Here is a 57,671-nt window from a genome sequence, read left to right on the forward strand (position 1 = left end):
TTTTCCTGGGTGCGGGTGCGGATCATCGGCGCGTATTCGAACACGCCACCGGCCTCGGGCTTCTGGGTCATCATGCTGACGATGAATTCGTTGGTGTCGAAGTGCCAGGGCTGCTCGGTGCCGTGGGGCATGACATTGATCACCAGCCCGGCGAACGGGTCGGCGTATTCGAAAATCTCCGGCTCGTTGAGGCAGGCGCCGATAAAGCGCTTCATCATCGGCGAGACGTACAGCCGATGAATGATCGCGTCCGGAGCGATCATGTCCCGGGTCACGAAACCGCTGGTGCGCTCCATGAACGTGCGGCGCGGGTCATCCTGGGGCAGGGCGGGGTCGTCTTCGGTGAAGTAGGCGTTGACCTTGCGCACCGAGTAGAACGTCTTGCCCGACAGCGCCTGGCCTTCGGCGCGGGCCTGTTCCAGCGCCTCGGGCCTCAGGAAATTCTTTAGCAGGCAGCAGCCGTCCTTGGCCAGTTCGGCGCGGGCGTGTTCGATCAGTGCCTGTAATTGGACATGGCCCGAATCATGTATGGGGTACAACTCGGTATTAATGATGTCGCTGATATCGCCCACTTCGGCGTCGGCAAGTTGAAGGCTCATGCAAGTCTCCTGAAACTATCAATTAACAGTGTTTGGCGTTGAATCGATAGTTGCTTAAAGAGGTGCGAAGTGGAAATTACAAGTTGTGATCGAATCCATCGGCAGGGGCGATAGTTATGTCGGGCGAACTGGATGGGACCTTACTTAAAGTGTTTGTCGCGATTATCGAGTGTCACGGTTTTTCCGCGGCAGCCGAGCGCCTGCATAAAACCCAATCGACCATCAGTCAGAGTTTGCAGCGCCTGGAAGAGATCGTCGGTACGCCGCTGGTGCAGCGCTCCAGTCGTTCGGTAAGCCTGACCCCCGGCGGCGAAACCTTTCTGATCTACGCCCGGCAGATCCTCAAGCTGCACGCCGATGCGATCAACGCTGTGCAGCTGCCCGACGAACAGGTGTGCATTCACGTCGGCATGCCCGAGGACTACGCCCAGTTCTGCCTGAGTGGGGTGTTGCGCGACTTTCAGGCGCAGTTTCCCCAGGTGCGGCCGGACATTTGCTGTGAAATGTCCACCGCGCTGGTCAGCCGTTTGCAGCGTGGCGAATTGGACCTGGTGCTGGGTGTGCAGCACGCCAATCTGCAGCCGGGTGAATTTCTGTGCGACGAGCCGCTGGTGTGGGTGGCGGCTGAAGGTTGGCGCGCCGGCAAGGACCCATCGGTGCCGTTGGCGGTGTATGCCGAGGGCTGCGCCTTCCGGGCCAACGCGGTGCGGGCGCTGGCCGAGGCCGGGCGGCCGTGGCATGTGGTTTACACCAGTCAGAGCCCGCGGGGCATCGGGATTGCCATTGAACAGGGGCAGTCGGTGGGCGTCACGGCGCGGCGGCTGGTGCCGCCGGGCTGGCAGGTGCTCGATGAGGCTCAGGGCTTTCCGCCGATCGACCCGGCGCGGTTGATGGTCTGGCGTTCGACTCAGTCTCAGGCGCTGGCGGTCGAGGCACTGGTGGAGATTCTGTGCCGCGCGTTGGGCCGTTCAGAGTTGCTGACCCAGCGCGGGCTCGCGGGACTGACGGCGGGCCATCAACCCCAGCAATAACAGGCTGGCCGCCACCCAGCAGGCGATCCAGCCGTGCACCAGGGCAAACTGCCCGGTGGCTTGCAGCAGCCAGCCACAGATCCCGTTGGCGGTGGCGCTGCCCAGGCCGTAACCGACCATGCTCAGACTCACCACTTGCAGGCTTTGCACCGGGCTCAATCGTGCGCTGAGGTAGGCCGCCATCAAGCCCCAGACCGGGAAATAGAACAGCGCAAACAACCCGGCCGCCAGCCAGGTCAGGGTCAGGCTCGGTTGCCAGAGCAGGGCCAGCATCGCCAGGCCGAAAGCGCCGATGCTCAGCGCGATCACCCGCAAAGCGCCCCAGCGATCCGCCAATGAACCCAGGAGCAAACCACCGACCACGCCGCCGATGCCGATCAGCGTCCACAGTGAACCGGTGATTTGCGCGTTGGCGCCCAGGCGTTCGCTGGCAAACGCCGAAAGGAAGTTCAAGAACGGTCCGCTGATTGCGCCAATAAAGGCGCTGAGCAGCAGAATATGCAGCGCCACCGGGTGCTCCAGGCACAGGTGCAGCCATTGCCGGAGGACCCGGCGTAGCGACGGCGCGCTGCTGGGCTTGTGGCGTTGCTGCGCTGCGAGCGGGGCCAGGGCCCAAAAGGTCAGCAGGGTGACGACCAGTGTCAAACCGGCGCAGATCAACCAGAAGTGCTTCAGGGAAATACCCTGCAACAACGCGATCAGCACACCATTGAGGCAAATCGCAAACGCCGCCCCTGACGACGCCAGCCCCAGCACGCGGCTGCGGTGGGAAGCCGGGATCACCTCGCTGGCCAATGCCGCAATAGCGTTCCAGTTCGACACCGCACAGGCCGAGACCAGCGCCAGGCACAGCGCAAACGGCAGCACCCACGGTGTGGCAACCGCCAGTGCCAACAGCACCGGGCTCAAGGCCATCGTCAGGCGCACCATGTTGCGCGGGCTGATCCATGCCGCTGCAATACCGCTGACAATCGATGCGCCCATATAGAACAGCTGCAACAGCGCCGCAATGAACGCGGCCTGGCTGTAGCTCAGTTCGAATACCTGACGGATGTCGGGCAATAACGCCGAATACAGAAAAATGCTGAAACCGTGGGTGGTGGCGTTACACGCCGTGAAGATGAGCGCCAATATGCCAATACTTCTGGCGGGTGAATGAACAGGGGGTGGCATATATTCGGCTCGGGTTAATTGCAGCAGGATGGGGCGAATTTATGTTGTTCGCCCTATGTAAGTGCGCTGACGTATTGAAGTGTTTAGTTGAGGTCAGACTAGCGTTTATATAAATAAAACAGCCAGTGCTTAATAGTCATGAGTGTGCTGCAAAATACTCATGCTATTTATGCGTGAACGACAGTGACTGAGCTGAAACCGACCCCGGCCCTGTAGGAGCGAGGCTTGCCCGCGAAGGCGGTGTGTCAGACAACATCATCGGTGACAGGCAGATTGCCTTCGCGGGCAAGCCTCGCTCCTACAGGGACGGGGTGATGGCATCGAAATCACCCCGCACAACACAAAAATGCATGTTACTCAGGAAATTTCCTACAAGCCGTGGGATGCTTGGCGCTCGTCAGCCCCAGCGCGAGTCCCTTTCATGAAACGCAAAATGCCCGCGCTCAATGCGCTCAAAGCCTTCGAAGTGGCCGGCAGCACCGGCAGCTTTACCCGGGCGGCGGAGTTGCTGAATGTCACTCAAAGTGCGGTCAGCCGCCAGGTGCGTCAGTTGGAGGAACAGCTCGGCGAGAACCTGCTGGAGCGCCGGCATCATCACCTGGAACTGACCAGCGCCGGCCGGGTGTTGCTGCGGGCGTTGCACCAGTCGTTCGACAAAATCGAACTCACGGTGCGCAGCATCCAGCAGAAATCCCACGCCAATCGCCTGCACATCAACGCGCCGCCGACCTTCACCAACCGCTGGCTGATGCCGCGTCTGGGACGCCTGCGCGAGAGGCACCCGGAATTGGAATTGAGCATCACCACGCGCCTGCAGGACAGCCTCGCGGAAACCAGCACCCTGGACTGCGCGATTCGTTTTGGCGATGGCGAATGGGATGGTCTGGACGCCTCGCTGCTGATCCAGGAACGGCATATCGCGGTGTGCGCGCCGTCCTTGTATGCGCGGGAGTGGAGCGAGGGCGGCATCGACCTCAATCGCCTGACGTTGCTGCATGTGCTGGCCAAGGAAGACCAACGCTACCTGACCTGGAAACACTGGCTGGACGCGGCAAAAATCAGCGGCGTCGATACCCAGGGCGGTTATGAATTCGACCTGCTGGACCTGGCGATTCGCGCGGCGACTGACGGACTGGGCATCACCATTGCCGATTGGCACATGGTCGCCCCGGAACTGGCCAGCGGGCAGTTGACCCAAGTGCTGAACGTGCACGTGGAAGGGCATCAATCCTACTGGCTGGTGACCCGGCCGGAGCAGACCTTGATGCCGCAATTGCAGGTGTTCAGCCAGTGGTTGCAGGAGGAAATCTGGTTGGCGCAGCGCCAGCTCGAACCCTCTACGGCGGCGTCTTCTGGGAGTTGAGTTTGCCTTTAGAGCCACCCCTCACCCCAACCCTCTCCCCAAAGGGGAGAGGGGGGAAGGGAGCCGATCTTCATGCTGTTCAAACCCGAGTTCGGCGCGATATTTCAGGTCGATGTCACTTATCCAAACAACTCGGTCGGCTCCCTCTCCCCTCTGGGGAGAGGGTTGGGGTGAGGGGTCGATCTCACTAACGTGCAATTTTCGAATGTTCCCCCGCTCAATAAATCGTTTGTTCAACCCGTCCAGCACGCCAAGACTGGAGCAACTGGATAAAAACAACGATGGGCGATGCACATGCGACTCGAGCGAAACTTTGTAAACGGTCACTTCATTGAGCCTGCCAGCGACGCGCTGATTGCAGTCTACAACCCGGCGACTGAAGCCCTGGTGGGCCACGTTTCGGCGGCCAACACCGCTGAAGCCACCGCCGCCGTCGACGCTGCCGCCGCGGCGCAGAAGGTCTGGGGCAAGCTGACCAGCATCGAGCGCGCCGAACACTTGCGTTCATTCGCCGATGCCCTGGAAGCCTGCGCCGACAACATCGGTGCAGCCCTGGCCGCCGAATCCGGCAAGAGTGTCTCTGATGCCAGCAACGAAGCCCGTTACGCCGCGCAGATCACCCGTTACCACGCCGAGTGGGCGCGGCGGATCGAAGGCGAGATCATTCCCAGCGACACCCCCAACGAAAACCTGTTTCTGCACCGCGAGCCGATTGGCGTGGTCGCGTGCCTGATTCCGTTCAACTACCCGGTCTATACCCTGCTGCGCAAAATCGCCCCGGCGCTGATTGCCGGCAACACTGTGGTGGTGCGCCCAAGCAACAACACCCCGACCTCGGCGTTTGAAATCGCCAAGGCTGTGCAGCAATCCGGTTTGCCGGCCGGCGTGGTGAACATCCTGACCATGGATCACGCCACCGCCGCCGCCGTTTGCACCCACAAAGCGGTCGGTCTGATTACCCTGACCGGCAGCGTCAACGCCGGACGCATCGTGCTGGATTACTGCAAGGCCAACATCGCCAAGCCATCGCTGGAACTGGGCGGCAAAACCCCGGCGATCATCGAAGCCGACGCCGATCTTGAAGCCGCCGCCAGCGCGATCGTGGCCTCCAAGACCACCCACTGCGGCCAGTTGTGCACGGCGGTGGAGCGGGTCTACGTGCAGGAAAGCGTCTATGACCAATTCCTTGCGCTGTTGAAAGTGAAAATCAGCGCTGTGAAGTTCGGCGACCGCGCCACCGACGCCGACCTGATGGGGCCACTGGTCAATGCCAGTTCCCGGAAGAACATCCACGCCATGGTCGAGCGTGCCATCGCCGACGGTGCTGTACTGGAAACAGGCGGTTTTATCCCCGAAGGCAATGGTCATTTCTACCCGCCGACCCTGCTCAGCGGCTGCCGTCAGGACATGGAAATCATCCAGGAAGAAATCTTCGGCCCGGTGCTGCCGGTGCTCAAGTACCGCGACATCGACGAAGCCCTGGCCATGGCCAACGATCACCAGTTCGGCCTGTCCTCGGTGCTGTACACCGAGAACTACCGCACCACGATGAAAGTCGCCAACGCCATCGAGGCCGGCGAGTTGTACGTCAACCGCACCCCGGCCGACCCGTACCAGGGCTTCCACGCCGGATGGAAACGCTCGGGCCTGGGCGGCGATGACGGCAAGCACGGCATGCTCGAATTCACCCAGACGAGGCTTGTAGTACTGAAGTACTAGTCAAAAGCTGCAAGTTTTGAGCTTCAAGCTGCAAGTAAAAGCGAATGCCAGCCAGCTTTGGCTTGCCGTTTAAAGCTTGCCGCTTGCAGCCGCACCTCCCCAATAAAAACAATTATTCAGGGGGACCCGTACGTCGGGCCACCCGAGGTTTTTCAGATGTCCAAGCCTGCAACCACTGTTGCCGCTGTTCAGGGTTCGAACGCGGGTTCAAAAAGCCACAGTGACAAGGGAAGTCGCTACATCCAGTTGATGCTGCTGGTGCTCGCCGCCGGGGCGATTTACCCGATCCTGTACCTGCGCCAGGTCTACCAGACCACCATGCTCGAAGTGTTTCAGATCAACCACAGCGAGCTCGGTTATCTGTACTCGATGCTGGGCACGATTTTCCTCCTCAGCTACTTGCCCAGCGGTTGGCTGGCTGACCGCATCGCCCCGCGTTTCCTGATTTTCTTTTCGCTGGTGGCCACCGGCGCCCTGGGTCTGTGGTACTCCACGGCGCCGTCGATGACCGGTCTGATGATCATCTTCGGTTGCTGGGGCCTGACCACCGGCCTGACGTTCTGGGCCTCGGTGCTCAAGCGGGTGAAGATGATTGCCCATCACACCGAGCAGGGCCGGTTCTTCGGCATCCTCGATGGCGGTCGCGGGTTGGTTGAAGCGTTGCTGGCAACGGTCGCTTTGGGGCTGTTTGCCTTCGCCACCGAAACCCGTGGCGAGTCGGCGGCGGAAGGTTTCAAGCACGTGGTCTACCTGTACGCCTTCACCTGTATCGCCATCGGCTGCGTGCTGGTGCTGATCAAGGACCCGAAGTCGATGGCAGACACGGCGGCAGTGGAGAAGGGCAAGTACAACCTGCTCAGCGATCTGACGACGTTGGTGAAAATCCCTGAACTGTGGCTGGTCACTGCCATCGTGTTCTGCGGTTATCACATCTTCTGGGCCACCTACAGTTTCTCCGATTACTTGCAGGGCGGCGGCATGACCGCGGTCATGGCCGGCACCATCACCACCATCAAATTGTGGATGCGCCCGATTGGCGGCATAGGTGGCGGTTGGCTGGGAGACAAGTTCTCGAATATTTCGGTGCTGATCGTGGCGCTGTTCTGCGCATCGTTGGCGATGGTCGGCCTGATCGTGTTCCCGGCGCTCAACAGCATGGGCTTGCTGATCGGCACGGTGATCTTCATCGGCCTGATGACCTACGCCATTCGTGGCTTGTACTGGGCGATCCTCGACACCTGCAACATTCCGCTGCGCATCACCGGCCTGGCCATCGGCATTGTCTCGGTGGTCGGTTACCTGCCGGACGCTTTTATTCCCTTGATCAACGGCTACCTCACCGAACATTTCCCCGGTGCCCCTGGTTACAAGCTGTATTTCGGCTACATCGCTTTCGTCGGCCTGCTCGGGACCCTGGCGGCCCTGACCTTGCGCGCGCGTATCAATCGTCAATCTTTGAATAAAACAGGTGCCTGAGATGAAAATCGTCGCCCTTGAAACCCATATTGTCGCCGTACCGCCACCGCACATCGGTGGCATGTACTGGCTGTTCGTCAAGCTCAAGACCGATTGCGGCATCGAAGGCGTGGGCGAGATCTACGCCGCAACCTTCGGCCCCAAAGCCATGCTGCCGATCATCGAAGACGTGTTCGAACGCTACCTGCTCAACCACGACCCGCACCACATCGAGCGCTTTTTCCGCCAGGCCTATTCCAGCGGTTTCACCCAGCGCCCGGACCTGACCATGATGGGCGTAGTCAGCGGTTTGGAAATGGCCTGCTGGGACATCATCGGCAAAGCGGCGAACAAACCGGTCTACGAATTGCTCGGCGGCAAGGTCAACGAGCGCCTGCGCTCCTACACCTATTTGTACCCGGTCAACAGCAAGGGCGAGTACGACTACGACGACCCGGACCTGGCCGCCGAGTGCGCCGTCGAGAACATGAACAAAGGTTTCACCGCCGTGAAGTTCGACCCGGCGGGGCCGTACACCGCGTACTCCGGGCACCAGATCTCGCTGGAAGTGCTGGAACGCTGCGAAACCTTCTGCCGCAAGATCCGCGAAGCGGTGGGCGACAAGTGCGACTTGCTGTTCGGCACTCACGGGCAAATGGTCCCGTCCTCAGCGATTCGCCTGGCCAAGCGCCTGGAGAAATACGATCCGTTGTGGTTCGAAGAGCCGGTGCCGCCGGGTCAGGAAGAGGCCATGGCGCAAGTCGCGGCCAAGACCACGATCCCGATCGCCACTGGCGAACGGCTGACCACCAAGTACGAATTCTTCAAGCTGTTGCAGGCCGGTGGGGCGTCGATTCTGCAAATGAACGTCGCCCGCTGTGGCGGTCTGCTGGAAGCCAAGAAAATCGCGAGCATGGCCGAGGCTTACTACGCGCAAATCGCCCCGCATCTCTACAACGGGCCGATTGGCGCAGCGGCGAGTTTCCAGTTGGCCACGTGCACGCCGAACTTCCTGATCCAGGAAAGCATCATGACCTGGGGCGGTTTCCACGCCGAAGTCCTGACCAAGCCGCTGCAATGGGAGGACGGCTACATCATCCCGTCCACCGAACCGGGCCTTGGAGTGGAGCTGAACATGGACGTGGTGCGTCGGCATTCGCCGTACACCGGCGAGCGTTTGCACCTGCAAATGGCGCCGACCCCGGCAGACGTCAAAGACACATCGCCGGCCAGGGGCTGACACGCAATTCCCCTGTAGGAGCAAAGCTTGCTCGCGATGGCTGCGTGTCATTCAACGCAGGTGTTGGCTGGTCCGACGCTATCGCGAGCAAGCTTTGCTCCTACAGGGGGAGGCGCACATTTTTTGGACAATGACTTACGCGGTAACCGTGCATGACATACGACTACATCATCGCTGGCGCAGGCGCCGCCGGCTGCATCCTCGCCAACCGGCTCACGGCCTCGGGCAAACACACGGTGCTGCTGCTGGAAGCGGGCGGCAAGGACAGTTCCCTGTGGTTCAAGATCCCGGTCGGCTTCGCCAAAATGTATTACAACCCGACCTTCAACTGGATGTACTACAGCCAGCCGCAAAAGCAGCTCAACAACCGCGAAATCTACGCCCCGCGCGGCAAAGTGCAGGGCGGTTCGGGCTCGATCAACGCGATGGTCTACGTCCGTGGCCAGGCCCATGACTTCGACGACTGGGCGGCCAACGGCAACGATGGCTGGGGTTTCAAGGACGTGTTGCCGTACTTCCGCAAACTGGAAAACCATCCGCTGGGCGACAGCGAATACCACGGCGGCAGCGGCCCGATCAGCATCACCCCGATGAAGGGCCAGACCCACCCGATCTGCGACGTGTTCCTCAAGGGTTGCGACGAACTCGGCTATCCCCACAGCGACGACTTCAACGGCCCGAAATTCGAAGGGTCGGGCATCTACGACGTCAACACCAAGGACGGCCAGCGCAGCTCCAGCAGCTTCGCGCATCTGCACCCGGCCCTGAGCCGGCCGAACCTGACGGTGGAGCATTACGCCCTGGTGGACCGCGTATTGTTCGATGGCGAGCGGGCCACCGGTATTTCCGTGACTCAGCACGGCGTGGTCCGCACCTTCACGGCGCGCAAGGAAGTGATCCTCTGTGCCGGTGCCGTCGATACGCCGAAGATTCTGCAATTGTCCGGCGTCGCCGATCAGGCTCTGTTGGCCAAACACCAGATCCCTTTGGTCAAACACCTGCCGGCGGTGGGGCAGAACCTGCAGGATCACCTGTGCGCCAGCTATTACTACAAGGCCAACATCCCGACCCTTAATGATCAGCTCGGTTCGCTGTTCGGCCAGTTCAAGCTCGGCCTCAAATACCTGCTGACCCGCAAGGGCGCGCTGGCGATGAGCGTCAACCAGGCCGGCGGCTTCTTCCGTGGCGATGAGACCCAGGCCAACCCGAACCTGCAGTTGTATTTCAACCCGTTGTCGTACCAGATCCCGAAAAACAACAAGGCCAGCCTCAAGCCCGAGCCGTATTCAGGTTTCCTGCTGTGCTTCAACCCGTGCCGGCCCACCAGTCGCGGGCATATCGAAATTGCCTCGAAAAACCCACGAGATGCGGCGTTGATCGACCCCAACTACCTGAGCACGCAAAAAGACATCGACGAGGTCATCCAGGGCAGTCGACTGATGCGCAAAATCATGCAGGCCCCGGCGCTCAAGGGCATCACCGTCGCCGAGGTGTTGCCGGGGCCGGTGGTCGAGAGCGACGAGCAGATGTTGCAGTACTTTCGCGAGAACAGCGGCTCGATCTATCACCTGTGCGGCTCGTGTGCCATGGGCTCGGACGACCAGCGGTCGGTGGTCGACAAACGGCTGAAAGTCCACGGAATCGACGGATTGCGCATTGTCGATGCGTCGATTTTTCCCAATGTGACCAGCGGCAATACCCACGCTGCAGTCCTGATGGTGGCGGAGAAGGGCGCCGATCTGATCTTGCAGGACGCCTGATTTCAACTTGGGTTGTATCAAAAATGAATTTCCGCACAGTAAGCCGCTCATACCTGATAGGTGGCGGAGTTGAGCTGCGAAATCATTAGTGCAATCAGGGAGTGGTCAGGTCATGAATCCTATAACAATGGCGGGCGAGTCGTTACCTGGCGGCTTGATTCTGGTGGTTGAGGACGACCCGCTGATTCTGGAGTTTCTCTGCGAAATTCTTCAGGAAGAAGGCTTTGCCGTAGCGCCGCACATCAGCGCGGATGCGGCGTCTGAGTATCTGGAAGAACACGCGGGCAAGGTCCGGCTGTTGCTCACGGACATCACCATGCCCGGCAAACGCAACGGCGCGGACCTGGCCAACGAGTTCGGTGATCGCTGGCCAGACAAGCCGATCATGATCATGTCCGGCTTCGAAACCCCGGAAAGCGCCGGGGTGCGGCACCACGTGTCGTTTATCAAGAAACCCTGGGCACTGGGCCAGTTGCTCGATTGCGTGGACGGTGCCTTGAAATCACGCAATTCCCTGTAGAAGCTGCCGAAGGCTGCGATCTTTTGATCTTGGCGATTTTTTAGATAGTCGAAGAGCAAGATCAAAAGGTCGCAGCCTTCGGCAGCTCCTACCGTCGATTGTGAGCGACCGACGGTGGTACATTGCTGACCCTACCTGTTCCGGCCCCTTGCGATAGGAAGCTGTCTTTTGCCTGCTCAAAAATCCGTTTTCAACACGCCATACCGCGCCTTTCTGTTCGACATGGACGGCACCGTCCTCAACTCCATCGCCGCCGCCGAGCGCATCTGGACCGCCTGGGCCCTGCGCCATGGCATCGATGTCGCAACCTTCCTGCCGACTATCCACGGCGCGCGCGCCATCGACACCATCAATCGCCAGGCCTTGCCGGGGCTGGATGCGGAGGCGGAGGCTGCGTTTATTACCGAAGCTGAAATCGAGGATGTAGAAGGGATTGTCGAGGTGGTTGGCGCGGCTGCGTTTCTGAAGACACTGCCGGCTGATCAATGGGCAATTGTCACGTCGGCGCCGAGGGCCTTGGCCTTGCGGCGGATGGCCGCGGCAGGGATTCCCGAGCCTTCGGTGATGGTGACGGCAGAAGATGTGACGGCGGGCAAACCTGATCCGGCGGGCTATCGATTGGCGGCGCAGCGGTTAGGGGTTGAGGTGACGGAGTGTCTGATTTTCGAAGACGCCACCGTGGGGATTCAGGCGGCAGAAGCGGCGCAGGCCGATTTGCTGGTGATCACCTCGACGCATGATCATCCGATTCAGACGCCGCATGCCACGATGGCGGATTACGATGGGGTTGAAGTCCGGGCTGACAGCGATGGCCGGATTCGCCTGCATTCCATCTAATTGAACACCCTCCCCTGTAGGAGCGAAGCTTGCTCGCGAAGGCGTAGTGTCAGTCAGCATTGATAGTGCCTGACTCACCGCCTTCGCGAGCAAGCTTCGCTCCTACAGGGGATAGTGTTCAACAGGGGATGGTGTGTGTCAGTAAATGCCGGGGATCAGCCGCCAGGTCCTGCCGCAATACTCCTCATATTCACGACCAAACTGCGCCCGCAGCAGCGCCTCTTCGGAATGAATCCGGGCGATCAACGGGATCAACGTCAACGCCGCCAGCACCAGGCCGATCACCGAGCGAAACGCCAGCGCCCAGCCGATGCCAATGACCATCAGCCCCAAATAACTGGGGTTGCGCAAGGTGCGGTAGATCCCGTCGGTCACCAGTGTGTGTCCCGGCTGAATCGCCACCAACCCGCTGAAGCGCTTGCCCAGGACAAACACCGGCCACAATCGCAACGCACCGCCAAGAATGAACAGCAGCGCACCCAACCAGCGCACGCCCTCGCCACCCAAGGTCCAGAAGTCGATGCGGTCGGTGTAGGCCGGCAGGTAGCCGCTGAGCAATCCGATGATCCCGAACACCGGCAGCACCCAGCGATTGGCCCGGTCTTCCCGCTCGCCGGAGCTCAGGTTGACCTCGGTGAACAGCGAAGCAACCGCCATCACCACGGTAGCTAACGCCACCGCCACCAGCGAACCATGTGAAAAGAACGCCGCAAACCCACCCAGCCCCCACACCGCGAGGCCGAGGTAGGCGAGGGTGGAAACGACGGCGAAAAACGCCAGTTTGGGGGAGATGTTCATGGGTGACTCCACACAGTGCTTATCTCCAGTGTAGATACCGTATTGAGTCGGCGACCTATTTGCGGCGAGCAAGCCCGCTCCCACAGGGATATCAGCATCAAGCCGATCTGGCATTGCGCCTGATAACTTGCGGCGGTTGCCCAAACGCGCGCAAAAACGCTTCGCGCATCCGCCGCCGATCACTGAAGCCGCTTTCCTCGGCAATCTGGTCCAGCGTCAACCGCCCCCGTTCCAGCATTTGCCGCGCCGCCTCCAGGCGTAGATTCTCAATCGCCTTGGCCGGCGATTGCCCGGTTTCAGCGCGAAAGGCCCGGCTGAATTGCCGTGGGCTGAGTCGTGCCACGTCCGCCAGCTGCTCCACCGACAGCGCCGACGTCAGGTGTTCCCGGGCATAACCCAGCACGGTCTGGATGCGGTCGGATTTCGGTTCCAGTTCCAGCAATGCCGAATGCTGCGACTGGCCACCCGCGCGGCGGTGGTACATCACCAGTTTCTGCGCCACAGAACGAGCCAGTTCGGCGCCGTGGTCCTTTTCAACCATGGCCAGCGCCAGGTCGATACCAGCGGTCATGCCCGCCGAAGTCCAGATCGAGCCGTCGATCACAAAGATCCGGTCTTCCTCGACCTTGATCGTCGGAAACCGCGCTTGCAGCTCCCGGGCGTACGCCCAATGAGTGGTGGCGCGGCGTCCTTCCAGCAATCCGGCCTGGGCCAGGACAAACGCCCCGGAACAGATCGATGCCGTGCGCCGTGCGGTTTTCACGCTGTCGCGCAAATAAGTCAGCACTGCTTCGGGCGCCTGTTCGAGGACGGAGTCGCCACCGACCACGATCACGGTGTCGAACCGTCGCTCATCGAACGCCTCGGTGCCAACGCTTAATCCACCAGACGCGCGTAATGTGCGGCCATCTTCGGACAATACGCTCACTTCATACAGAGTTTCTCCGGCACTGAAGTTGGCGTACTCGAACACCGGCATGGCCGCCAGCGCCATGGACTGGAAGCCTTCGAACACCACAAACGCTACGGAAGTCATCGAAAGGTCCTCAAAAAGGTCATGTCCTGAAAACGTACTTTAAACGTCATTTGAGACTTGTGTCAGTCCCTTTATAACTGTTCACACCCGGCGAGCGTATCGCCTCACTGTGAAGGAAACTCGACATGGCACTTTCATCCAAAGGCACCGCCCTGATCACTGGCGCATCTTCGGGCATCGGCGCGGTCTACGCCGACCGTCTCGCCCGGCAAGGCTACGACTTGATTCTGGTCGCCCGCAGCCAATCTAAATTAAACGCCCTGGCCAACCACTTGAGCAACGAAACCGGGCGCGCTGTGGAAGTGGTCGCCGCTGACCTGAAAGACAAGGCTGACTTGCTGCGGGTGGAAAATATCCTGCGTACCGACGCCAGCATCACCTTGCTGGTCAACAACGCCGGGGTCGGCGCAGTCATGCCGCTGCTGGGCAGTCCGGTGGACGACATGGAAGACATGATCACCCTCAACGTCACCGCACTGACGCGCTTGGCCTACGCCGCAGCGCCGGGCTTCGTCGCCCGTGGCGCCGGGACCGTGATCAACATTTCCTCAATCGTCGCCATCGGCCCGGAAATCCTTAACGGCGTGTACGGCGGGACCAAGGCCTTTGTGCTCGGCTTGAGCCAATCCATGCATCACGAACTCGCCGATAAAGGTGTGCGCATCCAGGCCGTACTGCCCGGCGCCACCGCCACCGATTTCTGGAGCGAGGCCGGCAACCCGGTGGAAAACCTGCCACAAGAGATCGTGATGTCGGCCCAGGACATGGTCGATGCCGCGCTGGTCGGGTTGGCACAGGGCGAAGTGGTGACCATCCCGGGCCTGCATGAAGGCGAAAAATGGGATGCTTACGAAGCCCAGCGCCAGGTGCTGAGCGGCTCGTTCGGCCACTCCACGGCGGCGGCACGGTATCGCTGAAAAACAATCGAGGCGGGCACAGGATAGAAGGCAGATCACAAATCCTGCATCCCCCCAAGATCCCTTGTAGGAGCAAAGCTTGCTCGCGAATGCGGTGTGTCAGTGGGTGCAGATGCTGCCTGACACGACGCCATCGCGAGCAAGCTCGCTCCCACAGGGATTGAGGTTGATCACAAATCCTGCATCCACCCGAAATCCTTTGTAGGAGCAAAGCTTGCTCGCGAATGCGGTGTGTCAGTGGGTGCAGATGCTGCCTGACACGACGCTATCGCGAGCAAGCTCGCTCCCACAGGGATTGAGGTGGAGCACAAATCCTGCGTCCACCCGAAATCCTTTGTAGGAGCAAAGCTTGCTCGCGAATGCAGTGTGTCAGTGGATGCAGATGCTGCCTGACACGACGCCTTCGCGAGCAAGCCCGCTCCCACAGGGATTGAGGTTGATCACAAATCCTGCGTCCACCCGAAATCCTTTGTAGGAGCAAAGCTTGCTCGCGAATGCGGTGTGTCAGTGGGTGCAGATGCTGCCTGACACGACGCCATCGCGAGCAAGCTCGCTCCCACAGGGATTGAGGTTGATCACAAATCCTGCGTCCATCCTAGATCCAGTGTGGGAGCGAGCCTGCTCGCGAAGGCGGTGTGTCAGGCGGTATTAATGTTGGATGTGCTGGCCTCTTCGCGAGCAGGCTCGCTCCCACAGGGGAATGGGTTGATCACAAATCCTGCGTCCATTCCAGTTTCAATGTGGGAGCGAGCTTGCTCGCGATAGCGGCGGGTCAGCCACATTGATTTTGAATGTGCAGACGCCATCGCGAGCAAGCTCGCTCCCACAGGGGAGTGAGGTTGATCACAAGTTCTGCGTCCATCCTGGATTCAATGTGGGAGCGAGCCTGCTCGCGAAGGCGGTGTAACAGTCGATGAAGAGGTTGAATGTGCCGACGCCATCGCGAGCAAGCTTTGCTCCTACAGCAGCGGGATGCTGTAGCTCACGATCAACCGGTTCTGATCTTGATTGCGGGAGGCTTCGCTGTTCGACTTGCCGTTACGCCAGCCAAATCCGACCCCTTTCAGCGCGCCGGATTGCAGGACGTAATCCAGGCTGATATCCCGCTCCCATTCCTTCTGGTTATCGCCGGAAGTCGTCTTGATATTGTCCCCGCTCAGGTACATGACCGACGCTTTAAGGCCCGGCACACCCAGCGCCGCGAAGTCATAAGCGTACTGACCGAAAGACGTGCGCTCACCCGCGCGGGTGAAGGTCTGGATCAGGCGGTCGGTATACAGGTAAAGACTGACCCCGCCGGCACCTTTGTCTGGCAGGGTGCCCTGATTGAGTTGGGTGAAACCACTGCCGCTCGACACGCTTTGATAGCCGGCGGTAATGGCATGGCCGCCCAGGCTGTAGATCAGCGCGGCACTCCAGGTTTTGTTGTCGATCTCCCCATCGCCGCCCTGGGTGTAACCACTGATTTTGTAGCCCGAAGTGCCCGAGCTGTTGGCCCCGGACGAGTCGGTCTTGAAGTAGCGCAGGTCGGTTTTCAGGGATTGACCGTCCGCGATCGCCAGGGTGTGGATCAGGCCGAAAAACTGCTGGGTGTAGTAGTTGTCGAGGTTGGCGTAGTAATACTGCGCGGTCAGGTCCTTGGTGACTTTCCAGTCGCCCCCGGCGAAGTCGAACGCGTTGCTTTCCCGCGTACCTCCCACGGCCGCCAACCCGGTCTGGTCGCTTGAACCCCGGCCTGTGGCATGTTCGATTCGGCCGCCCGTGAGGGTCAAATCCTTGAACTCGCCCGAAGTGATCTGGCCGCCTTCGAAGGTCTGGGGCAGCAGACGACCGTCGTTGGACACCAGGATCGGCAACTTGGGCATCAGCGTGCCCAGGCGCAGTTCGGTTTTCGAGACTTTGACCTTGCCGGTCAACCCCAGCCGGCTCCACTGATCCACAGCACTGTTATCAGTGTCCGAAGGAATCATCGAACCACCCACGTGCCGCCCCTTGCCACTGTCCAGCGTGATCCCCATCAAACCCAGCGCATCGACACCAAAACCAACCGCGCCGTCGGTGTAGCCCGATTTGTAATCCAGCATGAAACCCTGCGCCCATTCTTCAGTTTTCGAAGGGGTGGCGGTGCCATCGCGGTTGTCGTTGTTGAAGTAGAAATTGCGCAGGCCCAACGTGGCTTTGCTGTCGCTCAGAAAGTCCGCCTGCGCCTGGGTGCTCAGTGCAATGGCGCCCAGCGCCAGGGTGACAACGGTGTTTTTGTGGCTCATCAAAATCGCCCCTATTTTTTTTGTAATTCGAATTCAGGAGGGTGGCTCCCGCTATCTGCGGGAGCCTGAAACTCGGATCAGATACCCAGCACGTTGGCGCCAATGCACGGATCAATCCCGCGCTCCAGGCGTCGCTGATGGACGATCACGGTGATTTCCATGGAGCCCGTGGTCACTTCAAAGTCGAGGATGTGGCCGCCATAAGCCTGGAAAGTCGCGTCTCCGGCGACGCCGTGCATATGGATCGAAGGCTGGTCGTTCTTCCACGCCACGGAGCCGGTAATACTGGCCATCTCGACATTGCTGAAGACTTTGGCGTCGAAGTCTTTCTTGTCCTTGTTCCAGAAACCGAACTTCACGTTGCCAAAGCCAATACCGCTGATGGAGGCGCTCGGGATCTTTTCGGCGATGGCCAGTTTGGTCAGCTCCTTGAAGGCGTTGTCGCCCATGCGCAGGACCATCAGGTAACCGCTGGGGGTTTTGGTGTAACGCGGTGTGGCTTCAGTTGCACATTGCATGGGCGCTGCCGTCGCGGTGGGTGCGGTTTCGGCAACCGCCAGTTGAGTCACGCTTGAATTAATCAGTACGGCCGCGGTGACCGCCAACATTAACTTGGACAAGCGCAGTGTCGGGTGAAGTTGAACTTTCATGGGTCTTCCTCTGTTGTTGTTTTTATGGCTACAGCGGTTTTTCGGGACGAAAGTGTCCGACGCCTGTTTTTCAACAGGCGCTGGATGTGCTTTTTAGTGGTTAGTTGGAACCTGGTCTGAATGCCTTACAGCGCATCGCGGCGGCTGACACCGTCAACCAGCCGGGCAATGCCCAACGGGTTGGCGTTTTTAAGTGCGTCCGGCAACAGACCGTCGGGGCAACTCTGGTAACACACTGGCCGCAGGAAACGATCGATCGCCAGTGTCCCGACCGATGTGCCGCGCGCATCCGACGTCGCCGGATACGGCCCGCCATGCACCATGGCATCGCAGACTTCCACGCCGGTGGGATAACCGTTGAACAGCACACGTCCAACTTTCTGTTCGAGCAGGGCCAGCACGTCGGTGAGGGTGTTGAGTTCCGAGTCCTCGACAATCAGGGTGGCGGTCAACTGGCCGCGCAAGCCGTGCAGGGCCTGGAGCAACTCCGCATGATCGGCGACTTCCACCACGATGGTGGTGGGACCGAAAACCTCTTCCTGCAACAACTCATCATCGTTAATCAACAAGCTGACATCGGCTTTGAACAACTGCGGCCGCGCCTGATTGCCCTGTTGTGCGGCACCGGCCAGGTGCGTGATGCCGGCGTGTGCCTGCAGGTTGTCCAGACCATGGCAATAGCTTTTTAGCGCGCCGGTGTTGAGCATCGTCTGCGGGTTTTGCTCGCCCATCAGCGCACTGAACCGTTCGAGGAAAGCACTGAACTCCGGCGAACGAATGCCCAGCACCAAACCGGGATTGGTGCAGAACTGACCGGCGCCCAACACCACAGAAGCGACCAGTTCGCTGGCGATTTTTTCACCCCGGGCCTTGAGCGCTTCGGGCATCAGCAATACCGGGTTGATGCTGCTCATCTCGGCGAACACCGGGATCGGCTGAGGCCGCGCCGCCGCCATGTCACACAGGGCACGGCCACCGCGCAACGACCCGGTAAAGCCTACGGCCTGAATCGCCGGATGCTTGACCAACGCCTCGCCGACGCTGCCGTAAAGCAGGTTGAACACGCCATCGGGCATGCCGGTTTTACGCGCGGCGCGGGTGATCGCGTCAGCCACGTAATCGGCGGTTGCCATGTGCCCGCTGTGGGCCTTGAACACGACCGGGCAACCGGCGGCGAGGGCGGACGCGGTGTCGCCTCCGGCGGTGGAAAAGGCCAGCGGAAAGTTGCTGGCGCCGAACACGGCAACCGGGCCGAGGCCGGTGCGGTACTGGCGCAGGTCCGGGCGCGGCAATGGCTGACGGTCCGGCAAGGCGCGGTCGATGCGTGCACCGTAGAAATCACCCCGGCGCAGTGCCGTGGCGAACAGCCGCATCTGGCCGCTGGTGCGGGCCCGCTCACCTTGAATGCGCCCGGCGGGCAGGGCGGTTTCCCGGCAGACCAGGGCGATGAAGGTGTCGTCCAGTGCTTCCAGTTCGGTGGCGATGGCCTCAAGGAAATCGGCGCGTCGGGCGGCTGAAAGGTTGCGAAAGATCGGGTACGCCGTGGCGGCTGCTTCGGCGGCCGCATTCACTTCCTCCACGGTCGCCTGATGGAACCGATACGGCAGCGCTTCTCCGGTGCTGGCGTCGTGGCTTTGCACGGTGTTCGAACCGCGTGCCGAACGCGCGCCGGCAATGTAGTTGTGGCCTGAAACTTCAAACATGGGAACTCCTTAGGGGCTGTCCAAAATAGGGTCAAGTGAGCCGATAAATGCGTCGGGCGTTATCGTGAAACAGGGCAAGCCGATCGGTGCGGGAGCGATCCCTGACGATGGTTTTGAAACCGTCGAGCACTTCGCTGAGGCTGTTCACCACGCCATCGACCGGGTAGTTGCTGGCGAAGGCGCAGCGGCTGACGTCGAAGATCGAAATCGCGTCGTTCACCACTACGCGGTTGGCCTCTACGGGCCATGCCTGGCCGGGGATGCAAATGCCGGAAATCTTCAGGGCGACGTTGGGCTCGCGAGCCAGCAGCGCCAGGTTGTCGCGCCAACCGGCCAAACCTTCGGGCGAGCGATCCGCCGGTAGCGCGGTGTGATTGACCACGATGGTCACATCGGGAAAGTCCCTGGCCAGCTCCGCCGCTTCAGGCATATGCCACCACGGTGCCTGCAACTCAAAGTGCAGGCCGTTTTCGGCCAATTGGGCATAACCTTCGCGCCAACGGGGATCGCGCATGGAGCCCGGCGCCACGAAATCTTCACGCCAGTCTTCACGGGTCGTGACCGTGGGTTTGTGGCGCACGCCGCGTACCAGCGGGTGCTTGCTGTACTCACGCAAGAGGCTTGGCGCGTCCTCGCGATCCAGCCAGACCTGCCCGACCATGGCCGCCAGGGTCGGTTCTTGTCGTGCCAGGGACTCGATAAAACCCACCTCATCGGCCGGGGTTGCCGGGTCCCATTCACCCTCGATCACCACGGTTTGCACGATGCGATGCTGGCCGGTCAGCCGGCGATAGTCCTGGGGCAAAAAGCTGCGGCAAATCGATGAGTAATCGCCATATCGAAACGGCCGCAACGGCCGGTCGTTGAGCCACGGGTAGTAGTGGGCCTCGATATCGAAGTAGTGCTGATGGGCGTCGACGATGGGCAGGTCTGCGTCGTCGCCGCTGGCCAGAAAACGTGCGCGCCAGTCATCCATGCTGTGGCTCCAGGCGATAAAAGCGTTGTGCATTGCCGGCGAACACCGCTTCCTGCACCGCGCGACCCAGTGGCGCCAGCATCGCTGCCACGCCATCGGCAATCGTGTCGTAGGACGCGCGCAACCCGGCGACCGGAAAATTGCTGGCGAACATGCAGCGCTCAGGGCCGAAAATCTCCAGCGCCGTCAGCACCACCACCCGGTTGTCGTCGTAGTTCCAGGGCGAATCCTTCAGCCCGAACTCCGACAACTTGATATGCACGTTGGGCTGCAAGGCCAGCGCTTCCAGGCCCTCGCGCCAGCGCGCCATGCCTTGCGGGCTGCGATCCCAGGCGAAACCGGTGTGGTTCAGGGCGATGCGGATCCGGGGAAACATCGCTGCCACTTCCGCAGCCTCGGCCAGATGCCACGGCGGCACGCGCAAATCCCACGACAGGTCGTGCTCAGCCAGACGCGAAAAGCCTTCCAGCCATTTCGGGTCCTGCATGGTGCCCTTGGCTCCGGCCACTGACTCCAGAGGTGAAGCCGACGTCACTGGTTTCGAGCGAATCCCCCGAACCAACGGCCGGGCAGCCTGGGCCGCAAGAATCTCAGCACTGTCTTCGCGATCAAACCAGGCGTGGGCGACGATGGCATTCGGGAAACCATAGCGTGCGTTCACCTGTTCCAGCCAAAGGGTTTCGGCGACTTGCTCATCCCGAGCCCGCTCGGCTTCGACATGCACCGTACCGACCAAACGCTGGTTTTGGGTCAGGGCGAGGAAGTGTTCCGGCAGAAAATCGCGGCACAAGCTGTGATAGTCACCGAGGAAAAACCCCTCGTGATACTCGTCCTGCAACCACGGATAACGACCCTGGCCGAGGTCCCACAAATGGTGGTGAGCATCGACAATCGGCAGGGCCTCCTCGGCAGCAAGGTTCGGCAAGCCATTGCGTTCGTGCAGGGTGATCATGGGTTTGTCCCTTGGCTTAGCGCGAGGCGGCGAATTGGGAAGGGTTGAGCACGCCGTCCTCGACTTCGCCGGCGGCGGCAGCCTCGGCCTTGGCCTGAACCCGACTGCGCAGTTTGGCGACGTTCACCACCACTCGAGTGTGGGCGGCAGTGGCCACCAACTCGACGTCGTCGCGCACTTCGACGTTGAAGGTCACGCTGCGGCCCTCGATCCGCGTGACCGTGGCGACAATGCTCACCGACATGCCCAGCAGCGTGGCGCCGACGTGGCGAATATCGACGGCTGCGCCGACGGTGTTTTCGCCTTCATCCAGGAACGTCAGCAGATAGTCGAGACAGGTCTGTTCGATGTCATCGACCAGGCGCGGCGTGGCGTAGATACGCAAATCCTCGCCCAAAAACGAAATGGTGCGTTCCCGATCAACGATCAGTTTGCGTTCGGTGGCGGTGCCGGCTTCCAGCGTGGAGAAATTCATTTGCAACCTCGGGATATCAAAGGATGGGTCAGGCGTTAGGCAGGAAACCAATCGAGATCCATGGCACGGCAATCAGCACGCCCAAGGCCACCACGAGCGCGCCGAGGTACGGCCAGACCCGACGCATGGCGCCGCTGGGATCGACCTTGGCGATGGCGCACGCGGCGTAGAAGCCCACGCCAAACGGTGGCGCGAACAAACCCAGGCCCATGGCGAAGATCGCGACCATGGCGTAATGCACATCGTTGATGCCCATGGTCTTGGCAATCGGAAACAGCAACGGCCCGAACAACACGATGGCGGGGATGCCTTCGAGGAAACTGCCCAGCAGGATGAAGGCTACGGCGGAGATGATCAGGAAGCCCATCGCACCGCCCGGCACCGTCGACATCACCAGCGCCAGTTGATGGGAGAAACCGGATTGGGTCAGCGCCCAGGCCATGGCGGTTGCGCTGCCGATGATGATCAGAATCGCGCCGGACAACGCCGCGGTGCTGACCAGGATCGGGTACAGCCGGCGCCAGTCAAAGCAGCGGTAGAAGAGCAAACCGACGATGAAGGTGTAGGCCACGCCAATCGCGGCGACTTCGGTGGCCGTGGCGACGCCTTCGACCACCGCCGTGCGAATCACAAACGGCAACGCCAGCGCCGGCAATGCGACCAGCAGCGAGTGGCCGATTTCCTTGCCCGTGGCGCGTTTGCCGGTGGAGGCTTCGCCCTTGCGGTTCTTCCACCAGATCACCGCTGCCATGGCGATTGCGCCGACGACCGCCGGCATGAAACCACCCGTGAACAGGGCGGAAATCGACACGCCGGTGACCGAACCGATGGTGATCAGCACCAGGCTCGGCGGAATGGTTTCCGACATCGCCCCGGACGCGTTGAGCATCGCCACCAGTTCGTTTTCATCCTCACCGCGTTTCTTCATTTCCGGAAACAGCGCGGGTGCGATGGCGGCCATGTCGGCTGCCTTGGAACCGGAAATGCCGGAGATCAGGTAGATGGCGCCGATCAGCACATAAGACAGACCGCCGCGCACATGGCCAATCAGCGAGCACAGAAAACGGATCATCGCCCGGGCCATGTCCATGGCTTCGATCAGCGCGCCCAAAAACACAAACAACGGAATGGCCAGCAGGATCAGGCTCGCCATGCCTTCGTCCATGCGCCCGACCACCAGGGTCAGGGGCGTGGCGGTCATGGTCGACAGGTACGCCACCGTGGCCAGGCCGAACGCGACCATGATCGGAACACCGATAACGATCATCGCCATCACACCGATCATGAAGAACACGATCAGGTTCCAGTTGCCCATCAGCAACAACAGACCTTCACCGACCCACAACAACGCCGCCAGGGAGGCCAGCATCGCCACCGACACCGTGAAGTCGATCAACCGCGCACTGGTCAGCAGACGGGCGACACAGGTCATCAGCATCAGGCTCAGGCCGACTGCGATGGCGGACACGCGGAAGGCGTTGGGGATTTCCAGGGCGGCGGTGGTGATGATCCATTCGTCGCTGACGTACTCCCAGGCCGGCGTGAACAGCAGCCCGATAAACGTGATGACAATCACCGCGCCCAGGGTATCGACGAAGGCGCGTTTCTCAAGCGGCAGGCGCCCGATAAACGAGGTCAGGCGCATGTGTTCGCCGCGCCGCATCGCCACCACCGAGCCGAGCATCGCCAGCCACAGAAACAGCAGCGAGGCCAGTTCATCGCCCCAGACGATCGGCTGATTGAGCACGTAGCGGGAGAACACATTGCAAAACAGCAGGGTGACTTCGACCACCACCAGCAACGCCGCGCTGCCTTCGGTCAACCAGCGCAGGCCGGTATCGAGGGCGCGACCGAGGCGAAAAGTGGTTTGCCGTGGGCTGAGTCCGTCAGCAGGAGAAACGTCCGTCATTGGTAGTTCGTTTTTCATGACCTTGGCTCCGGCTTAGGACAATTGACCCGCGTACTGCTCGAGCAAGCTCCAGGCTTCGGTGCCGTACTTTTCTTTCCATTGGGTGTAGAAGCCTTTCGATTGCAGGTCGGTCCTGAACAATGAACGGTCGACTTTGTTGAAGGTGATGCCGTGGGCGGTCAGGGACGGTTCCAGGCTGGTGTTGAGGTCGATGACTTGTTGGCGCTGGATCATCGCGGCGGCGTTGATCTGCCGGGAGACGATTTCCTGCACATCGGCGGGCAGCTTGGGGAAGGTCTTGCCCGAGGCGACGATCCAGAAACCGCCCCAGATGTGGTCGGTCATCGAGCAGTATTTCTGCACTTCATAGAAGCGCGCGGACTCGACCACCACCAGCGGGTTTTCCTGGCCGTCGACCACTTTGGTCTGTAGCGCCGAATAGGTTTCGTTGATGCTGATGCCGGTCGGTGAGGCGCCCAAGGCGCTGAACATCGAGGTCCACAACGGGCTGACCAGCACCCGCAGTTTGAACCCGGCGAGGTCTTGGGGCGTATTGATTGGTCGGGTCGAACTGGTGATCTGGCGGAAGCCGTTGTTCCAGACTTTTTCCATCGGGATCAGGCCGACCTTCTCGGTCTTGGCCCGCACGTACTCGCCGAGCTTGCCGTCCAGCGCGGCCCAGACACTGTCGTAGTCCTTGAACGCGAACGGCATGCTTTCGATGGACATGGCCGGCACCAGGGTCGAGAGAATCGCACCGGGCAATGGAATGAAATCGATGGCCCCGGCGCGCACCTGGGACAGCATGTCGGTGTCGCCGCCCATGGCGCCGTTGGCGTACACCTGCAGGTCCACGGCGCCATTGGTTTCAGCCTTGATCGCTTCGGACGCGGCCTTCATCTGTTTGTTCAGCGGATGGGTGTCGGGCAGGCTGCTGGTGTAGCGCAACACAATCGGTTTGGTCGCGGCGAAGACGCTGGACGGCAGCAGGTTGGCGGCGAAGGCGCCACCGACGGTGACGCCGGCAGATACCAGGAATGATCGGCGGCTGACAGTCTCGGTCAAGATACGGCTCATGATGTTCACCTTATTGTTTTTGTAGTTGTTCAAAAATCAGCGGATCAGTTAAGCGACACTGCCCCTTGTGGGAGCGAGCTTGCTCGCGATGGCGGCGTATCAGTCGATACTTATGTCGCCTGACACGGCCTCATCGCGAGCAAGCTCGCTCCCACAGAGGGTTCCCACAAGGGGATTGGTGTCAGGCCAGGGCCACCACGGCTTTGGTTTTGATCAGCTCGTCGATTTCATCGTCCGCATAACCGCTTTCCTTCAGCACTTCGCGGGTGTGCTCGCCAAGCAACGGCGCATGACGGCTGGTCGGCGGCGCGGCGTTGTCCATGTCGGAGAAGTGAATCGGCAAACCCATGCCGCGCACTCGGCCTTCGGTGGGGTGTTCGGTTTCGACGACCATGCCCCGTGCGACGGTTTGTGGATGGGCCAACGCGGCGGCGATGTCCAACACAGGCCCGGCAGGCAGGCCGAGGCTGTCGAACAACACCATCCATTCATCCGTGGTGCGCGCCACCAGCACTTCGTTGAGGATGTCCACCAGAGCCAGGCGATGCTCCATGCGCAGGGCGTTGCTGGCGAAACGTGGGTCGGCTTTGAGTTGCGGCACGGCCAGGGCTTCGACCAAGCGTTCGTAGTTGGCCTGGTTGGCGGCGCCGATGTTGATCCAGCCATCGGCGGTGCGGAATACCTGGTACGGCGCGCTGGTGGAGTTGGCCGAACCCATTTTCGGCAGGATGGTGCCGTCGGCGAAATACGCCGCCGCTGGCCAGTACATCTGTTGCAGGCCGGCTTCGAACAGCGAGGTGTCGACCATTTGCCCCAGGCCGGTTTTCTGTTTGGCGGCGTAGGCGGCGCAGATGCCGAGGGCGGCGAGAATCCCGGAGTTGATGTCGGCCACCGGCGAGCCGGCCTTGACCGGTTCACGCCCGGCTTCACCGGTCATGCTCATCATGCCGCTCATGCCTTGGGCGATCAGGTCGAAACCACCTTTCTCGCCAAACGGCCCGCTGCGCCCGTAGCCGGAAATCGCGCAGTAGATCAGCCCTGGATTGATGACTTTCAGCGCTTCGTAGCCCAGGCCGAATTTTTCCATGGTGCCGGCGCGGTAGTTTTCCGTGACCACATCGGCGTCCAGCAACAGCCGGCGCAACACATCGCGACCGCCATCGGTTTTCAGGTTCAGGCCAATGCCGCGCTTGTTGCGGTTGACCACCATGAACGAGGCGGATTCGCCGCTGGCCATGATCGGCGAGAAGCGCCGCGAATCATCACCGTCCGGGACTTTCTCGACCTTCACCACGTCCGCGCCCATGTCGGCCAGCATCATTCCGCACACCGGCCCGGACATGATGTGAGCCAGTTCTACAACGCGCATGCCTGTCAGCGGTCCCATGTTATTTGCCCTCGAATTGTGGTTTGGCTTTGGCGATGAACGCGTTCAGGCCGATCTGGAAATCTGCGGTGTCGTAGCAGGAATAACTCGCGTCGATCTGCGCGGCGGTGGGTGCCACGCCGGCTTCCAATTGCAGCGCAGCCTGGCGATGCCAGCGGGCGACCAGCGGTGCGCCTTGGGTGATGCGTTTGGCGGTGGCGAGGGTTTCGGATTCGACCTCGGCATCCGGCACGACGCGGGTCACGAGGTTTTTCACATAGGCGTCGTTGGCGTCGAGAATGCGGCCTTCCAGCAGAATTTCCAGGGTTGTCGAGCGGCCGGCCAGCGCTACGAGACCGGCCATTTCGTCATAGGACATGACCAGCCCCAGTTTGCCCACCGGCGCACCGAAACGGCTGGAGGTGCCGCAGATGCGCAGGTCGCACAACGCGGCGATTTCCAGGCCGCCGCCCACGCACACGCCGTGGATCATGGCGATCACTGGGTGCGGGCATTCCACGATAGCGCGCATGGCCGCCGAAGTGACCTCGGCATACTCACGGGCCTGCGCCCGGTTGGCGCGCACGGTGGGGAATTCACTGACGTCAGCGCCGGCGGCAAAGGCCTGTTCACCGGCACCGCGCAATACCACGCAGCGCACGGAGGTGTCGGCTGACAGTTCGGTCATGACATCACCCAGGTCCAGCCACATGGACAAGGTCAGGGCATTCATTTTCCCTGGGTGGCTGAGGGTGACGATGGCAATGGACGCTTGCCGTTCGATAAGGACGGTGGGCTTCATGATTGTTCCGCTGGCGTCGATGCTCGGGGGTGAGGTCGACGACGCGGTTGCCTCCTGATTTATTGTTGTTGGATAGCGGCTGCTTACAGCGATTGTTCGAGCATCGACAGGTAGTCTGCGGACGATGCTTCGCGAGGGTTGGTCTTGTGGCTGTGATCGTGCAACGCACCTTCGACGATGCCGGCGAACAGGCTCTTATCGACCCCGATCTCGCTCAGACGGGTTGGCAGGCCGAGGCGGCGGGTCATGTCTTCGATGGCTGCGCCGATACTCGCGTCGGCTCCAAGGCCCATGGCGTGGCGCAGGCGTTCGAGCTTGCGCTCGTCACGCACGGTGGGGGCGTTGGCGTTGAAGTCGACGACGGCGGGCAGAAAGATCGCGTTCAACGTGCCGTGGTGCAGCTTCGGATTGATCCCGCCCAAGGCGTGGGACAGGCTGTGTACGCAGCCCAGGCCTTTCTGGAATGCGAGGGCGCCTTGCATCGACGCGCTCATCATGTTCATTCGCGCTTCGCGATCACCCGGCTCGGAGGTCGCACGTTCGATGTGTTCCCAGGCACGCCACAAGCCATCGAGGGCAATGCCATCGGCGGCGGGGTTGAAGGCCGGGGCCATGAAGGTTTCGATGCAATGGGCGATTGCGTCCATGCCGGTGGCGGCGGTGAGCATCGGTGGCAGGCCGAGGGTCAGTTCCGGGTCGCAGATCGCCACGCGGGGCACCACGTACGGCGAGATGACGCCGACTTTGCGGCCATCATCAAGGATCAGAATGGCGCCACGGCCGACTTCGCTGCCGGTGCCGGCGGTGGTCGGAATGGCGATCAGCGGCGCGGTGGCCGAGGTGATGCGATCCAGTCCGCCCTCGATCACCGCGAAGCTTTGCAGCGGGCCGTCGTGGGTGGCGCAGACCGCCACGCCTTTGGCCAGATCGATGGAAGAACCGCCGCCGACCGCGATGATCCCGTTGCACTCGCCGAGGCGATATTTCGCGACGGCTTCGCGTACGGCGTGTTCGTTGGGATTGGGCGGGGTGGCGTCGAAAATCGTCGGCGTCAGACTGCCACCCAGGGCGGCGATAACCTTGTCGACGATGCCGGCATTGCGTACGCCAATGTCAGTGACAATCAGTGGCCGGGTGATGCCGGCGCGCTCGGCTTCGGCGGCCAAATGCTCCAGGCTGTCGTAGCCGAACTGGATTTTGGTGACGTAATTGATGAGGGACATGATTCACCACAAGTTATACAGGATTGTTATTGTTGCAATCGGTTCGGGGCAGGAGGGCTGTCGCTCTCTGGTCAAACCCATTGCATTGCCTGGTTGTGGGGTGGACTATAGGGCCGTCGCGGCGAGCCCCGATACTGACAACTTTCGATACCTCTATAACTTTTAGTTAACCCTGATGACGCCCTCACTGAACTCGATCATGTCCCGCCTGCACATCAAACAGCTGCGTTTGCTGATTGCGCTGGATGAGCACGGCTCCTTGCTGGGCGCGGCCAAACAGGTCGCGCTGACCCAACCCGGTGCCAGCAAAGCACTGCAGGAAATTGAAACCACGTTCGGCACTTCGCTGTTCACCCGCACTAACCGCGGGCTTGAACCGAACGATGCCGGACGCTCGGTGATTCGCTACGCGCGGTTGATCCAGACCGACCTCGCGCACCTGCGCGAAGAGATCATCGGCATCATGAGCGGCGAGGGCGGCCGGGTGTCGGTCGGCACCATCATGGGCGCCGTGCCGTTGCTGACTACCGCGATCAGCCGGGTGATTGCCGACAACCCCAAGCTGTCCATCGAGATCGTCGAAGACACCAGCGCCGCGTTGCTCAGCCAACTCGACGCGGGTCGCCTGGACCTGGCGATCTGTCGCACCACCATCAGCACCACCCCCTATTTGTATGAGAGCTCGACCTTTGTCGAAGAAACCCTGGCGGTGATCGCCAGCACCCAACATCCATTCGCCTACGCCCGGCAACTGTCGCTCAAGGACCTGGTGGATTACCGCTGGATCGTCTATCGCGCCAACATGCCCATGCGTTTGTTACTGGAGCGGGAATTCCACGAGGCCGACCTGCGTTTTCCGGTGCATCTGCTGGAAACCACCTCGGCCTTCGCTACGTTGTCGTTGCTCCAGGAAAACCCGACCCTCGTCGCGCTGGTGTCCACCGACGTGGCGAAGTTCTGCTCCGGCTACGGCTTTACCACCACGCTGCCGCTGCCGATCAAGTCGCGCAGCGAACCCTATGAGTTGGTATCGCGCAAAAACGTGCCCGACTCGCCAGCGGCCCGGCTGTTACGCGAGGCGCTGTTGAACCCGAGTTGAGGCTGTCGGAATACTGACTGGCTTTGAAACCGCGCATTCGTGCAATTGCGGCAAATCTGATTTGCGTCAGGCGCAATGTGAGAAGCGGATCTGTGTCGCGATCCGCTTAAAAGCTCTGTTCACGAGCGCGATGCGCACACGATGACTTCCACTAACAGTCGTGGGTCCGCCAGTTTCGCCTCGCCGCAGGCGCGTGCCGGGGCATGGCCCTTGGGGACCCAGGCGTCCCACACGGCGTTCATAGCGTCGAAATCCGCCATGTCGGCCAGCCAGATAGTCGTTTGCAGCATGTTTTCCCGGGCCGAACCGGCTTCCTTGAGCAAGGCATCGACCCGCGCCAACGCATCGCGAGTCTGCTCGGCGACGCTGTGGTGCGGTTCGCCGACCTGACCGGCGAGGAACACGGTGTGGCCGTGGATAACGATCTGGCTCATGCGCGAGTTGGTGTGTTTGCGCTCGATGGTGGGCATCAATGGCTCTCCTGTGATTAGAAACGTTGCACGGAAAATTGCTCGAGCCAGCCTGGGGCCTTGCCGGCGATGCAGTCCGCGACCAACTGGCCGGTCGCCCCGGCGAGGGTCAGTCCCAAGTGCTGGTGGCCGAAGGCGTAGATCAGTCGTGGTTCGTTCGGCGATGGGCCGATCACCGGCAACGAGTCGGGCAAGGACGGCCGGAAACCCAGCCATTTGCGCGCCACCGGTTCGGTCAAACCCATGACCCGACGCACGTGGCGCTCCAGATAATCAAAGCGTTTGGGATTCGCCGGGTCGTTGATCGAGCCGAGTTCCACCGTGCCCGCGACCCTCAGGCGACCGGCCATGGGCGTCATGTAGAACGCGCTTTCCACCGGGCAGCAAGGGCGGTTGAGCAAGGTGTCTTGCAAGTCGAATTCGAGGTGATAGCCGCGCTCGGTATCCAGCGGAATGTGATCGCCAACCTGACGCGCCAACCCCGCCGACCAGGCGCCGCCGCACAGCACCACGCGGTCGGCGCGGTAGACCTGGCCTTCGGCGCTGAGCAGGTGCAGACCGTCGCTGTGCCTTTGCAGTCCGGTGATCGTCGCCTGATGCAACGCCCCTTCAGCCACCAGGGGTGCCGCCAGCGCTTCAATAAAGGCGCGCGGGTCATCCATGTGCGAGGACTCGGGAAACAGAATCCCGGCCACCGCTTTGCCCGCCAGCGCCGGTTCCAGCTGTTCAATATCGGCAGCGTTCAGCACTTGTTGCGGGATGCTCAGGGAGCGGCGCAGTTCGATGGCGGCCTGGGCGCCTGCAAAACCCTGCTCGGTGCCGTAGGCATAGATGCAGCCGTTATGACGCAGATGCTGATCGGCCTGGGGACAGTCAGCCAGCAAGGGCGCGTAACCGCTGTAGGTGTGTTGCAGTATTTTGCTCAGAGCCAAGGTGTTGGCTTCGCAGCGCGAGGCACGACATTCATTGAGAAACCGCAGCAGCCAGGGCATCAACCGGGGCAGGCGTGCCCAGTTGATGACAAAAGGCGACTCCTTCGAAAACAGCAGCGACGGAATCGCCTTCAACAATGAAGGCTGGGCGATCGGCATCACACCGTAGGGCGCCAGGGTGCCGGCATTGCCGTAAGACGCCCCGGCGGCAATCGCCTCGCGTTCCAGCAACAACACTTGGTAACCCTGGCGGCGCAGCCAGAGGGCAGTCGCCACCCCGACAACCCCGGCGCCGATAACGGCAATTTCGCAATGAACTGGCTGGGTCATATCCTCAGATCCGGTTGTGCATATAGAGATGACCCTGGCGCGCCAATTGGCTGATGACGCCCAAGGCTTTGACCAACTGCTCCCGCGACAGGGCAGCCGAAATGTTGATGCGTACCGCTTGCGGTGACAGTTCCGGGCGCAAGGTAAAGGCCCCGCCAGCCAGCAGCACGACGCCGCGGTCCTGACACAGTCGCGCGAAACGCGAACCGGTCCACGGTTCCGGCAGCACCAGCCAGGCGTGGGTGCCGGTGGCGCTGTGCTGGAATCCCAGACCTTCAAGATGGGTGGCGAGCAACGCCTGGCGGATGCGCAATTCTTCGCGCTGTTCCGAGACCAGTTGATCGGCATGCCCGTCCTCGATCAGCCGGGTGGCGATCAGTGCGGTCAGCGGCGAGGTGCTCCAGCAGTCGATGCGCTGCATGGCGGCGATGTCTTGGACCAACGGTTGGGGCGCCATGACAAAACCCATGCGCAGCCCCGGCGCGATGCACTTGGACAGGGCCGAGATATAGATCGTCCGCTCCGGCATCAGCGAGGCGAAGGAGGGCGGCGATTGATCCAGCAGCGGCCGGTAAACGTCGTCTTCGATCACTAACAGGTTGGTTTCGCGAATCACCGCTGCCAATGCTTCACGACGCTCGGCATCGAGGGTGATGGCGGTCGGGTTATGGATCGACGGCACCAGGAACAGCAACCGTGGCTGATGTTCGGCACAGGCCCGGCGCAACGCTTCGGGGGACATGCCACGGGCATCGGCGTCGACCCCGACCAGAATCAAACCCAGCGAACGGCACAAGGCGTTGATGCCTTGATAGGTCACGCTGTCGGCCAGCACGGTATCGCCGCTGTTGGTCAGGCTGCGCAACGTATTGGCGATGCCGTGTTGAGCACCTTCAACGATCAGCATCTGGCTGGCATGAGCGTCGACGCCAGTGTGACGCAGCCATTGCGCGGCAGCTTCACGGGCCCACAGCGGGCCTTCGGACGGGTGATAGTCCTTCATGTCGCCAAAACGCGGATCACTGGACAGGCGTGGCAGCAGTTGCGCCAGCACCCGATTGAATCCGTCGGTGGCCGGGCGGTTGACGCTCAAGTCCACGGTGCCAGGGTCATTGCTCGGCGCCGACTGGAACTGTGCCGCTGGATGCCGAGGCTGGGCGACTTGCGTGCCGCGACCCGGACGACTTTCCACCAGGCCTTTTTGCTGCAACACCGCCATGGCCTTGGTCACCGTGGTGATGTTGACCCCCAATGCGCTGGCGAACTCGCGATGGGGCGGCAAACGCTCGCCCGGCTTGAGCTTGCCGTTGCCGATCGCTTCAGCCAGCGAGTCGGCCAATTGGGCGTAAAGGGTTTCTGCCTTGTCGCGCTGCAAAGCGGCACTGGCCTTGAGCTCGTCCAGCAATTGTTCGAATTGACTCATGGCGCTTTATCCCTGCTTGTCATGCTTGTAGCAAGACAATAAGCAAATTTGTATTGCTTTTTATCCGATACAAAGCCCATTGACAAGCTAAAAAACCGTGATTAGTGTGTGAGTTGTAATGCTTGTCATGCAACACAATAAGAAAATGGCTGCGAAGTTCAGCCCCACAGGTACGCACATGACTATCAAAACGTTCCAGCCAGGCACGTCCCGGCACCACCGACTTATCAGCCTGGCAGCGGGCGGCACAGAGTATCCGGTGTGTTGTCCCCCTCGCGCAAAGTCTTCGATGAAATTATCCGGTCGATCAGCACCAGACAACGCAGGGGAGGTCACCCGATGAACAACGCCCAGCCAACCGATACAACACCCGGTCCACAAAAACTCAGCGGGGCCTTGCGCCAGCGCCACATCACCATGATTTCCCTCGGCGGGATCATCGGTGCCGGTCTGTTCGTGGGCAGTAGCGCGACGATCCAGGCGATTGGCCCGGCTGCATTCCTCAGTTATCTCGCTGCTGGCATCGTGGTGATGCTGGTCATGCGTATGCTCGGCGAAATGGCCGTGGCCTTGCCCGGCGTCGGCTCCTTTACCGAATACGCGCGCATCGGCCTGGGCAACTGGGTCGGTTTCACCAGCGGCTGGTTGTACTGGTACTTCTGGGTGATCGTGGTCGCCGTGGAAGCGGTAGTCGGCGCCAACATCCTCCAGCAATGGATACCGTTGCCGGCGTGGATGATCGGCCTGACGCTGTTGGCGGTGATGACCGCGATCAATTGCCTGTCCGTGAAGTCCTACGGCGAATTTGAATACTGGTTCGCTTCCTTGAAGGTCTTCGCGATCATCGTCTTCATCTTTGTGGTCGGCGCCTACCTCTTCGGCTTTGCGCCGAGCACCAGTGCATTGCTGGGCAATCTGGTGAATGACCGCGGCTTCATGCCTTACGGTGTGAGTGCGATTCTGGCCGGCGTGCCGACGGTGATCTTCGCCGTGGGCGGTGCCGAGATCGCGACCATCGCCGCCGCCGAATCCGATGACCCGTCGAAGAACGTGGCAAACATGACCCGTTCGGTGATCTTTCGCGTTATCACCTTTTATGTCGGTTCGATTTTCCTGATTGTCTGCGTGGTGCCCTGGGGGCAGATCGTCGCCGGGCATTCGCCCTTCGTGGCGGCGCTGGAGGTCCTGCACATTCCCGGCGCGGCGATGATCATGCAAGCGGTGGTGCTGGTGGCCGTGCTCTCGGCGCTGAATTCCGGGTTGTACGTGTCGTCGCGGATTCTGTTCGGCCTCAGTCAGCGCGGTGACGCGCCGGCAAAACTGTCGACGCTGACCGGGCGCAAAGTCCCACGGGCGGCGGTGCTGCTCAGCAGCGTGATCGGTTATATCGCGATCATGGCGGCGATCATTTCCCCCGAAGGCGTATTCCTGTTCCTGGTCAACGCGTCCGGCGCGGTGATGCTGTTCGTGTACCTCGCGGTCGCACTGGCGCAGATCCAGGTCCGCCGCCAGATCGAAGCCACGGCACCGGCCCGACTGACCCTCAAGATGTGGCTGTTTCCGTGGCTGTCCTATGCTGTGGTAGCAGTGATTGCGGGTGTTTTGGTCGCCATGGCCTTTCAGGAATCCCTGCGTACGCAGTTCCTTGCCAGCCTTGTCAGTCTGGGCGTGGTCTCGGTGGCTTACCTGCTGCTCAAGCGGCGTCGGCAGTCGACCGGCATGCCCCACGTCAATGCCACCGACCTGCTGGCGGGGTTGCCGACACGGTCATAAATCATAGGGACATCCAGCCACGGATGGCGGTTGCGTTGTTTGGCTTGTAACGGTCCACAACAATCATTTGCCCAATAGGTGATCTATGTCCGACTTCAAATTCGACTCCCAGGGGTTCTCCCGACGCGGGCTGCTCAAAGCCACGGGTTACGGTTCACTGGCGGCGCTGCTGAGCAGTGTCGTCGGCCCGATCCCGCTGTCATTCGCCGCCGGTCAACCGATCAAGACCGTGCGCCCCGGCTACCTGACAGCTGCGTGCCTGGGCGACATGCCCTTGGGCGCGCTGCGCGAAGGCGTCCCGGTCGGCACCGATCTGGAATTGCTGAAAATCATCGCCGATCGTCTTGAACTCAAGCTCGATGTGCTGACCATGGGCTTCCCGGCCGTGGTCGAAGCGGTAAGGTCGGGACGCGCCGACTGGTTCGGCGGTAACTTCGCCTGGAATCCGATGCGTTCGAAGATCCTGTTGCTGACCGACCCGGTGTTTTACACCGGTGCCTACGTGATCATGCGCGACAGCGAGCCGTTCGATACCACCATCACCGTCAACGATGTGAAGGGCCGCACCATCGGCGCCATCACCGGTTACTTCACCATTCCGGACATGAAGAAAATCGAGGGCGTTAAGGAGGTCAAACTCTACGACAACACCGACTCCTGCCTGCGTGACGTGCGCGCCGGACGTCTGGATTTTGCCGTGCTGGATGCGCCGACCATCGACTACATGATCCTTCAGGACCCGAGCCTCAAGCTCAAGCAGATCCCCATGTCCTACGATGAAAAATTCCCGAGCCTGACCGCCAAGTTCGAGGCGATCTGGGGCGTTCATCCGCAGAACCAGGATTTGTTCGATGGCATCAATCAGGGCCTGCGCTGGCTCAAAAGCACCGATCAGATCAAACCGATCCTCGCCAAATACGGGATCAAGAATCCCGACTATCTGTTGCCTCCGGCCAAGGACCCGCGCATCGGTGTAGACCGCGATGACAAGGGCAACCTGATCGGGCCGTTCGAGCATCCGCCGCGTGATTTCAGTCAGGCCTTTGCCTGAGCCGAGGAATTGACCCATGACTGAATCAACTCCACTGGTGCGCATCGAAGGGCTCTACAAGTCCTTCGGTAGCCTGGATGTGCTCAAAGGCATCGACCTCAACGTCCAACAGGGCCAGAAGATCTCGCTCATCGGCCCCAGCGGCTCGGGCAAGACCACCCTGCTGCGTTGCGTGAATTACCTGGAAGAGCCGACCAAGGGCGACATCTACATCGACAACGAACTGATCGGCCAGCGCCTGGTGGGCACCCGCAAAGTGCCCATGAGCGACAAGGAGCTGGCGCGGATGCGTACCGAGATCGGCATGGTGTTCCAGCGTTTCAACCTGTTCCCGCACCTCTCGGTGCTGGACAACATCATCCTCGGCCCGCTCAAGGTGCAGCAGCGCAGCCGCGCCGAAGCGGTGGAACTGGCCGAGGACCTGCTGAACAAGGTGGGCATGTTCGCCAAGCGCGACGTGTTCCCGGAACAGCTCTCGGGCGGGCAACAGCAACGCATCGCCATCGCCCGGGCGCTGGCGATGCGACCCAAGCTGATGCTGTTCGACGAGGCCACGTCGGCGCTGGACCCGGAACTGGTCGGCGAAGTGCTGGGCGTCATGCGCAAGCTGGCGGAGGAGGGCATGACCATGATCATCGTGACCCACGAAATGCACTTCGCTGAAAGCGTTTCCGATCAGGTGATCTTCATGGCCGACGGCAACATCGTCGAGCAGGGCCCGCCGCGACAGATCTTTCGCGAGAGCCAGATCGAACGCACCCGCAACTTCATCCGCGCCGTGCAGGAGCATTGATCGATGTTCGACACCACTGCACTGCACAAAGCCATCGAGATGCTGCCGTACTTTTTGAACGTGCTGGGCATCGGAGCGCTGACTACGGTCGGCCTGACTGCTGCCGCGTTCGTGGTGGCGACATTGCTGGGGTTTTGCCTGGCGTTGATGCGGCTTTCGCGCAGCCGGGTGCTGAGTCTGATCGCTAGCGTGTACCTGGAGGTGTTTCGCAACATTCCGATCCTGACCCAGCTGTTCATTCTGTACTTCGGGCTGACCTACATTGGCATCACGCTGCCGGCGATTGGCGCGGCGATCATTGGCTTTGGTTTGAACGGTGCGGCGATTCTGTCGGAAGTGTTCCGTTCGAGCATCCGCACCATCGACCGTGGACAAAGCGAAGCGGCGTTTTCCATCGGCATGACCCGCTCGCTGGCGATGCGCATCATCGTGTTGCCCCAGGCGTTCAAGGTGGCCATTCCGGGAATGGCCAACTTCGCCATTGGCCTGCTCAAGGACACTTCGCTGGCCTCGGCAGCGGCGGTGCCGGAGCTGACGTTCAAGGCACGGATGCTGGTCAGCGAAACCTACCAGACCAACCTCATCTACTTCCTGCTGGCGATCATCTACCTGGTGTTGAGCCTGGTGCTTTCCCATTGGGCGGCGCGAACCGAACGACGACTCAAAGTCGTGAAGGAGCTTTGATATGGGCTACGGCGAATTGTGGGAAGCCACCCATGTCGAACTGCTGGCGGCGGCCTGGGCCACGTTGCAGTTGGCGTTTGGCGCGCTGGTGATTGGTTTGATCGTCGGCCTGCTGGTGGCATTGGCGCGACTCTCGAAGAACCGGGCGTTGCGCCGTGCGGCGTTGATCTACATCGAGGTGTTTCGCGGTACGCCGGCGCTGGTGCAGCTGTTCATCGTCTACTTCAGCTTGACGGAAATCGGCGTGCAGTTCAGTTCGTTTCAAGCGGCGATGATTGGCTTGGGGTTGAACGCAGCAGCTTATCTGTCGGAGATTTACCGCTCGGGTCTGGAGGCTGTGCCCAAGGGGCAGGTGGAAGCGGCAAAGGCGATTGGCATGCCGCATCTGAAGGTGTTGCGCTGGGTTGTGTTGCCCCAGGCGATTCGCATCGTACTGGCGCCGATTGGCAACGTTGCGATCTCGCTGTTGAAAGACACCTCGGTGGCCTCGCTGATCGCGGCACCGGACTTGATGCTGCGGGCGCAGGATCTGAGTAGCGTGTATTTCATGCCGCTGGAAATCTACATCCTGGTTGGCGCGATTTACTTTGCGCTGTGTTATCCGCTATCCCTCGGTGTGCGCCTGCTGGAGCGCAGGACCCGGCATTGATTCACACTCCCACAGGGAATTGAAGTTGGCCATAAGAGCTGCGTTCACCGGAGATCCAGTGTGGGAGTGAGCCTGCTCGCGAAGGCGGTGGGTCAGGCAGCATTAATGTTGGATGTGCTGGCCTCTTCGCGAGCAGGCTCGCTCCCACAGGGGAATGAGGTTGATCCACAAATCCTGGATTCGCCCGAGATTCAATTGTGGGAGCGAGCTTGCTCGCGAAGGCGGTGGGTCAGGCAGCATTAATGTTGGATGTGCTGGCCTCTTCGCGAGCAGGCTCGCTCCCACAGGGGAATGAGGTTGATCCACAAATCCTGGATTCGCCCGAGATTCAATTGTGGGAGCGAGCTTGCTCGCGAAGGCGGTGTGACAGTCAACATCCATGTCGGCTGATCCACCGCCTTCGCGAGCAAGCCCGCTCCCACAGGGAATTGAGGTTGGCCATAAGAGCTGTGTTCGCCGGAGATCCAGTGTGGGAGTGAGCCTGCTCGCGAAGGCGGTGGGTCAGGCAGCATTAATGTTGGATGTGCTGGCCTCTTCGCGAGCAGGCTCGCTCCCACAGGGGAATGAGGTTGATCCCCAAATCCTGGATTCGCCCGAGATTCAATTGTGGGAGCGAGCTTGCTCGCGATTGCGTTGTGACAGTCAACATCCATGTCGGCTGACCCACCGCAATCGCGAGCAAGCTCACTCCCACAAGGTTCTTCTTTGGCTGACAGGTCTTGGACTTAGCCCCGATCGGCTACCGATAAGGTCTGCAACCCCTTCGACCGGGCCTGGGCGACGAGTTCTTCGGTGTCTTCGCCGCCGGGCAGGGCGATGACGACGTCGGGGCGGCTGTCGTGCAGCATGAAGTGGTTGCGCAGGCGTTCGGCCAGTTTGCCGTGGCGGTGCCAGTTGGGCGGGTAGCGCACGATGTCGGCGCCGTGTTCCCGGGCCCATTCCTCGATGTCGGCGCCCAGGTATTGATTGCCGCCATGGATCAGCACCTGCACCGGGTGCAGACGCTGGAAGGCGTCGAGCACCCGGCGGCACTGGCGGCTGTCGGTGTAATGGCGACCGGCACAGATCAGGACGCGCATGGCGAAGTGTCCTTGATCTGATCATCACTAAGCGACTCACCCGCCCGTTCCAGCAACGGATAGGCGAGGGCGGCGATGTGGTGGTGCACCCGGCGGTAATCGCGCAGCACGCGCTGGAAAATGTCGCCGGATTCGGCCCAGGTACTTTTGTCCTCCTGCAGTTTGCGAAAGTGCGCGCGGCTGGCTTCGGCTTCCAGCCTTCTCACGGTTTCCTTGCGCTGGACCAGTTGATGCGCAGTGGCAATGTCTTCGCGCAGGAACACAGTGATCGCCAGACTCAGGCTTTCCAGCAGCGCTTCGTGCAACGGCGCGATGTTGCGCAGTTCAAATACCGAGAAGTGCTCACCACGGCGCAAGCGCCGCATGGCCAGTTGCGTCAGGCTGCTGGATAGAATGTCCGCCGCGTGTTCCAGGTTGATCACGAACGTGAGGACTTCCTGGGCGCGATCGGCATCGCTGTCGCTGATCCCTTCCTGGCCGATGTCCGCCAGATAAGCGCGAATCGCCGCACTGAGAACGTCCAGGGATTGATCAATGCGCCGCACCTCTTCGGCACACATTGGCGCCGAGGTGTGGAACAGCTGCAACGTGCGCTCAAGCATGGCCGAAAGCATATCGGCGATGCGCAGCGCTTCCCGGGCGGCGTTGGACAGGCCGATGTTGGCCACCTCCAGACCCGCCTCATCGAGGTAGCGCGGCATGCCCGGATCGACATCCCGTGGCGGTTCCGGCAGCAAGCGGGTCAGCAGTTTGGCCATCGGTGCGGTGAAACCGATAAACACCAGGGCCAACAGCAAATTGAACCCGGTGTGCAGATAAACCACCAGCGCCGCCGGATCGAGATTCAGCGAGGCCAGCCATCCGGCCAGCGGCAATATCACCGCTGCGCCCAGCGCCCGCACCAGCAGATTACCGAGGGGCAAGCGCCGGCCAACGTTGGAACCGGCGTTGATCACCGACGGCAACGCGCCGCCAATGTTCACCCCAAGCACCAGCGCAACGATGGTGCTCGCCGAGAGCATGCCGGTGGCGGCCAGGGACACGATCAGCAGCACCACCGCCACGCTGGAATGACAGAGCCAGGTGAGAATCAGCGCCACCAGCAGCGCGATCAGCAGATCGCCGTCGAGGCTTTGCATGATCAACTGGAACACTGGCGCGTCTTCCACAGCTGCCAGGGTCGAACCGAGCATGTGCAGGGCCATCAGCATCAGGCCCAGGCCGATCAGCGCACAGCCAACGCTCTCGAAACGCGAGTCGTCCCGTAGCCGGAAGACGATCAGCCCGGTCAGTAACACCATCGGCGTCAGGATCGAAATATCGGCGCTGAGCAGTTGCACCACCAGGGTTGAACCGATGTTGGCACCGAGCATCACCGCCAGCGCCGGGGCCTGGCCCAGGGTGCCGGCGGCGGTGAACGAGGTGGCCATTAGGCTGACGGCGGTGCTGCTTTGCAAGATGCCGGTGATGCCGATGCCCGCTAGCAAGGCCAGCCAGCGGTTATTCAGGTGCTGGCCCATCCAGTGACGCAGCGGCGTGCCGAAGCCGCGCAACAGCGCCGAAGAAATCATGTGCGTGCCCCATAGCAACAGTGCAATGGCGCCCGCGAGGTTGATCAGTAGAGTCGTTCCCGACATGAGAACTCTCCTTTTTTCATAGGGTTAACGCATGTCCCCTTGTGGGAGCGGGCTTGCTCGCGAAAGCGGTGTGTCCGTTGATACAAATGTTGACTGACACGACGCCTTCGCGAGCAAGCCCGCTCCCACAGGGGATTTCTGGTGTTCAGAGGATTGGTGGTGTTCAGGCGATTAGAACCACTGCTTGAAGCGGCGGATGTAGATCGTCTTCATGGTCTGCGCCACCACGCAGTAGCTGAGCAATGTGCCCACCAGCCAAGGGAAGTATTCCCATGGCAACGGCACCAGGCCGACCAGCGTGCCCAGCGGCGAAAACGGGATGTAGATGCCCAGGCAGATCACGACCCCGGTCGCCAGGATCACCGGCAACGCCGCCGTGCTCTGGAAGAACGGAATCTTCTGGGTGCGCAGCATGTGCACCACCAACGTCTGCGACAGCAGCCCTTCGATGAACCAGCCGGACTGGAACAGGCTCTGCATTTCCACGCTGTTGGCGGCGAACACGTACCACATCAGGGCAAACGTGGTGATGTCGAAGATCGACGAGGTCGGCCCGATCCACAGCATGAACCGCCCAATGTTCTTCGCGTCCCACTTGCGTGGTTTGCGCAGGAACTCCTTGTCCATTTTGTCCCATGGCAACGCCAGCTGAGAGATGTCGTACATCAGGTTTTGCAGCAGCAGGTGGATCGACAGCATCGGCAAGAACGGAATAAACGCACTCGCCACCAGCACCGAGAACACGTTGCCGAAGTTGGAACTGGCAGTCATGTTCAAGTACTTCATGATATTGCCGAAGGTTTCGCGGCCCTTGAGCACGCCTTCTTCGAGCACCATCAGGCTCTTTTCCAGGAGGATGATGTCCGCCGATTCCTTGGCGATGTCGGTGCCGCTGTCCACCGAAATCCCGACGTCGGCATCCCGCAGCGCTGGCGCATCGTTAATGCCGTCGCCGAGGAAACCCACGGTGTGACCGTTGGCTTGCAGGGCCTTGAGCACCCGGGATTTCTGCAGTGGCGTCAACTTGGCAAACACCGTGCGTTCTTCGACCCGCAGCTTGAGCGTGGTGTCGTCCATGTGCTCGATGTCCTGGCCGAGCAGCGGGGTGCCTGGGTCGAGTCCGACTTCGCGGCAGATCTTGCAAGTAACCACGGCGTTATCGCCGGTCAGCACTTTTACCGTGACACCCATGTCCCGCAGTGCAGCGATGGCCGGGCCAGCGGTTTCCTTCGGCGGATCGAGGAAGGTCAGGAAGCCGCGAATCACCAGGTCGCGCTCATCGGCGGTGTGGTACTGATTTTTGCTTTGGGCTTTCGGGATTTCGCGGGTAGCCACCAGCAGCACCCGGAAGCCGTCCTCGTTGTACTCGTTGGCCAGGGCCAGCAAGTCTTTGCGCCGCTGCGCATCCAGCGCGATCACCTGACCGTTTTCATGGAGGTGGCTGGCGATGGAGAGCATTTCCTCGACCGCACCTTTGCACACCATCAGATGATCGTCGCGGCTGTCCTTGACGATGATCGACAGGCGCCGACGCACGAAGTCGAACGGCAACTCATCGACTTTGCTGTAGGCGAACGGGATACGGAACTTTGGATTGCGATCCGCGAACTGAACGACCGCCTGATCCATCAGATTCTTCAAACCACTTTGGTGATGGCTGTTGAGCCACGCCAGTTCGAGGATCGAATCGTCACGCCGGCCGTGGCTGTCGACGTGGTGCTCCAGAATGATCTTGTCCTGGGTCAGGGTGCCGGTCTTGTCGGTGCACAGCACGTCCATCGAACCGAAGTTCTGGATCGCGTTGAGGCGCTTGACCACCACTTTGCGCTTGGCCATGGCCATCGCGCCTTTGGCCAGGTTGGCGCTGACGATCATCGGCAGCATTTCCGGGGTCAGGCCGACGGCGACGGCCAGAGCGAACAGGAAGGCATCGCCCCAGTCACCCTTGGAGAAGCCGTTGAGCAGGAACACGATCGGCACCATCACCAGCATGAAGCGGATCAGCAACCAACTGACGCTGTTCACCCCACGGTCGAACGCGGTTTGCACCCGCGAGCCGACGATGGCTTTGGCCAGGGAACCGAAGTAGGTCCGCGCGCCGGTCGCGACCACCACAGCCTTGGCGGTACCGCTGACCACGTTGGTGCCCATGAAGCAGATGTTCGGCAGGTCCAGCAGGTTGGACTGATCAGGCGCGGCGCTGGTGGCCGATTTCTGCGCCACATTGCCGAGGGTGTCGTACTTCTCGACCGGCAACGCTTCGCCAGTGAGCACAGCCTGGCTGATAAACAGGTCGCGGGATTCGATCAGGCGGATGTCTGCCGGGATCATGTCCCCAGCGCTCAATTGCACGATGTCGCCGGCCACCAGATCACGCATCGGCACTTCCCGCAGCTGCGGTTTGCCGTCGCGGTGTTCGCGGCGCAGCACGGTGGCGGTGGTGCGCACCATCGCCTTCAGCGCTTCGGCGGACTTGGCCGAGCGGTATTCCTGCCAGAACCGCAGCAGGCTGCTGAGGCTGACCATGGTCATGATAATGATGACTTTGGTCAGGTCGGCGTCATCCGCTTCACCGTTGCTGATCGGCAGCCAGTAATCGGTGAAGAAACTGATGCCGGCCAGGGTCAGCAACACATAGATGAACGGATTGTTCAGGGCTTTGAGCAGTTGGATCAGGGCGTGAGGCGGCTTGTCGTGGGCCACTTCGTTGTGACCGTTGCGTGCGAGGCGGCCCTGGGCTTCGAGTTCGGTCAGGCCGTCGGTGCTGGCATTGAGGTTGGTCAGCGTCACGGCCAGGCCGTTTTGCGCTTCCCGGGCGGCGCGCATCGACAGTTTGGCGTTGTCGTTGCTGGCGCCGCGAGTGGCTTTTTTTGCGGTGTTTACAAGGGTCATTGCTGTGCTCCTGCCGCAGATTCGCGGCACGACACACAGGCACCTCAGCTAATTAAAGACGAGCGCACGTATGTCGAGCCGCCAATAGGCGATCGATTCTGATAGTTGCGTTTTTAATCGTTAATGTTCGCTGGCCGTCGATTGAGAAGTGACGGGCAGCGAACCGTCTACTGGCTTCGTCCATAACTAATTCCACTATTTGACAGGCAATAAGAAGTTGCCGAATTCCAACTAAGGAAGTCGTGAAGGGAAGGACTTTGAAAGTGCCTTCAGCTCAATTGAAAGTGCGCGCCCCGAGGGTCAGGCCGAGCATCAGGCTCGCCTGCCGGAACAGGCGCGCGATGCGCCGACTCGGTGGTTCCTGGCTGTCGTCGAGGCTCCAGCGTTGCTGAAGCTGACCGGTCATGGGGCAGACGCGCCAGTTGGCACGCAGGTGTGCCTTGGCGGGGGAGGAAGGGCTGGAAAACGGCGCGCGGACCACGGCCGTGGCGAGACGCTCACGGCAGGACTTGACCCGCATAGTCGAGGCAAAGGCGCGTACGCCGGGCATTACAGTGGATTTGAAGTTCATAACATACCTCTGGACCGGACTGACGCCGGCGAGGCAAGTTACGGTGGAGCATCAAGCTCTAGCGCAGCTCACCCGACCGCAAAGTCGAGTCCCGTCATGTTCTGGGTTGTGTGCCAGATCCCGCGAATTCGCAGTGACCCGACAGCGACTAGATACTGTGTCCATTGGATTCTTTTGTGAGTTGAAAAAAGGCCTGTGAAACCGGCCCGCGCAATTTACTCAGACCGATGGGTCAAGTCAACCTTCAATACCTGATTAAAGTGCAATCGGATGGAAAAACTTAGGATCCGATTATTGAAGTTGGAAGTTGTTCAGGTAAATGACAGTTACTTATCATGTTTATGACGCACATCGTAGGAGCAAAGCTTGCTCGCGATGGCGATTTTGAGGACGCCATCGCGAGCAAGCTTTGCTCCCACAAAAACGGTCAACGGGAAAACCGATTGCGATAATCCCTCGGCGAAACCCCCAGGTTGCGCTGAAAGGTAAAACGCATCCGTTCTTCATCACCAAACCCACACTGCCGGGCAATTTGATCGATGTTGCGTTCGGAGTCTTCCAACAGGCGCCGGGCGGCTTCCAGTCTCAGCACTTCCACGGCTTTGGCCGGTGTGCGGCGGGTCTTGAGTTTGTAGACCCGGGCAAAGTTGCGCGGGCTCATTTTCACCTGTTCGGCCAACACCTCGACCGTCAGGTTTTCGCGACTCAGGTTCTGCGCGATCCACAGGTGCAAGTCGTCGAAGACTGCGCCGTCCAGGGTTTGTGCTTGCAGCATCTGGCTGTACTGGGCCTGGCCGCCGGGACGCTTGAGAAACACCACCAGTTCGCGCGCCACTTGCAGGGCCACTTCGCGGCCGCAATCGGCTTCCACCAGGGCCAGCGCCAGATCGATCCCGGCACTCACGCCCGCCGACGTCCACACGCTGCCTTGCTGGACGAAGATCGCATCGCTGTCGACTTCAATCGACGGAAAGCCTTCCTTGAGCATGTCGCACATCGCCCAATGGGTGGCGGCGCGGCGGCCTTCGAGCAATCCGGCCTGGGCCAGCAGAAACGTGCCGCTGCACACCGAGGCTGTGCGTTTGGCTTTGGCCGAGGCCGCCGCCAGCCAAGTGACCAACTCAAGGGAATCGTGCATCGCCTGCCGAATATTCGGCGCGCCGGGGACGATCAGCGTGTCGATGGCCTGATCGGCAAAATCGCTCAAGGGCAACGTCTCGACGACCAGCCCTTCGGCGGTCTGGATCAAGCCCCCGGTCAGACTGGCGGTGTGCCGCTCGTACCCCGGCAAACCCCGTTCGGCCATGGCTTTGGAGGCGGCCCAGAACACGGTTTGCGCCCCGGTCAGATCCAGCAGGCCCATGTCGGGATAGGCGACGAACACGATTGAGCGCGATTGGGCAATTTCATTCATGGAAAGCTTCCACAGCGCCGGGTAAAAACGGCAGGATTTCAGGGTTTTATGTCATTTCGGGCGCCAGCGATCAACCCTACCATCGATTCCGAAACAGCAGACAGTCGCTCGCTGTCTGCCTCCATCACGAGAACGAAGGTAGCCATCATGTCCCGAAAAATACTCATCGTCGGCGCCGGTTTCGCCGGTGTCTGGAGCGCCTTGGGCGCGGCCCGAGTGCTGGACCTCAACGGCAAGACCGCCGACGTGGAAATTACCCTGATTTCCCCCCGGCCGGAAATCGTCATTCGTCCGCGCCTGCACGAACGCGCCCCCCACGAGATGAGTTCGCCACTGTTGCCATTGCTGGAAGCGGCGGGGGTCAAGTTCATCGAAGCCGAAGTGGAACGCATCGACACTTCCAGCGAGCGGGTGGTGCACGCGCTGACCACCGATGGCCGACGCATCAGCGTGCCCTATGATCGTCTGGTGCTGACCAGCGGCAGCAAGCTCAATCGCCCGCCGGTACCGGGCCTGGTGGAAAATGCCTTCGCCGTGGATCAGTTGTCCGACGCGGTAAAGCTGGATCGTCATCTGGCCCAGTTGAGCAACCTGCCGAACTCGCCGGCACGCAATACCATCGTGGTCGTCGGCGGTGGTTTCACTGGCCTGGAAGTGGCCACTGAACTGCCTGAACGCCTGCGCACTCTGCATGGCGCCGATGCCCGATTCAAGATCATCGTGATCGAACGCAACGAAGAAATCGGCCCGGACCTGGGCCCGAAGCCACGGCCGATGATCACTGAAGCGCTGGCGTCCTTGGGCATTGAATTCCAGGTGGGCTCCGGCGTGGTGGCGATCGATAAAAATGGCGTGCTGACCGCTGCCGGTCAGCGCATCGAAGCCAAAACCGTGATCTGGACCGGCGGCATGATCGCCAGTGGCCTGACGTCGCAAATCTCCTCCCGCCTGGATCGTCAGGGACGTGTTGAAGTGACTGGCGACTTGCGCGTGGTGGGCACTGATCATGTCTTCGCGGCGGGTGACGTGGCCATGGCGCTGACCGATGACGAAGGTCATTACTCGTTGATGTCCTGCCAGCATGCGATCTTCATGGGCCGCTTCGCCGGGCATAACGTGGCTGCCGACCTAGTGGGCGTGCCGACGCTTGAATACCGTCAGCCGTTCTATGCCACCTGCCTGGATCTGGGCGAGTGGGGCGCGGTGTATACCGAGGGTTGGGATCGTCAGGTATTGCTGACCCATGACGAAGGCAAAGAGCGCAAGCGCATGATCAACACCCAGTGGATCTATCCGCCAGCGGCTAATCGGGTTGATGCGTTGGAGGCTGGAAACCCGGAAATGGTTTACGGCTGATTCGTTTTTGATCGTTCCCACGCTCTGCGTGGGAATGCATCCCGGGACGCTCCGCGTCCCAAGAGCGGACGCAGAGCGTCCATGACGGCATTCCCACGCAGAGCGTGGGAACGATCATGGCCTAAGGCATTCGCATTACTCGTGACAATCCAGAACATATGTATTGCCCACACCTGTCTGTTTCCACACAGACGGGCTGCGTACCTTGGGTTCACTGCAACCCCATAAGGACGCCCCCATGCTCAATCGTTTGATACTGCCTTTCACCTTGCTCTTCACCTTCAGCGCCGCTCAAGCGGCGGATGCCGAAAAATGGTATCCGTCGAAATACGGCGCCAATGATGAAATCGGCGCGCTGAATTTGCTGAACGCCGACTCGGTGCTCAACGCCGCCAAACTGATCAAGACTGGCAAGACCTACCCGCTGGCCGTGCCCATCGACAAAACCCTTCCGGCCTTTCGTCATCGCAGTTTCAACCTGACCAACGTCCAGCCGGGCGAGGCGGGCGGCACGACCATGGGCCCGAACAAATTCACCTTCAACGATGAACTGGTGGTGGGCTGGACCGGCGTCGGCACTCAGCTCAACGGCATCGGCCATATCGGCATCGATTACGTCTACTACAACGGCAATCGCGCCGCCGATTTCGTCACCGTCGAAGGCGTGAAGAAACTCGGCATCGAAAAGGTTCCGCCAATCGTCACCCGTGGCGTGGTGCTGGACATGACCGCCGTGTACGGCACGCCGATCGTGCCGGAGAAAACCGAATTCACCGTCGCCGACATTCAAAAGGCCCTCGACCTGCAAGGCATCACCATCCAGAAAGGCGATGTGGTGTTGTTCAACACCGGTTGGCTGGAATTGCTGGGCAAGGACAACAAGAAATTCCTCGCCGTGGAGCCAGGCATCGGCATGGCCGCCGCCAAATGGCTGGTGGACAAGCAGATCGTCGCCTTCGGCGGTGACACCTGGGCTTCGGAAATCTACCCCGCCAAAGACGGCCAGGAGTTCCCGGTCAACCAGTACATGCTGGCCAAGAACGGCATCTACAACCTTGAGCTGATCGACAGCCGCGCGCTGGTGAAAGACAAGGCGTGGGAGTTCATGTTTGTCCTCGGCCAGCCTCTGTACAAGGGCTCGACCCAGGTCAACATCAACCCGGTGGCGATCCACTGATAGGTCTGTAGGAGCATGGCTTGCCCGCGATGGCGTTCTTGAGAGAGCCATCGCGGGCAAGCCATGCTCCTACGAAAAACAACGTTTCTGGACATGGAGAACACATGGACATGGTTCCTTCCCTCGCCAGCATCGCTTCACGCTTGCGACTCAAACAACTGCGCCTGCTGATCGCCCTCGATGAGCGGGGTTCCCTGCACAAGGCCGCCGAGCAGATTTCGATCTCCCAGTCCGGCGCCACCAAGGCCCTGCATGAAGTCGAGTCGCTGATTGGCACGCCGCTGTTCGAACGCCAGCCCAAGGGCTTGGTGGCCAACGAAATGGGGCGCTGCATGATTCGTTACGCCCGACTGATTCATAGCGATGTCGAGCATTTGCATGAGGAAATGCTCAGCATCATGCAGGGCCAGGGCGGGCGATTGTCGGTGGGGGTGATCATGGGTGCGGTGCCGTTGCTGACCCGGGCCTTGACCGCGTTGCGCCTCAAGCAGCCGGAGCTGTCGGTGGAACTGGTGGAAAACACCAGCGCGACGTTGCTCGGATTGCTGGATCAGGGGCGGCTGGACCTGGCGATTTGTCGCACCAGCGTCGGCCAGCGTTCGGACGCTTATGACTGCATCGAACTGAGCGAAGAACCCTTGGCGGTGGTCGCCAGCCAGGACCATCCGCTGGCCCGTGCCGAATCGTTGCAGCTCTCGCAATTGAGCGAGTACCGCTGGGTGGTCTACCCCAAGGACATGCCGATGCGCCAGGCCCTGGAACGTGAACTCGATGAAGCGGGGCTGGAAATCCCCCGCTATCCGCTGGAAACCTCATCCATCCTCGCCACCATGCTGTTGGTGCAGCAGGACCCGACGCTGCTGGCGGTGATCCCGGCGGAAGTGGCCAAACTCTGCGAGCAATACGATTTGCTGGTGAAGTTGCCGGTGCCGTTGCGCGCGTTGAATGAGCCTTACGGCGTGATCAGCCGGGCCGGCGCCGATCTTTCCCCGGCGGCGACCCTGCTGATCCACGAGCTGCAACAGGCGCTGATTACTTGATCACAATCGGATTCACCGGCGCCCCGGTGCCACCTACGACCTTCAGCGGCGCGGCGGTGTAGAGGAATTTCCACTGGCCATCGGCAGCGCAATCGCTGGCCAGTTCATCGAGCAGCGCCACTTCGGTGAAGGTCACGCCGAGGTTGCGCATCAAGGCGTTGTGCAGCGGGATCAACACCCCGGAGGCGGGGTCGACCGCCACTTCGTTGGCCATGGTGTCGGTGACCAGGTTGGGGATTTCCATCTGGTGAAACCACTCCACCAGTTCACGGCTGAAGGTCAGGCCAGGTTCGGCGAAATCCTTGTAGAACTCTTCCGGTTCGCGCTCGTAGAACGAACCGATCCAACCCGTGCGGATGATCAGGATGTCGCGTTTCTCAATCTCGATACCTTGAGCTTTCGCCGCCGCCAGCAGGTCCAGATGGGTAAAGGTTTCGCCCTTGTCCAGCACCGCTTTGCCGCGATGGCGGGCCATGTCGATCAGCACCGCACGCCCGACAATCCCGCGCTCGGCAATCGGCAGGATGCTGGCCTTGTCCATGCTGCCGATGGTGCTCATGGCGTCGTAGCCGTTCCACAACTTGTTGTCGTGCCAGACGTGGCCCAGGGCGTCGTACTGGGTCGAGCCTTGCAGGTGCATGAAGATCACATCGTCGGCGTACTCGACGTGGCCATCGAAGTGGGTTTTACCGGCGAGGAAATGGCCTTTGTCCAGCACATTGACCCGCATTGATGGGCGGCGGCCGGGCCACAGAGGCTCGCCTTTCGGGTGACCGATCTGCACTTGCAGGGTGAAAGTCTTGCCCTGTCGCACCGAGGCGATGCCCCGCAGGACTTCGGCTTCTTGCAGGTAATTCAGGGCGCCGACTTCATCATACGGGCCCCATTTGCCCCAGTTGGTGGGCAGGCCTTCGAGGAGTTTTTTGATGTCGGGAGAACGGTCGGCGGCGGTGTTATTGGTGTTGTGGTCGCACATGAAAGTTTCCTTGGGATTTAACGGCCGTACTCCTGTAGGAGCAAGGCTTGCCCGCGATGGCGGTGTGTCAGCAACGATGATGTTGACTGACACTCCGTCATCGCGGGCAAGCCTTGCTCCTACAAGGGCGGTGGCGTTTGGGGTTTATTTGATCGGTGAGAAATCCGCCGCGATCAGCAGTTTCGATTCCATTTTTTCCAGCATCGGGAAGGCTATCGGCACAAAGCCTTCGAGCCAGTCCGGGTCCTGATACAACGCCGCACGCTTGGTGATCCGCTCATCAAGGCTCGGGTAGGCCCAGATATGAATCACCTGATTAAGCTCGCCGATTTCCGTGTACCACCAGCCCACCAGCGTCGCGTAGCGGGAGATCACCGGCAGGCCGTTCTCTTCGAAGTGTTTGAGATAGGTCTGCATTTTTCCGATTTGAATCGTGTAGGTGCGCATTTCGTAGAACATGGGATTCGTCTCTTTAAGAATGAGTGCCGTGGTAGGCGTTGCTGATGATCCGTTCGATGTCGGCGGCGGTGGTCAGGCGTGGGTTGACCAGCACGTTGCCGCTGCGCATCGAGTCGCTGACCATCTGCGGCATGTAGTCGAGGTTCACGCCCAGGTCCTTGATGTTGGCGGGGATGCCGATGGCCTGGTTCAGCGCCATCACGTGCTCCACCACTTTGTGCCCTGCGCTGGCAGCGTTCAGGCCATCGGCGTCTTCGCCCATGGCGATGGCGATCTCGCGGAACAGCTCCGGGCAGGCCGCCAGGTTGTATTCGATGACGTAGGGCAGCAGCGTCGCGTTGGCAATGCCGTGGGGGATGTTGAACACGCCGCCGAAGGTGTGGGAGATCGCATGCACGTTGCCGAGTTTCGACTGGGCGAAGGCGACCCCGGCGAGGAACGAAGCGAGCAGCATTTGCTCGCGGGCATGCAGGTCCGAGCCGGTGAAAAACGCCTTCGGCAAATGGGTGCAGATCATCTTGATCGCTTGTAGCGCCAGGGCCTGGCTGACCGGGTTGGCCTGCTTCGACACGTAGGATTCGATGGCATGGGTCAAGGCGTCCATGCCCGTGGCGGCGGTAATCGACGGCGGCAGTTTGAGGGTCAGTTCGGCGTCGAGAATCGCCAGTTTCGGAAACAGCGCCGGGCTGATGATCACGGTTTTGAACAGCGTCTTCGTGTTGGTGAACACCGTGGAGGCGGTGCATTCGCTGCCGGTGCCGGAGGTGGTCGGGATGGCGAAAATCGGCAGCGGTGGGTGCAGCAGTTTGTCGTAGCCTTCGTAGTCGAGGATGTTGCCGGGGTTGGTGGCCATGGCCGCCACACCCTTGGCGGTGTCGATGCTGCTGCCGCCACCGACGCCGATCACCGCGTCGCAATCGTGGTTTTTCAGGAACGCCACGGCGCGTTCCAGCACGTCGGTGGTGGGGTTGGGCTCGACGCCGGCGAACACTTCATAGTCGATGGCGTTTTCGGCCAACGACGCGAAAAAGCTCTCCATCACCCCGGACGCGATCAACCCCTGATCGGTGACCACCAGCAGTTTTTTTCGAACGTGGGGCTTGAGCAATGCACCGGCCTGACGCACCAGGCCGTTGCCGCTCTTCAAGGTCGTGGGGAAATAAAACTGGAACGGGTTCATGGGTGTCTCCGGTTTCTTATTGGTCTGGAGACAGTAAATAGCGGGGCGGGCGGCTGATAATGAAAAGGTCTGATCCGGTGATGACTGTTTGTCATCACTTGTCGGTGGGGCTGTGTTGGCTGCAAGATCCAGCCCCTCACCCTAACCCTCTCCCCAGAGGGGCGAGGGGACTGACCGAGTTGAATAGCTGAGATACATCGACCTGAAATATCGAGTCGAACTCAGGTTCGATTAGCACGAAGATCTGCCCCCTCTCCCCAGAGGGGCGAGGGAACTGACCGAGTTGAATAGCTGAGATACATCGACCTGAAATATCGAGTCGAACTCAGGTTCGATTAGCATGAAGATCTGCCCCCTTTCCCCCTCTCCCCACTGGGGAGAGGGGACTGACCGAGTTGAATAGCTGAGATACATCGACCTGAAATATCGAGTCGAACTCAGGTCGATTAGCATGAAGATCTGCCCCCTTTCCCCCTCTCCCCAGAGGGGCGAGGGAACTGACCGAGTTGAATAGCTGAGATACATCGACCTGAAATATCGAGTCGAACTCAGGTTCGATTAGCATGAAGATCTGCCCCCTTTCCCCCTCTCCCCAGAGGGGCGAGGGGACTGACCGAGTTGAATAGCTGAGATACATCGACCTGAAATATCGAGTCGAACTCAGGTTCGATTAGCATGAAGATATGCCCCCTTTCCCCCTCTCCCCACTGGGGAGAGGGTTGGGGTGAGGGGTGGTTCTAAAGCCTGCCGCATCGACCAGAGGCACCACCCACGCAGTCATCCTCATTTCACAACCCACAGGAAACTCATCATGGATTTAGCCATATCAGGCCGTTGGGCCATCGTCTGTGCCGCCAGCAAAGGCTTGGGCCTGGGCTGTGCGCGAGCCTTGGCGAAAGAGGGCGTCAACCTGGTGATCAACGCTCGCGGCGACGACACCTTGCAAATCGCTGCCGCAGAGTTGCGTAACCTCGGCGTCGAAGTGCGTACCGTGGCCGGGGACATCAGCGAGCCAGCGGTGCGCGAGCAGGTGCTGGCGTCGTGTCCGCAGGTGGACATCCTGATCAATAACGCCGGCGGCCCGCCACCGGGTGACTTCCGCGACTGGCAGCGCGAAGACTGGCTCAAGGCGCTGGACGCCAACATGCTCACGCCTATCGAGCTGATCAAGGCCTGCGTCGATGGCATGGCCGAGCGCGGGTTTGGGCGCATCGTCAACATCACCTCCGGCGCGGTGAAGGCGCCGATCGATGTGCTGGGGCTGTCCAACGGCGCCCGCAGTGGCCTCACCGGTTTTATCGCCGGGCTCGCGCGTCAATCGCAGCTGGCCGGCAACAACGTGACCATCAACAATCTGCTGCCTGGACCGTTCGAAACCGAGCGCCTGCACAAAACCCTGAGCGCTGCCGCCGACGCCAACGGCACCAGCGTCGAGAGCATCAGCGAACAGCGGCGCAAACACGTGCCGGCCCAGCGGTTCGGCCAGCCCGACGAGTTCGGCGCCTATTGCGCGTTTATTTGCAGCGCCCAGGCCGGGTTCCTTACCGGGCAAAATCTGTTGCTGGATGGCGGCAGCTACCCCGGCACGTTCTGATTTTTCGGGGGATGACGTTTGGTGATCCCCCAATCAGATCCCCTCATTATTCATCGTTCGGGCGCGTGATTAGAGTTGGGCTGCTTGCCCAATGCCCTTTCAGACAACACGCATACCTGTAGGAGCAAGGCTTGCCCGCGATGGCGGTGTGTCAGTCGACATCATCGTTTCCGACACACCGTCATCGCGGGCAAGCCTTGCTCCTACAGAGGTGTGTGTTGTTGATGGGATTGGGCCGCTTGCATCCACAACAATAAAGAGCGCCCCTCATGAACAATCCGAGTGCCGAAACACTGTCCCTGGCCGCCGCTGAGCGTCCCACCAGCGTGCGCTGGCGAATCTTCCTGATCATGTTGCTGCTGACCGCAATCAACTACATCGACCGCGCTTCGCTGTCGGTGGCGTTGCCGCTGATTTCCAGCGAATTCCAGATCCCGCCAGCGCTGGAAGGTCTGATGCTCAGCGCGTTTTTCTGGTCCTACGCGTTGATGCAGATTCCCGGCGGCATGCTGCTGGATCGCTTCCAGACCCGCCGCGTCATCGTCATCGCAACCGTCGCCTGGGGCGCGTTCCAGGCATTGGCCGCCGGTGCGCACAACTGGATCATCCTGTTGATCACGCGCATGGGCCTGGGCATTGCCGAATCGCCGATCATGCCCGCCGGCGCCAAACTCAACGGCGCCTGGCTGACCCCCAACGAACGCGGACGCGGCGCGGTGCTGGTGGATGGCGGCGCGCCGTTGGGCAGTGCGTTTGGCGCGATTATCATTGCCGGCCTGATCGGCTGGTTCGATTCGTGGCGCATCGCTTTCGTCATCGCCGGCATCGGCACCATGCTCGCCGGTGTGCTGGCCTGGAAATACATCCGCAACCACCCCAGCGAACACCCCGGCGTCAACGCTGCGGAACTGGCGCACATCACCGAAGGCAATCGCAAAACCAGCCAACCCGGCGCGGTCACCAGCATCGCCCTGAAAGAACTGCTCAAGGACCGCTCGGTGCTGGCGATGTTCGCCGGTTACAGCTGCATCCTCAGCGTGTTCTACGGCTTGCTGACCTGGATGCCGAGCTACCTGCACCAGACCCACGGCCTGAACATTTCGAGCATGGGCGGCGCGACCTTCCTGATCTTCATGTGCGGTTTTGTCGGCGAACTGGTGGGCGGTTATCTGGGCGACAAATGGAAATCCAGCGGCGCCTCGCCCAATCTGGTGATGCGCAGCATGTTCAGCGGTTCGGCGCTGGTGGCGGCGTTGTGCATGCTGGCGGTGGCCTACGCGAACGAGGCGAGCAAAGCGATTGGCCTGCTGTGCGTGGCGATGTTTTTCATTCGCTGGTGCGGCATGTACTGGTGCATTCCGTCGATCCTCGGCGGCACTTCGAAAACCGGTGTGCTGGCCGGCACCATGAATTTCTGCGGCAACATGGCCGGGGTGATCGTGCCGATCCTGATTGGCTTGATCGTGCAGTTCACCGGTTCGTACTTCCTGGTGCTGATCTTCTTCGTGGTCATGGCCCTGCTGCTGGCGATTTTCTCCAGCCTGATCGATTATCGGGAACGGGGTCTGGCTTGAAATGAGCGGAGGGCAGGTGAGCGTCGATATTGAATGCGTGGTGGTCGGGGCCGGTGTGGTTGGGCTGGCGGTGGCCAGAGCATTGGCCTTGAGCGGGCGCGAAGTGATTGTGGTCGAGGCGGGCGAGGGCATTGGCGTGGGCATCAGCTCGCGCAATTCCGAGGTGATCCACGCCGGAATTTATTACCCGAGCGGCAGCCTCAAGGCGCAGCTGTGTGTCGAGGGCAAGCAGCGCTTGTATGCCTTTTGCGATGAGCGTGGCGTGGATTACCGGCGGTTGGGCAAGCTGATTGTGGCGACCGATGATGATCAACGAGCAGCGTTGCAACGGTTGCTGGAGCAAGGTTTGCGTAATGGGGTTGATGACTTGCAATGGCTTGATGCCGCTCAGGCGCAATCGCTAGAGCCTGAATTGTCCTGCGTCGCCGCGCTGTGGTCGCCGTCCACCGGCATTGTCGATTCCCATGGGTTGATGCTGGCGCTGCAAGCGGACGCCGAAGCCTCGGGTGCGTCGATTGTGTTTCATACGCCGCTGCTGGCGGCGCGTTGCATTGAGCAGGGTTTCGAACTGCAAATGGGCGGGGCGCAACCGATGACGTTGAGCTGTCGTGAGTTGATCAATTGCGCCGGGTTGTCGGCGCCAGAGGTGGCGCGTGGCATCGAAGGTTTGCCGTCACAGCACATTCCAACCGCACGATTGTGCAAGGGCAGTTACTTCAGCTTCAGCGGTCGGGCGTCGTTTCGGCACTTGGTCTATCCCGCGCCGGAAAGTGCCGGGTTGGGTGTGCACATGACCCTGGATCTGGGCGGGCAGGCACGCTTCGGGCCGGATGTGGAATGGGTCGAGCACATCGACTACCGCGTCGATCCGCACCGGGCGGATGGGTTTTATCAGGCGATCCGGCGTTACTGGCCGGGGTTGCCGGATGACAGCTTGCAGCCAGCCTACAGCGGCATCCGGCCGAAGATCACTGGCCCGACGGAACCGGCCGCTGACTTCATCATCAGTGGTCCGGCGGAGCATGGGGTGCCGGGGTTGGTGAACCTGTTCGGCATCGAATCGCCGGGGCTGACCAGTTGTTTGGCGTTGGCTGACCGAATAGTGAGCCGGACACTGGACTGATCGTTCCCACGCTCTGCGTGGGAATGCCTCAAGGGACGCTCCGCGTTCCAGCTCCGGGAAGGGACGCGGAGCGTCCCGGGCTGCATTCCCACGGGTCGCGTGGGAACGATCATTGCGGTTATGTCGACGAAACCGGTTCGGTCAGGACTTTCCTGAACGTCTCCACCAACGGCCGCAAATTGATCCGATGCCACGCCGCCCACAGTGGCGTGGTAAATGAAATCCACGACACCTCCCGCAACACCACCCCGGGCGGGGCATTGCGGCTCAAGCCTTTCTGGATCATCGCGATCCCCAACCCCGACGCCACCAGCCCCAGCGCGGTAAACGGCTCGGTAGCTTCCATGCGAATATCCGGGGTAAACCCGGCGCGGATGCAGGCGCTGACAAAGTCTTCGCGGCTCGCGCAGTTCTGGCGAGGTTGTACGCCGATCCATTCCTGATCGGCCAGATCTTCCGGGGTCAATAGCGCCTGTTGGGCCAACGGATGTTGCTCGGGCAACGCCAACAACATCGGATCATCGAGCACCTGAAAACCGAGCAAGTCCGGGTCGTCGGCGACGGGTGGCTCGCTCACCAAGGCGATATCCAGACTACGCTGGCGCAGGCCTTCCAGTTGTTCGGCAGAACCCAGGTTGTACAGCGCAACGTGCACGTTCGGCCGGTCCACCCGCAGCACGCGCAAGGCGTTCGGCAGCACACCGGCATGCATGGCGTTTTCGATGTAGCCGATGCACAAGCCGCCTTCTTCGCCACGACCGAGGCGCTTGCCCAGGGATTCCAGGCGATTGGCGTGGGTCAACAAGGCACGGGTTTCGGCGAGGAAGGTCTGGCCATCGCGGGTCAGGCGGATACGTTGCTGGCTGCGTTCGAACAGGGTCAGGCCCAGGCGTTCTTCGAGCTGAGCGATCTGCCGGCTCAGGGGCGACTGGGAAATGTGCAGGCGTTCGGCGGCGCGACCGACGTGTTCTTCCTCGGCGACGGCGACGAAGTAGCGCAATTGGCGGATGTCGATCATGTCAGACCTCTGGGGACTCAAGTGCTGCGTATTATGTCTTGGACGGTCCGATCCCCGCAATCTAGGATCTGCTCAACGGTCACATGAGCTGGCCAAAGACACTCAAGAGGAATCATCCATGAGCTTGAAAGACAAACTGCCCGGCACGCTGGGTTTCGGCACCGCCCCGTTGGGCAATATGTTCCGCGCCATCCCGGAAGAAGAGGCGATGGCCACCGTGCATGCTGCCTGGGATGCCGGCGTGCGTTACTTCGACACCGCGCCGTTTTACGGTTCGGGCCTGTCGGAAATTCGCCTCGGTGCCGCGTTGGCCCAGTACAACCGCGACGACTATGTGCTCAGCAGCAAGGTCGGCCGGGTGATCCTCGATGAACTCGAAGACACCGCCGCCCGTGATCTGGGCGAAAAAAGCGGCGTGTTCGAACACGGCCGCCCGAACAAAATCGTCAATGACTACAGCGCCGACGCGACCATGCGTTCGATCGAAGACAGCCTCACGCGCCTGCAAACCGATCGCCTGGACATCGTCTGGATCCACGACATCGCCCAGGACTTCTACGGCGATCAATGGCTGGAATACTTCAACCAGGCCCGCACCGGCGCGTTCAAGGTGCTGACCCGTTTGCGCGAAGAAGGCGTGATCAAGGGTTGGGGTTTGGGTGTGAACAAGGTCGAGCCGTGCGAATTGACGCTGGATCTGACCGAAGCCCAGCCCGACGGTTTTCTGTTGGCCGGTCGCTACACGCTGCTGGACCATGATCGTGCCTTGCAACGCCTGATGGATTCAGCCTTGGCGCAGAACGTTGAAATCGTCGTTGGCGGCCCTTACAGCTCGGGCATTCTGGCCGGCGGTACGCACTTCGAATACCAGAAGGCGAGCCCGGCGATCGTCAATAAGGTCGAGCAGATCAAAAAGATTGCGGCGGCCCATGGCGTCAGCATCAAAGCGGCGGCGTTGCAGTTCTCCTTGGCCAACCCGGCCGTGGCGGCAGTGATTCCCGGTTCCAGCCGTCCTGACCGGATTGCTGAAGATGTAGCGGCGTTGAATGAGGTGATTCCTGCGGCGTTCTGGCAGGCACTGCGTGACTCGAAGCTGATTTCCGAACGTGCTCCATTGCCAGGAGGTGTGGCATGAAAATCGATTTGACTGGAAAACTCGCCATCGTCAGCGGCAGCACCGCCGGCATTGGCCTGGGCATCAGCAAGGCGTTGGCCGAGTGCGGCGCCACGGTGGTGGTGATCGGCCGCGACTCGGCCAAGGTTGAGCAAGCGTTGGCGGACATTCGCGGCAGCGTGCCGGGTGCGCAACTGCGGGGCCTGACCGCCGACCTCGGCACCGCTGAAGGCGCCGAGCAGTTGTTCGCCGCCGAACCGCAAGCGGACATCCTGGTGAACAACCTCGGGATCTTCGACGACGTGGATTTCTTCGACGCGCCGGACAGCGAGTGGACGCGCTTCTATGAAGTCAACGTGATCTCCGGCGTGCGCCTGTCCCGGCATTACACGCCGCAGATGGTCAAGAACGGTTG

General features: G+C 60.9%; 50 protein-coding genes (2 of these 50 only partly in view). 23 read left to right on the plus strand and 27 right to left on the minus strand.

Annotation, left to right across the window (positions count from 1 at the left end; translation table 11 throughout):
• Nucleotides 1-599: the 5' portion of a HalD/BesD family halogenase gene (locus BK667_RS30400; RefSeq protein ID WP_123511866.1), read on the minus strand. 283 nt of this gene lie to the left of the window's left edge; 599 of the gene's 882 nt are visible here — the first part of the coding sequence; it begins with the start codon at nt 597-599; its stop codon lies beyond the left edge, outside the window.
• A 116-nt stretch (nt 600-715) separates the two neighbouring features.
• On the opposite strand from BK667_RS30400, the gene BK667_RS30405 reads away from it, so the two are divergent.
• Nucleotides 716-1,630, plus strand: a complete 915-nt coding sequence (locus tag BK667_RS30405) for a LysR substrate-binding domain-containing protein (RefSeq protein WP_123599793.1) — start codon at nt 716-718, stop codon at nt 1,628-1,630.
• Here the strand turns inward: BK667_RS30405 and BK667_RS30410 are convergent.
• The gene (locus BK667_RS30410) at nt 1,568-2,803 is read right to left on the minus strand and encodes an MFS transporter (RefSeq protein WP_123599794.1); all 1,236 of its coding nucleotides are present in this window, start codon (nt 2,801-2,803) and stop codon (nt 1,568-1,570) included. The genes BK667_RS30405 and BK667_RS30410 overlap by 63 nt on opposite strands.
• A gap of 421 nt (nt 2,804-3,224) precedes the next feature.
• On the opposite strand from BK667_RS30410, the gene BK667_RS30415 reads away from it, so the two are divergent.
• The 7 genes from BK667_RS30415 to BK667_RS30445 all read left to right on the plus strand — a co-directional run bounded on the left by BK667_RS30415 (nt 3,225) and on the right by BK667_RS30445 (nt 11,697).
• Entirely contained in the window at nt 3,225-4,166 is a 942-nt protein-coding gene (locus BK667_RS30415) for a LysR substrate-binding domain-containing protein (RefSeq protein ID WP_123511872.1), read from the plus strand.
• A gap of 294 nt (nt 4,167-4,460) precedes the next feature.
• Entirely contained in the window at nt 4,461-5,885 is a 1,425-nt protein-coding gene (gene aldA / locus BK667_RS30420; protein WP_123599918.1) for an aldehyde dehydrogenase, read from the plus strand.
• Nucleotides 5,886-6,041: 156 nt separating this feature from the next.
• The gene (locus BK667_RS30425; RefSeq protein WP_123599795.1) at nt 6,042-7,361 is read left to right on the plus strand and encodes an MFS transporter; all 1,320 of its coding nucleotides are present in this window, start codon (nt 6,042-6,044) and stop codon (nt 7,359-7,361) included.
• Nucleotide 7,362: 1 nt separating this feature from the next.
• Nucleotides 7,363-8,580, plus strand: coding sequence for a mandelate racemase/muconate lactonizing enzyme family protein (locus BK667_RS30430; RefSeq protein WP_123599796.1), 1,218 nt, complete (start codon nt 7,363-7,365; stop codon nt 8,578-8,580).
• 152 nt (nt 8,581-8,732) lie between these two features.
• Nucleotides 8,733-10,340: a GMC family oxidoreductase gene (locus tag BK667_RS30435; protein WP_123599797.1), complete on the plus strand. Its 1,608-nt coding sequence runs from the start codon at nt 8,733-8,735 to the stop codon at nt 10,338-10,340.
• Between the two features lie 112 nt (nt 10,341-10,452).
• On the plus strand, nt 10,453-10,860 hold the full coding sequence (locus tag BK667_RS30440) for a response regulator (RefSeq protein WP_123511879.1): 408 nt from the start codon (nt 10,453-10,455) through the stop codon (nt 10,858-10,860).
• A gap of 168 nt (nt 10,861-11,028) precedes the next feature.
• Complete coding sequence (locus tag BK667_RS30445; protein ID WP_123599798.1) at nt 11,029-11,697, plus strand: HAD-IA family hydrolase; 669 nt, start codon at nt 11,029-11,031, stop codon at nt 11,695-11,697.
• Nucleotides 11,698-11,835: 138 nt separating this feature from the next.
• On the opposite strand, the gene BK667_RS30450 is transcribed toward BK667_RS30445, so the two are convergent.
• Entirely contained in the window at nt 11,836-12,495 is a 660-nt protein-coding gene (locus BK667_RS30450; protein ID WP_123599799.1) for a methyltransferase family protein, read from the minus strand.
• Between the two features lie 97 nt (nt 12,496-12,592).
• Nucleotides 12,593-13,531 carry a GlxA family transcriptional regulator gene (locus BK667_RS30455; RefSeq protein ID WP_123511390.1) on the minus strand — a complete coding sequence of 313 codons (939 nt, stop codon included), beginning with the start codon at nt 13,529-13,531 and terminating at the stop codon, nt 12,593-12,595.
• 125 nt (nt 13,532-13,656) lie between these two features.
• Between BK667_RS30455 and BK667_RS30460 the strand changes: the two genes are divergently transcribed.
• Nucleotides 13,657-14,448, plus strand: coding sequence for an SDR family NAD(P)-dependent oxidoreductase (locus BK667_RS30460; RefSeq protein ID WP_123511393.1), 792 nt, complete (start codon nt 13,657-13,659; stop codon nt 14,446-14,448).
• A gap of 959 nt (nt 14,449-15,407) precedes the next feature.
• Here BK667_RS30460 and BK667_RS30465 read toward each other — a convergent pair.
• From BK667_RS30465 to gbd, 11 genes are all read right to left on the minus strand, one after another.
• Entirely contained in the window at nt 15,408-16,715 is a 1,308-nt protein-coding gene (locus BK667_RS30465) for an OprD family porin (protein WP_123599800.1), read from the minus strand.
• 77 nt (nt 16,716-16,792) lie between these two features.
• Nucleotides 16,793-17,365, minus strand: coding sequence for a PPC domain-containing DNA-binding protein (locus tag BK667_RS30470; protein ID WP_123599801.1), 573 nt, complete (start codon nt 17,363-17,365; stop codon nt 16,793-16,795).
• A 125-nt stretch (nt 17,366-17,490) separates the two neighbouring features.
• A complete protein-coding gene (locus tag BK667_RS30475) occupies nt 17,491-19,068 on the minus strand; it encodes an aldehyde dehydrogenase (NADP(+)) (RefSeq protein WP_123599802.1) in 1,578 nt (525 codons plus the stop codon).
• Between the two features lie 31 nt (nt 19,069-19,099).
• Nucleotides 19,100-20,044 carry an amidohydrolase family protein gene (locus BK667_RS30480; protein WP_123599803.1) on the minus strand — a complete coding sequence of 315 codons (945 nt, stop codon included), beginning with the start codon at nt 20,042-20,044 and terminating at the stop codon, nt 19,100-19,102.
• Complete coding sequence (locus tag BK667_RS30485) at nt 20,037-20,996, minus strand: amidohydrolase family protein (RefSeq protein WP_123599804.1); 960 nt, start codon at nt 20,994-20,996, stop codon at nt 20,037-20,039. Before BK667_RS30485 ends, BK667_RS30480 begins: the two co-directional genes overlap by 8 nt.
• A 16-nt stretch (nt 20,997-21,012) precedes the next feature.
• Nucleotides 21,013-21,471, minus strand: a complete 459-nt coding sequence (locus tag BK667_RS30490) for a thioesterase family protein (protein ID WP_123511405.1) — start codon at nt 21,469-21,471, stop codon at nt 21,013-21,015.
• A gap of 28 nt (nt 21,472-21,499) precedes the next feature.
• Nucleotides 21,500-23,398: a TRAP transporter large permease gene (locus BK667_RS30495; protein WP_123599805.1), complete on the minus strand. Its 1,899-nt coding sequence runs from the start codon at nt 23,396-23,398 to the stop codon at nt 21,500-21,502.
• Nucleotides 23,399-23,413: 15 nt separating this feature from the next.
• Entirely contained in the window at nt 23,414-24,457 is a 1,044-nt protein-coding gene (locus tag BK667_RS30500; protein ID WP_123408754.1) for a TRAP transporter substrate-binding protein, read from the minus strand.
• Nucleotides 24,458-24,638: 181 nt separating this feature from the next.
• Nucleotides 24,639-25,844 (minus strand): CaiB/BaiF CoA transferase family protein, encoded by a 1,206-nt coding sequence (locus BK667_RS30505; protein ID WP_123599806.1) that lies wholly within the window; start codon nt 25,842-25,844, stop codon nt 24,639-24,641.
• 1 nt (nt 25,845) lies between these two features.
• Nucleotides 25,846-26,625, minus strand: coding sequence for an enoyl-CoA hydratase-related protein (locus BK667_RS30510; RefSeq protein ID WP_123599807.1), 780 nt, complete (start codon nt 26,623-26,625; stop codon nt 25,846-25,848).
• 83 nt (nt 26,626-26,708) lie between these two features.
• Nucleotides 26,709-27,848: a 4-hydroxybutyrate dehydrogenase gene (gene gbd / locus BK667_RS30515; RefSeq protein ID WP_123599808.1), complete on the minus strand. Its 1,140-nt coding sequence runs from the start codon at nt 27,846-27,848 to the stop codon at nt 26,709-26,711.
• A 175-nt stretch (nt 27,849-28,023) separates the two neighbouring features.
• On the opposite strand from gbd, the gene BK667_RS30520 reads away from it, so the two are divergent.
• Nucleotides 28,024-28,947 carry a LysR family transcriptional regulator gene (locus BK667_RS30520; RefSeq protein ID WP_123511414.1) on the plus strand — a complete coding sequence of 308 codons (924 nt, stop codon included), beginning with the start codon at nt 28,024-28,026 and terminating at the stop codon, nt 28,945-28,947.
• A gap of 119 nt (nt 28,948-29,066) precedes the next feature.
• Here BK667_RS30520 and BK667_RS30525 read toward each other — a convergent pair whose 3' ends face one another.
• The 3 genes from BK667_RS30525 to BK667_RS30535 are packed head-to-tail and all read right to left on the minus strand — an operon-like array spanning nt 29,067 to nt 32,102.
• Entirely contained in the window at nt 29,067-29,417 is a 351-nt protein-coding gene (locus BK667_RS30525; protein WP_123599809.1) for a RidA family protein, read from the minus strand.
• Nucleotides 29,418-29,434: 17 nt separating this feature from the next.
• Nucleotides 29,435-30,679, minus strand: coding sequence for an NAD(P)/FAD-dependent oxidoreductase (locus tag BK667_RS30530; protein ID WP_123599810.1), 1,245 nt, complete (start codon nt 30,677-30,679; stop codon nt 29,435-29,437).
• A 4-nt stretch (nt 30,680-30,683) separates the two neighbouring features.
• Nucleotides 30,684-32,102: an aminotransferase-like domain-containing protein gene (locus BK667_RS30535; protein WP_123599811.1), complete on the minus strand. Its 1,419-nt coding sequence runs from the start codon at nt 32,100-32,102 to the stop codon at nt 30,684-30,686.
• A gap of 339 nt (nt 32,103-32,441) precedes the next feature.
• On the opposite strand from BK667_RS30535, the gene BK667_RS30540 reads away from it, so the two are divergent.
• From BK667_RS30540 to BK667_RS30560, 5 genes are all read left to right on the plus strand, one after another.
• A complete protein-coding gene (locus BK667_RS30540) occupies nt 32,442-33,875 on the plus strand; it encodes an amino acid permease (protein ID WP_123599812.1) in 1,434 nt (477 codons plus the stop codon).
• Nucleotides 33,876-33,960: 85 nt separating this feature from the next.
• Nucleotides 33,961-34,926 carry an ABC transporter substrate-binding protein gene (locus BK667_RS30545; RefSeq protein ID WP_123599813.1) on the plus strand — a complete coding sequence of 322 codons (966 nt, stop codon included), beginning with the start codon at nt 33,961-33,963 and terminating at the stop codon, nt 34,924-34,926.
• A gap of 16 nt (nt 34,927-34,942) precedes the next feature.
• Nucleotides 34,943-35,719 (plus strand): amino acid ABC transporter ATP-binding protein, encoded by a 777-nt coding sequence (locus BK667_RS30550; protein ID WP_123599814.1) that lies wholly within the window; start codon nt 34,943-34,945, stop codon nt 35,717-35,719.
• A gap of 3 nt (nt 35,720-35,722) precedes the next feature.
• On the plus strand, nt 35,723-36,403 hold the full coding sequence (locus BK667_RS30555) for an amino acid ABC transporter permease (protein ID WP_123599815.1): 681 nt from the start codon (nt 35,723-35,725) through the stop codon (nt 36,401-36,403).
• Nucleotide 36,404: 1 nt separating this feature from the next.
• Nucleotides 36,405-37,052, plus strand: a complete 648-nt coding sequence (locus BK667_RS30560) for an amino acid ABC transporter permease (protein ID WP_123599816.1) — start codon at nt 36,405-36,407, stop codon at nt 37,050-37,052.
• Nucleotides 37,053-37,777: 725 nt separating this feature from the next.
• Here BK667_RS30560 and BK667_RS30575 read toward each other — a convergent pair.
• From BK667_RS30575 to BK667_RS30595, 5 genes are all read right to left on the minus strand, one after another.
• Nucleotides 37,778-38,131, minus strand: a complete 354-nt coding sequence (locus BK667_RS30575) for a DUF2493 domain-containing protein (protein ID WP_123599818.1) — start codon at nt 38,129-38,131, stop codon at nt 37,778-37,780.
• On the minus strand, nt 38,119-39,768 hold the full coding sequence (locus BK667_RS30580; RefSeq protein WP_123599819.1) for a Na/Pi cotransporter family protein: 1,650 nt from the start codon (nt 39,766-39,768) through the stop codon (nt 38,119-38,121). The genes BK667_RS30575 and BK667_RS30580 overlap by 13 nt, the downstream gene beginning before the upstream one ends.
• A gap of 171 nt (nt 39,769-39,939) precedes the next feature.
• Entirely contained in the window at nt 39,940-42,660 is a 2,721-nt protein-coding gene (gene mgtA / locus BK667_RS30585; RefSeq protein WP_123599820.1) for a magnesium-translocating P-type ATPase, read from the minus strand.
• Between the two features lie 274 nt (nt 42,661-42,934).
• Nucleotides 42,935-43,231 (minus strand): hypothetical protein, encoded by a 297-nt coding sequence (locus BK667_RS30590; RefSeq protein ID WP_123511423.1) that lies wholly within the window; start codon nt 43,229-43,231, stop codon nt 42,935-42,937.
• A 427-nt stretch (nt 43,232-43,658) separates the two neighbouring features.
• On the minus strand, nt 43,659-44,645 hold the full coding sequence (locus BK667_RS30595) for a GlxA family transcriptional regulator (RefSeq protein WP_123599821.1): 987 nt from the start codon (nt 44,643-44,645) through the stop codon (nt 43,659-43,661).
• Between the two features lie 147 nt (nt 44,646-44,792).
• Between BK667_RS30595 and BK667_RS30600 the strand changes: the two genes are divergently transcribed.
• The 3 genes from BK667_RS30600 to BK667_RS30610 all read left to right on the plus strand — a co-directional run bounded on the left by BK667_RS30600 (nt 44,793) and on the right by BK667_RS30610 (nt 48,218).
• Nucleotides 44,793-46,001 carry an NAD(P)/FAD-dependent oxidoreductase gene (locus BK667_RS30600; protein WP_123599822.1) on the plus strand — a complete coding sequence of 403 codons (1,209 nt, stop codon included), beginning with the start codon at nt 44,793-44,795 and terminating at the stop codon, nt 45,999-46,001.
• A gap of 238 nt (nt 46,002-46,239) precedes the next feature.
• A complete protein-coding gene (locus tag BK667_RS30605; protein WP_123511429.1) occupies nt 46,240-47,178 on the plus strand; it encodes a cyclase family protein in 939 nt (312 codons plus the stop codon).
• Between the two features lie 110 nt (nt 47,179-47,288).
• Complete coding sequence (locus BK667_RS30610) at nt 47,289-48,218, plus strand: LysR family transcriptional regulator (protein ID WP_123599919.1); 930 nt, start codon at nt 47,289-47,291, stop codon at nt 48,216-48,218.
• Here the strand turns inward: BK667_RS30610 and BK667_RS30615 are convergent.
• From BK667_RS30615 to BK667_RS30625, 3 genes are all read right to left on the minus strand, one after another.
• Nucleotides 48,211-49,194 carry a cyclase family protein gene (locus tag BK667_RS30615; RefSeq protein ID WP_123599823.1) on the minus strand — a complete coding sequence of 328 codons (984 nt, stop codon included), beginning with the start codon at nt 49,192-49,194 and terminating at the stop codon, nt 48,211-48,213. The two genes, BK667_RS30610 and BK667_RS30615, sit on opposite strands and share 8 nt — an antisense overlap.
• Before the next feature lie 144 nt (nt 49,195-49,338).
• On the minus strand, nt 49,339-49,653 hold the full coding sequence (locus BK667_RS30620) for an NIPSNAP family protein (protein WP_123599824.1): 315 nt from the start codon (nt 49,651-49,653) through the stop codon (nt 49,339-49,341).
• Nucleotides 49,654-49,666: 13 nt separating this feature from the next.
• Complete coding sequence (locus tag BK667_RS30625; RefSeq protein WP_123599825.1) at nt 49,667-50,833, minus strand: iron-containing alcohol dehydrogenase; 1,167 nt, start codon at nt 50,831-50,833, stop codon at nt 49,667-49,669.
• 811 nt (nt 50,834-51,644) lie between these two features.
• Here BK667_RS30625 and BK667_RS30630 point away from each other — a divergent pair.
• From BK667_RS30630 to BK667_RS30640, 3 genes are all read left to right on the plus strand, one after another.
• Nucleotides 51,645-52,427: an SDR family oxidoreductase gene (locus tag BK667_RS30630; RefSeq protein ID WP_123599826.1), complete on the plus strand. Its 783-nt coding sequence runs from the start codon at nt 51,645-51,647 to the stop codon at nt 52,425-52,427.
• Between the two features lie 269 nt (nt 52,428-52,696).
• On the plus strand, nt 52,697-54,001 hold the full coding sequence (locus BK667_RS30635; protein WP_123599827.1) for an MFS transporter: 1,305 nt from the start codon (nt 52,697-52,699) through the stop codon (nt 53,999-54,001).
• A 16-nt stretch (nt 54,002-54,017) separates the two neighbouring features.
• The gene (locus BK667_RS30640; RefSeq protein WP_123599828.1) at nt 54,018-55,124 is read left to right on the plus strand and encodes an NAD(P)/FAD-dependent oxidoreductase; all 1,107 of its coding nucleotides are present in this window, start codon (nt 54,018-54,020) and stop codon (nt 55,122-55,124) included.
• 118 nt (nt 55,125-55,242) lie between these two features.
• On the opposite strand, the gene BK667_RS30645 is transcribed toward BK667_RS30640, so the two are convergent.
• A complete protein-coding gene (locus tag BK667_RS30645; RefSeq protein WP_123511443.1) occupies nt 55,243-56,142 on the minus strand; it encodes a LysR substrate-binding domain-containing protein in 900 nt (299 codons plus the stop codon).
• 118 nt (nt 56,143-56,260) lie between these two features.
• On the opposite strand from BK667_RS30645, the gene BK667_RS30650 reads away from it, so the two are divergent.
• Both BK667_RS30650 and BK667_RS30655 read left to right on the plus strand, forming a co-directional pair.
• On the plus strand, nt 56,261-57,277 hold the full coding sequence (locus BK667_RS30650) for an aldo/keto reductase (RefSeq protein WP_123599829.1): 1,017 nt from the start codon (nt 56,261-56,263) through the stop codon (nt 57,275-57,277).
• A protein-coding gene (locus BK667_RS30655) for an SDR family NAD(P)-dependent oxidoreductase (RefSeq protein ID WP_123511447.1) crosses the window boundary here: on the plus strand, nt 57,274-57,671 show its start. 400 nt of this gene lie beyond the right edge of the window; the window shows 398 of its 798 coding nt (coding positions 1-398); its start codon is at nt 57,274-57,276; its stop codon lies beyond the right edge, outside the window. The genes BK667_RS30650 and BK667_RS30655 overlap by 4 nt, the downstream gene beginning before the upstream one ends.

Origin of the sequence: Pseudomonas frederiksbergensis (assembly GCF_003732705.1) — a bacterium.
In the GTDB taxonomy this organism is placed as follows: Bacteria; Pseudomonadota; Gammaproteobacteria; order Pseudomonadales; family Pseudomonadaceae; genus Aquipseudomonas; species Aquipseudomonas frederiksbergensis_F.

What these genes read in the sequence shown, in the direction of transcription:
- BK667_RS30405 (WP_123599793.1), top strand. Translation starts at nt 716, where the DNA reads ATGTCGGGCGAACTGGATGGGACCTTACTTAAAGTGTTTGTCGCGATT.
- BK667_RS30635 (WP_123599827.1), top strand. Translation starts at nt 52,697, where the DNA reads ATGAACAATCCGAGTGCCGAAACACTGTCCCTGGCCGCCGCTGAGCGT.
- BK667_RS30440 (WP_123511879.1), top strand. Translation starts at nt 10,453, where the DNA reads ATGAATCCTATAACAATGGCGGGCGAGTCGTTACCTGGCGGCTTGATT.
- BK667_RS30505 (WP_123599806.1), bottom strand. Translation starts at nt 25,844, where the DNA reads ATGGGACCGCTGACAGGCATGCGCGTTGTAGAACTGGCTCACATCATG.
- BK667_RS30610 (WP_123599919.1), top strand. Translation starts at nt 47,289, where the DNA reads ATGGTTCCTTCCCTCGCCAGCATCGCTTCACGCTTGCGACTCAAACAA.
- BK667_RS30540 (WP_123599812.1), top strand. Translation starts at nt 32,442, where the DNA reads ATGAACAACGCCCAGCCAACCGATACAACACCCGGTCCACAAAAACTC.
- mgtA (WP_123599820.1), bottom strand. Translation starts at nt 42,660, where the DNA reads ATGACCCTTGTAAACACCGCAAAAAAAGCCACTCGCGGCGCCAGCAAC.
- BK667_RS30500 (WP_123408754.1), bottom strand. Translation starts at nt 24,457, where the DNA reads ATGAGCCGTATCTTGACCGAGACTGTCAGCCGCCGATCATTCCTGGTA.
- BK667_RS30650 (WP_123599829.1), top strand. Translation starts at nt 56,261, where the DNA reads ATGAGCTTGAAAGACAAACTGCCCGGCACGCTGGGTTTCGGCACCGCC.
- BK667_RS30600 (WP_123599822.1), top strand. Translation starts at nt 44,793, where the DNA reads ATGTCCCGAAAAATACTCATCGTCGGCGCCGGTTTCGCCGGTGTCTGG.
- BK667_RS30645 (WP_123511443.1), bottom strand. Translation starts at nt 56,142, where the DNA reads ATGATCGACATCCGCCAATTGCGCTACTTCGTCGCCGTCGCCGAGGAA.
- BK667_RS30530 (WP_123599810.1), bottom strand. Translation starts at nt 30,679, where the DNA reads ATGACCCAGCCAGTTCATTGCGAAATTGCCGTTATCGGCGCCGGGGTT.
- BK667_RS30520 (WP_123511414.1), top strand. Translation starts at nt 28,024, where the DNA reads ATGACGCCCTCACTGAACTCGATCATGTCCCGCCTGCACATCAAACAG.
- BK667_RS30460 (WP_123511393.1), top strand. Translation starts at nt 13,657, where the DNA reads ATGGCACTTTCATCCAAAGGCACCGCCCTGATCACTGGCGCATCTTCG.
- BK667_RS30575 (WP_123599818.1), bottom strand. Translation starts at nt 38,131, where the DNA reads ATGCGCGTCCTGATCTGTGCCGGTCGCCATTACACCGACAGCCGCCAG.
- BK667_RS30480 (WP_123599803.1), bottom strand. Translation starts at nt 20,044, where the DNA reads ATGGATGACTGGCGCGCACGTTTTCTGGCCAGCGGCGACGACGCAGAC.
- BK667_RS30470 (WP_123599801.1), bottom strand. Translation starts at nt 17,365, where the DNA reads ATGAAAGTTCAACTTCACCCGACACTGCGCTTGTCCAAGTTAATGTTG.
- BK667_RS30590 (WP_123511423.1), bottom strand. Translation starts at nt 43,231, where the DNA reads ATGAACTTCAAATCCACTGTAATGCCCGGCGTACGCGCCTTTGCCTCG.
- BK667_RS30510 (WP_123599807.1), bottom strand. Translation starts at nt 26,625, where the DNA reads ATGAAGCCCACCGTCCTTATCGAACGGCAAGCGTCCATTGCCATCGTC.
- BK667_RS30615 (WP_123599823.1), bottom strand. Translation starts at nt 49,194, where the DNA reads ATGTGCGACCACAACACCAATAACACCGCCGCCGACCGTTCTCCCGAC.
- BK667_RS30605 (WP_123511429.1), top strand. Translation starts at nt 46,240, where the DNA reads ATGCTCAATCGTTTGATACTGCCTTTCACCTTGCTCTTCACCTTCAGC.
- BK667_RS30435 (WP_123599797.1), top strand. Translation starts at nt 8,733, where the DNA reads ATGACATACGACTACATCATCGCTGGCGCAGGCGCCGCCGGCTGCATC.
- BK667_RS30410 (WP_123599794.1), bottom strand. Translation starts at nt 2,803, where the DNA reads ATGCCACCCCCTGTTCATTCACCCGCCAGAAGTATTGGCATATTGGCG.
- BK667_RS30455 (WP_123511390.1), bottom strand. Translation starts at nt 13,531, where the DNA reads ATGACTTCCGTAGCGTTTGTGGTGTTCGAAGGCTTCCAGTCCATGGCG.
- gbd (WP_123599808.1), bottom strand. Translation starts at nt 27,848, where the DNA reads ATGTCCCTCATCAATTACGTCACCAAAATCCAGTTCGGCTACGACAGC.
- BK667_RS30535 (WP_123599811.1), bottom strand. Translation starts at nt 32,102, where the DNA reads ATGAGTCAATTCGAACAATTGCTGGACGAGCTCAAGGCCAGTGCCGCT.
- BK667_RS30580 (WP_123599819.1), bottom strand. Translation starts at nt 39,768, where the DNA reads ATGTCGGGAACGACTCTACTGATCAACCTCGCGGGCGCCATTGCACTG.
- BK667_RS30450 (WP_123599799.1), bottom strand. Translation starts at nt 12,495, where the DNA reads ATGAACATCTCCCCCAAACTGGCGTTTTTCGCCGTCGTTTCCACCCTC.
- BK667_RS30495 (WP_123599805.1), bottom strand. Translation starts at nt 23,398, where the DNA reads ATGAAAAACGAACTACCAATGACGGACGTTTCTCCTGCTGACGGACTC.
- BK667_RS30475 (WP_123599802.1), bottom strand. Translation starts at nt 19,068, where the DNA reads ATGTTTGAAGTTTCAGGCCACAACTACATTGCCGGCGCGCGTTCGGCA.
- BK667_RS30630 (WP_123599826.1), top strand. Translation starts at nt 51,645, where the DNA reads ATGGATTTAGCCATATCAGGCCGTTGGGCCATCGTCTGTGCCGCCAGC.
- BK667_RS30595 (WP_123599821.1), bottom strand. Translation starts at nt 44,645, where the DNA reads ATGAATGAAATTGCCCAATCGCGCTCAATCGTGTTCGTCGCCTATCCC.
- BK667_RS30465 (WP_123599800.1), bottom strand. Translation starts at nt 16,715, where the DNA reads ATGAGCCACAAAAACACCGTTGTCACCCTGGCGCTGGGCGCCATTGCA.
- BK667_RS30545 (WP_123599813.1), top strand. Translation starts at nt 33,961, where the DNA reads ATGTCCGACTTCAAATTCGACTCCCAGGGGTTCTCCCGACGCGGGCTG.
- BK667_RS30485 (WP_123599804.1), bottom strand. Translation starts at nt 20,996, where the DNA reads ATGATCACCCTGCACGAACGCAATGGCTTGCCGAACCTTGCTGCCGAG.
- BK667_RS30425 (WP_123599795.1), top strand. Translation starts at nt 6,042, where the DNA reads ATGTCCAAGCCTGCAACCACTGTTGCCGCTGTTCAGGGTTCGAACGCG.
- BK667_RS30525 (WP_123599809.1), bottom strand. Translation starts at nt 29,417, where the DNA reads ATGCCCACCATCGAGCGCAAACACACCAACTCGCGCATGAGCCAGATC.
- BK667_RS30560 (WP_123599816.1), top strand. Translation starts at nt 36,405, where the DNA reads ATGGGCTACGGCGAATTGTGGGAAGCCACCCATGTCGAACTGCTGGCG.
- aldA (WP_123599918.1), top strand. Translation starts at nt 4,461, where the DNA reads ATGCGACTCGAGCGAAACTTTGTAAACGGTCACTTCATTGAGCCTGCC.
- BK667_RS30430 (WP_123599796.1), top strand. Translation starts at nt 7,363, where the DNA reads ATGAAAATCGTCGCCCTTGAAACCCATATTGTCGCCGTACCGCCACCG.
- BK667_RS30625 (WP_123599825.1), bottom strand. Translation starts at nt 50,833, where the DNA reads ATGAACCCGTTCCAGTTTTATTTCCCCACGACCTTGAAGAGCGGCAAC.
- BK667_RS30415 (WP_123511872.1), top strand. Translation starts at nt 3,225, where the DNA reads ATGAAACGCAAAATGCCCGCGCTCAATGCGCTCAAAGCCTTCGAAGTG.
- BK667_RS30620 (WP_123599824.1), bottom strand. Translation starts at nt 49,653, where the DNA reads ATGTTCTACGAAATGCGCACCTACACGATTCAAATCGGAAAAATGCAG.
- BK667_RS30555 (WP_123599815.1), top strand. Translation starts at nt 35,723, where the DNA reads ATGTTCGACACCACTGCACTGCACAAAGCCATCGAGATGCTGCCGTAC.
- BK667_RS30550 (WP_123599814.1), top strand. Translation starts at nt 34,943, where the DNA reads ATGACTGAATCAACTCCACTGGTGCGCATCGAAGGGCTCTACAAGTCC.
- BK667_RS30490 (WP_123511405.1), bottom strand. Translation starts at nt 21,471, where the DNA reads ATGAATTTCTCCACGCTGGAAGCCGGCACCGCCACCGAACGCAAACTG.